Genomic DNA, 57671 nt, shown 5'->3' on the forward strand with positions numbered 1-57671 from the left:
ACGGAGCCGCTCTTGGCGCCTTCGACGTTGATGACGTCAACGGTGGTCACTTGGCCGCACCGCCCTTCTTCACCTTCGCCTTGGCCGCAGTGCGGACCAGGACCAGCGCGCCCTTCGGGCCGGGGATGGCGCCGCGGACGAGCAGGAGGTTGTTCTCGGTGTCGACCGCCTGGACGGTCAGGTTCTGGACGGTGTAGCGCACGCCACCCATCCGGCCCGCCATCCGGGTGCCCTTGAAGACGCGACCCGGGGTCGCGCAGGCGCCGATCGAGCCGGGCGAGCGGTGCTTGCGCTCGACACCGTGGCTGGCACGCAGACCGTGGAAGCCGTGCCGCTTCATCGGGCCGGCGTAGCCCTTGCCCTTGGTCTTGCCGGTCACGTCGATCACGACGCCGGCCGGGAACTCCTCGACCGTGACCTCCTGGCCCGGCGCGTAGTCCGCGGCGTCGGAGGTGCGCAGCTCGACGATGTGCCGGCGCGGCGCGACGTCCGCCTTGGCGTAGTGGCCGGCGACCGGCTTCTTGACCTTGCGCGGGTCGATGACCCCGTACGCCAGCTGGACCGCGGAGTAGCCGTCCTTGTCGGCGCTACGAACCTGGCTCACGACGCACGGGCCGGCCTGAACCACGGTCACGGGCACAACCTTGTTGTTGTCCCAGACCTGGGTCATGCCGAGCTTGGCGCCCAGGATCCCCTTGACTTGCCTGTCCATTTGTCCGGTCCCTACAGCTTGATCTCGATGTCGACGCCAGCCGGCAGGTCGAGGCGCATGAGCGAGTCGACCGTCTTCGGGGTCGGGTCGATGATGTCGATCAGACGCTTGTGCGTACGCATCTCGAAGTGCTCGCGCGAGTCCTTGTACTTGTGCGGCGAGCGGATGACGCAGAAACGGTTGATCTCCGTGGGCAGCGGCACCGGGCCAGCGACCTGCGCCCCGGTACGCGTCACCGTCTCGACGATCTTCCGAGCCGAGGAGTCGACGACCTCGTGGTCATAGGCCTTGAGCCGGATGCGGATCTTCTGTCCCGCCATGGTGGCTTCTGTTCCTTCTCTCGATGCCGCTGTGTTGCGGGCGCCTGTACCGGCTGGCACAGGCCCACTTCCGCCGACCCCCGCGGTCGGGCGTGTCGCGCCCGTGGGCCAGGCTCCGCCCCGGGACTCCGGAGCGATTCTCTGACCACGCGGTGGGTCATGGCGCCGATCGCGGGGGCCGCGACCTGGACGCCGCGCGAGGGTGGTTGACCGCCGATGGCGATCAACCACCCTACGCGAGACAGTCTGACTCCCGGAGGTCCAGCGTTAACCGGACGCAGGCGACCGACTGTCGTTACGCAACCTGACTAGTATGCCGCACGACCGGCGGCGACGCTAATCGGGGTTACCCAGCTCACTTGATGATCTTGGTGACGCGACCCGCGCCGACCGTACGACCACCCTCGCGGATCGCGAACTTCAGGTTCTCCTCCATGGCGATGGGCTGGATCAGCTTCACCGTCATCGAGGTGTTGTCGCCCGGCATGACCATCTCGGTGCCCTCGGGCAGCGTGACGACGCCGGTGACGTCCGTGGTCCGGAAGTAGAACTGCGGGCGGTAGTTCTGGAAGAACGGGGTGTGCCGGCCGCCCTCCTCCTTGGAGAGGATGTAGACCGTCGCCTCGAACTCCGTGTGCGGGGTCGTGGTGCCCGGCTTGATGACGACCATGCCGCGCTCGACGTCCTCGCGCTTGATGCCGCGCAGCAGCAGACCGACGTTCTCACCCGCGCGGGCCTCGTCGAGCAGCTTGCGGAACATCTCGATGCCGGTGCAGGTGGTCTTCATCGACTTCTCACGGATGCCGACGATCTCCACCTCCTCGTTCGGCTTGAGGATGCCGCGCTCGGCGCGACCGGTGACCACGGTGCCGCGACCGGTGATCGTGAAGACGTCCTCGATGGGCATGAGGAACGGCTTCTCGGTCTCGCGCTCCGGCTGCGGGATCGCGGTGTCCACGGCGTTCATCAGGTCCAGGAGCTTCCCGGTCCACTCCGGGTCGCCCTCGAGGGCCTTCAGCGCCGAGACCCGGACGACCGGCAGGTCGTCACCCGGGTACTCCTGCGAGGAGAGCAGCTCACGGACCTCGAGCTCGACGAGCTCCAGGAGCTCCTCGTCGTCGACCATGTCGCTCTTGTTGAGCGCCACGACGATGTACGGCACACCGACCTGACGGGCCAGCAGCACGTGCTCGCGGGTCTGCGGCATCGGGCCGTCGGTCGCCGCCACCACCAGGATCGCGCCGTCCATCTGCGCGGCACCGGTGATCATGTTCTTGATGTAGTCGGCGTGACCGGGGCAGTCGACGTGCGCGTAGTGACGCGCCTCGGTCTGGTACTCGACGTGCGCGATGGAGATCGTGATGCCGCGGGCCTTCTCCTCCGGCGCCTTGTCGATCTCGTCGAACGGCGTGTACGGGTTCAGGTCCGGGTACTGGTCGTGCAGGACCTTGGTGATGGCCGCCGTCAGCGTCGTCTTACCGTGGTCGATGTGACCAATGGTGCCGATGTTGACGTGCGGCTTAGTCCGCTCGAACTTCGCCTTCGCCACTGGTGTCCTCCTGTGGACTTTCTTGGTTCGTTCGCCCCGGCGCGCCGTTCGGCGCTTAGGACTCTGTCGACAGCCTTTCCGGCCGGAAGGCCGGAGAGCTTTTGTGGGTTCTGCGGCGATGAAGCCTACAGGCCCGGTCTCACGCAACCCGATCGAGGTGGCCGCGGGCGGGAGAACCCTCCCGCGACCGCCCTCGCGTCATCGGATCAGCCGAGGGTGAGTGTCACTCACCCGTCGACTTGGCGATGATCTCCTTGGCCACCGAGGCCGGAACCTCGGCGTAGGAGTCGAACTGCATGCTGTAGCTAGCCCGGCCCTGGGTCTTCGACCGCAGGTCGCCGACGTAGCCGAACATCTCCGACAGCGGCACCAGAGCCCGGACGACGCGAGCGCCGCTGCGCTCCTCCATCGCCTGGATGATGCCACGCCGGGAGTTGAGGTCGCCGATGACGTCACCCATGTTCTCCTCCGGAGTGGTGACCTCAACGGCCATCATCGGCTCGAGGAGAGCGGGGTCGGCCTTGCGGGCCGCCTCCTTCATCGCCATCGAGCCGGCGATCTTGAACGCCATCTCCGACGAGTCGACCTCGTGGTACTGGCCGTCCACCAAGGTGAGCTTGACGCCCACCAGGGGGAAGCCGGCGAGGATGCCGTACTGCATGGCGTCCTGCGCACCCGCGTCCACCGAGGGGATGAACTCCCGGGGGATGCGGCCACCGGTCACCGCGTTGGCGAACTCGTACGTCGGGGCGTCGTTGCCCAGCGGCAGCGGCTCCACGCTGATGATCACGCGAGCGTACTGGCCGGAACCACCGGTCTGCTTCTTGTGGGTGTACTCGACCTTCTCCACCTTGCGGCGGATGGTCTCGCGGTACGCCACCTGCGGCTTACCGATGTTCGCCTCGACGTTGAACTCGCGGCGCATCCGGTCGACCAGGATGTCCAGGTGAAGCTCGCCCATGCCGGAGATGACCGTCTGACCGGTCTGGTCGTCCAGCTTGACGCGGAAGGTCGGGTCCTCCTCGGCCAGCCGCTGGATGGCGGTGCTGAGCTTCTCCTGGTCGGCCTTGGTCTTCGGCTCGATGGCCACCTCGATGACCGGCTCCGGGAAGGTCATCGACTCCAGGATGACCGGGTTCGCCGGGTCGCACAGCGTGTCACCGGTGGTGGTCTGCTTCAGACCCTGCACCGCGATGATGTCGCCGGCCTGGGCGGAGCTGCGCTCCTCCCGCTTGTTGGCGTGCATCTGGTAGATCTTGCCGATCCGCTCCTTGCGGTCCTTGGTGGAGTTGATCACCTGAGAACCGGACTCGAGCGTGCCGGAGTAGATCCGGACGTACGTCAGCTTGCCGAGGTGCTTGTCGGTCTGGATCTTGAAGGCCAGGCCGGAGAACGGCTCGGAGACCGAGGGCTTCCGCTGCAGCGGGGTCTCGCCGTCGGTGGCCGTACCCTCGATCGCCGGGATGTCCAGCGGCGAGGGCAGGTACGCGACGACCGCGTCCAGCATCGGCTGGATGCCCTTGTTCTTGAAGGCGGTACCGGTGAGGACCGGGTTGGCCTTGCCGGCGATGGTGGCCCGGCGGATGGCGGCCTTGATCTCGTCGACCGAGATCTCCTCGCCCTCGAGGTACTTCTCCATCACCGAGTCGTCGACGTCGGCGAGGGTCTCCATCAGCTTCTCGCGCCACTCGGCGGCCGAGTCGGCGAGGTCGGCCGGGATGTCCTCGACCGCGTAGTCCTCACCCTTCTGGGTCTCGCCGCGCCAGGTCAGCGCACGCATCTCGACCAGGTCGACCACGCCGATGAAGTCGGACTCGGCGCCGATCGGGATCTGGAGGACCAGCGGGGTGGCGTTGAGCCGGTCGATCATCATCTGCACGCAGCGGAAGAAGTCGGCGCCGGTCCGGTCGAGCTTGTTGACGAAGCACATCCGGGGGACGTTGTACTTGTCCGCCTGCCGCCAGACGTTCTCCGTCTGGGGCTCCACGCCGGCCACGCCGTCGTAGACCGCGACCGCACCGTCCAGAACACGCAGCGACCGCTCGACCTCGACCGTGAAGTCGACGTGGCCGGGCGTGTCGATGATCTGGATCGTGTGGCCCTTCCACTCGCACTTGGTGGCGGCGGAAGTGATGGTGATACCGCGCTCCTGCTCCTGCTCCATCCAGTCCATGACGGCGGCGCCCTCGTGGACCTCACCGATCTTGTACGTGATGCCGGTGTAGAACAGGATTCGCTCGGTGGTAGTGGTCTTACCGGCATCGATGTGGGCCATGATGCCGATGTTGCGTACGTTGGCGAGCGCGTCTGCGGCGGCCACTTCAATCCCTACTTATCGTCGTCTCGACACAACTGGTGGCGGTTCCGGCGCCGGTGGGCGCCGGAACCTCAGGTGTTACCAGCGGTAGTGCGCGAAGGCCTTGTTCGACTCGGCCATCTTGTGCGTGTCCTCACGCCGCTTGACGGCGGCGCCGAGGCCGTTGCTCGCGTCCAGCAGCTCGTTCATCAGCCGCTCGACCATGGTCTTCTCGCGACGGGCGCGGGAGTAGGTCACCAGCCAGCGCAGACCGAGCGTGGTCGCACGGGACGGCCGGACCTCGACCGGAACCTGGTAGGTGGCGCCACCGACACGGCGGCTGCGCACCTCGAGGGTCGGCTTGACGTTGTCCATCGCGCGCTTGAGCGTGACGACGGGGTCGGTGCCGGACTTCTCGCGGCAGCCCTCCAGGGCGGCGTACACGATGCGCTCGGCGAGCTGACGCTTGCCGCGCAGCAGGATCTTGTTCACCAGCTGGGTGACCAGGGGCGAGTTGTACACCGGGTCAGCGACCAGCGGCTTCCGCGGAGCGGGTCCCTTACGCGGCATGTCAGCTCTTCTCCTTCTTCGCGCCGTAGCGGCTGCGAGCCTGCTTGCGGTTGCGGACACCCTGGGTGTCCAGCGAACCGCGCACGATCTTGTACCGCACGCCCGGGAGGTCCTTCACACGACCGCCGCGCACGAGCACGATCGAGTGCTCCTGGAGGTTGTGGCCGACGCCCGGGATGTAGGCGGTCACCTCGATCTGGCTGCTGAGCTTGACACGAGCGACCTTGCGCAGCGCCGAGTTCGGCTTCTTCGGGGTGGTGGTGTACACGCGGGTGCACACGCCGCGCCGCTGGGGAGACCCCTTGAGCGCCGGGGTCTTGGTCTTGGTCGTCTTGGCCTGACGGCCCTTTCGGACCAACTGCTGAATGGTGGGCACCGGGTTTCTCCGCTCCCTTCGGCCGCTGCGAGGCGACCGCGCCGTCTGCTCCAGCCGTCCGGGTGGGCGGCTCTCCTACATTCCAACCAGGGCCGCCTGACGGCTCCCCAGCACCCGCGGTCGGGCGTGTCGCCCGAGTCACGGTTCCGGTGCCGGCCGCTGACGCGTCGTACCGGATCTTCTGGTCTTGGTGGTGCGACCGCGCGATCACCGGCTGACCGGTTCCAGCGCACGCACGCATTGCCCGGGCGGGCCCGGGCACAAGGGGAAAGAGTACCTACCACAGCCGCGCCGGTCAAAACGGATGGGTCGGGAAGGACCGCTGTGCGGTCCGCCGCCCGGTCTCCGGGTCGCCGATGCGCCGGTGATGGGCACCTACAGTGACAAGTGTACCGGCTCGCCCGCCGCACGACCCGGCGGCCCCGACACCGCCCGGCCTTCGGGCACCCGGACATACCGCACAAACCAGGTCACCGGCCGCAGGCGTCGCAGACACGGCGTCACGTGATCTGCACCACCAGGGCCAGCGCGAGCCCGATCAGGCCGAACAGCAGGCCCGCCGCCCCGCAGGAGATTCCCGCCACGGCCAGGCCGGCGCCGGTGAAGCGCACCGACGGCGGCGGCGCCGGCCGCCGGATCTGCCGCCGGGCGAGCAACCCGGCCACCATCGCGCCGACGCCGATCAGCCCGCCCAGCACGGTGAACGCGCCCGCCGCCCAGGCGCCGCCCACGTTGCGGCCGGCCAGGCCGAAGCACAACACCAGCAGCGACACCCCGATCGCGGCGATACCTGCGACGAGCGACCCGATCGCCAGGCCGGAGGTGACCGGCGGCACGTCGAGGTGGACCACGCCGAACGGCGTACCGGGCACCGCGTCGACCCGCTTCGGCGGCCGCGGCGTCTCGGCCGGCGGGGGCGGAAGCGCCGGCCCGCCGTGCGGGCCCCAGCCACCGTGGCCCGGCGCGCTCCCCGGTGCCGGCCACCCGCCGCCGTGCACCGGCTGACTCCCCGGGTACGCCGCGAACCCCGGCCCGTGCGCCGGTGGACCCCCCGGGTACGGCCCGTGCGCCGGCGCGGACGCGGGACCCGGCGGGTACGGCCCGGGGCGGGTCGGGTCGCCTCCCGGCGCGGCCGGTTCCGTCACGGGGTCCTCCTGTCCACACGCCCGCCGCGCGGCGGACACCGGCCAGGCTACCGCCGCCGATCATTGCGAGGTGGGCGGGCGCGGGCCCGCTCCCCCACCGGGTCAGTCGAAGTTCGGCGCGAAATCGTGGCCGAACGACGCGTCCGCGGCCCGGACCACCCCGATCACCACCGCCGCGACGACCGCGGCGGCGGTCAGCACCAGGCCGGTCCGCGCCATCTGCTCGCCGCGCCGCAGGCAGTCCGCGCCGGTGAGATAACCACCCGACGCGTACGCCTCCCGGCGGGCCTGCCGGGCGAGCACGAGCGCGATGGTGGCCGGCACCGCCCCGCCGATGAAGAACCCGGTGAGCGCGCCGATCAGCCCGAGCGCGAAGACGGCGCGGGCCTTCGTGGAGCGGACCGGTTCCGGATCCTGCGGATGGCGGTACGCCTGCGGCACGACGGGCGCCTGCCCGGGCACGGTCGTCATGCCTCCATCATGCCCCGGATCCGGTCCCCCGGTCCCGGCACTCCGGACGCGACGAGGCCCCCGGCGGATGCCGGGGGCCTCGTCGTTGCCTACTGCTTAGCGGTACGACCCGAAGTCGAAGTCGTCCAGCGGAACCGCCTGGCCGCTGGCCGGCCCGAAGCCGTAGTCGGTCTCCGGGTAGCCGGTCATCGAGTAGACCTTGGCCTTCGCCTCCTCGGTCGGCTCGACCCGGACGTTGCGGTACTTGCTGATGCCCGTACCGGCCGGGATGAGCTTACCGATGATCACGTTCTCCTTGAGGCCGATCAGCGAGTCGCTGCGGGCGTGGATCGCCGCGTCCGTCAGCACCCGGGTGGTCTCCTGGAAGGAGGCCGCCGACAGCCAGGAGTCAGTGGCCAGCGAGGCCTTGGTGATACCCATCAGCACCGGGCGACCGGCGGCGGGCTCGCCACCCTCGCCGACGAGCCGGCGGTTCTCCGACTCGAACAGCGCCCGGTCGACCAGCACACCCGGCAGGAACTCGGTCGAGCCGGAGTCGATCACCGTCACCCGCTTGAGCATCTGGCGGATGATGATCTCGATGTGCTTGTCGTGGATGAGCACACCCTGCGAGCGGTAGACCTCCTGGACCTCCTGGGTCAGGTGGACCTGGACCGCACGCGGGCCGAGGATGCGCAGCAGCTCGTGCGGGTCGATGGTGCCCTCGGTGAGCTTCTCGCCGACCTCGACGTGGTCGCCGTCGTGCGCCCGGAGCCGGACCCGCTTCGAGATCTTGTCGTAGACGATCTCGTCGCTGCCGTCGTCCGGGATGACCACGATCTTGCGGGACCGCTCGCCGTCCTCGATCCGAATGCGGCCCGGGGTGTCGGCGATGGGCGCCTTACCCTTCGGCACCCGGGCCTCGAAGATCTCCTGGACACGGGGCAGACCCTGGGTGATGTCCTCACCCGCGACACCACCGGTGTGGAAGGTACGCATCGTCAGCTGCGTACCCGGCTCACCGATCGACTGGGCGGCGATGATGCCGACCGCCTCGCCGACGTCCACGGTCTTGCCGGTCGGCAGCGAGCGGCCGTAGCACGCACCGCAGACGCCCAGCTTCGACTCGCAGGTGAGCACGCTGCGCACCCGCACCGTCTCCACGCCGGCGGCGACGATCGCGTCGACCCCGATGGAGTTGATGTCCTGGCCGCGGTGGGCGACCACGGTGCCGTCCGGGCCCTTGATGTCGTCGGCGAGCGTCCGGGCGTGCACGCTGGTCTCGGCGTGCTCGTGCACGACCAGCTTGCCGTCGATGCGCTCACCGATCTGCATCGGGATGGCACGGTCGGTGCCGCAGTCCTCCTCGCGGATGATGACGTCCTGCGAGACGTCCACCAGACGCCGGGTCAGGTAACCCGAGTCGGCGGTACGCAGGGCGGTGTCCGCGAGGCCCTTACGGGCACCGTGCGTGGAGATGAAGTACTCCAGCACGGACAGACCCTCCCGGTAGCTGGCCTTGATCGGCCGCGGGATGATCTCGCCCTTCGGGTTGGCCACCAGACCACGGATCGCCGCGATCTGCCGGAGCTGGAGCAGGTTACCGCGGGCACCCGAGTTGATCATCTTCCACAGCGGGTTCTCCTGCGGCAGCGCGGTGTCCATCTCCTTGGCGACCTCGTTGGTCGCCTTGGTCCAGATCTCGATGAGCTCGCCGCGGCGCTCCTCGGCGGTCATCAGACCACGCTGGTACTGCTTGTCGATCCGGTCGGCTTCCTTCTCGTACCGCTCCAGGATCTCCCGCTTGCGCGGCGGAGCGATGACGTCCTCCATGCCGATGGTGACGCCGGACCAGGTGGCCCAGTGGAAACCGGCCTCCTTGAGCCCGTCCAGGGTGGCCGCCAGGGCCACCTTCGGGAAGCGCTCGGCGAGGTCGTTGACGATCGCGGAGAGCTGGCCCTTGCGGATCTCGTAGTTCACGAAGCGGTAGCCCGGGGGCAGCGTCTCGTTGAACAGGACCCGGCCCAGCGTGGTCTCCACGGTCACCGGCTCGCCCTCGGTCCACCCCTCGGGGGCGGTCCACGGCTCGGCGCCGGCACCGTTGTCCACCCCGACCACGTCGCGCAGCCGGATCCGGACCGGAGCCTGCAGGTGCAGCTCGCCGTTGTCGTACGCCATCCGCGCCTCGGCGTCCGAGCTGAACGCCCGGCCCTCGCCCTTGCCCCCCGGAGTGAGGTGGGTGAGGTGGTAGAGACCGATGACCATGTCCTGGGTGGGCATGGTGACCGGCTTGCCGTCGGCCGGCTTGAGGATGTTGTTCGACGACAGCATCAGGATCCGCGCCTCGGCCTGGGCCTCGGCGGACAGCGGCACGTGGACCGCCATCTGGTCACCGTCGAAGTCGGCGTTGAACGCGGTGCAGACCAGCGGGTGGATCTGGATGGCCTTGCCCTCGACCAGCTGCGGCTCGAAGGCCTGGATGCCCAGGCGGTGCAGGGTCGGCGCGCGGTTCAGCAGCACCGGGTGCTCGCCGATGACCTCTTCCAGCACGTCCCACACGACCGGCCGCTGCCGCTCGACCATCCGCTTGGCGGACTTGATGTTCTGCGCGTGGTTGAGGTCGACCAGCCGCTTCATCACGAACGGCTTGAACAGCTCCAGCGCCATCTGCTTGGGCAGGCCGCACTGGTGCAGCTTGAGCTTCGGGCCGACCACGATGACCGAACGGCCGGAGTAGTCGACGCGCTTGCCGAGCAGGTTCTGACGGAACCGGCCCTGCTTGCCCTTGAGCATGTCGGACAGCGACTTCAGCGGCCGGTTACCCGGGCCGGTGACCGGACGACCACGGCGGCCGTTGTCGAACAGCGCGTCGACGGCCTCCTGGAGCATCCGCTTCTCGTTGTTGACGATGATCTCGGGCGCGCCGAGGTCGATCAGCCGCTTGAGGCGGTTGTTCCGGTTGATCACACGCCGGTACAGGTCGTTCAGGTCGGAGGTCGCGAAGCGGCCACCGTCGAGCTGCACCATCGGGCGCAGGTCCGGCGGGATGACCGGGACGCAGTCCAGCACCATGCCGAGCGGCGAGTTGCGGGTGTTCTGGAACGCCGCGACGACCTTGAGCCGCTTGAGCGCCCGGATCTTCCGCTGGCCCTTGCCGGAGCGGATGGTCTCGCGCAGGTTCTCCGCCTCGGCCTCCAGGTCCATGTTCTGGACCAGGGCCTTGATCGCCTCGGCGCCCATGCTGCCGGTGAAGTACTCACCGAAGCGGTCGCGCAGCTCGCGGTAGAGCAGCTCGTCGGTGACCAGCTGCTTCGGCTCCAGCTTGCGGAAGGTGTCGAGGACCTCGTCGAGGCGGTCGATCTCGCGCTGGGCCCGGTCGCGGATCTGGCGCATCTCGCGCTCTCCGCCCTCCTTGACCTTGCGCCGGACGTCCGCCTTCGCGCCCTCGGCCTCCAGCTCGGCCAGGTCGGCCTCCAGCTTGGCGGCCCGCTTCTCGATCTCCGAGTCGCGGCTGTTCTCGGCCTGCCGCTTCTCGGCGAGGATCTCGTTCTCGATGGTCGAGAGGTCGCGGTGACGCGCTTCGGCGTCCACGCTCGTCACGACGTACGAGGCGAAGTAGATGATCTTCTCGAGGTCCTTGGGGGCGAGGTCCAGCAGGTAGCCCAGCCGGCTCGGCACGCCCTTGAAGTACCAGATGTGGGTCACCGGAGCGGCCAGCTCGATGTGACCCATCCGCTCCCGGCGAACCTTGGAGCGGGTCACCTCGACGCCGCAGCGCTCGCAGATGATGCCCTTGAAGCGAACCCGCTTGTACTTACCGCAGTAGCACTCCCAGTCCCGCTGCGGACCGAAGATCTTCTCGCAGAAGAGCCCGTCCTTCTCCGGCTTGAGGGTGCGGTAGTTGATGGTCTCGGGCTTCTTGACCTCGCCGTGGGACCACTGACGGATGTCGTCAGCGGTGGCGAGGCCGATGCGCAGCTCGTCGAAGAAGTTGACGTCGAGCACTATGTCCCCTATGTCGTCGTCTGTACTGCTAGCTAACGAGTGGGATCCGGGGCAGGGTCACCCTGCCCCGGATCACCACCTCAGACCTCTTCGACCGAGCTCGGCTCGCGCCGGGACAGGTCGATGCCCAGCTCCTCCGCCGCCCGGAACACCTCGTCGTCGGTCTCGCGCATCTCCAGGGCCACACCGTCGCTGGAGAGCACCTCGACGTTGAGGCACAGCGACTGCAGCTCCTTGAGCAGCACCTTGAACGACTCCGGGATGCCCGGCTCGGGGATGTTCTCGCCCTTGACGATCGCCTCGTAGACCTTGACCCGGCCCAGGACGTCGTCGGACTTGATGGTCAGCAGCTCCTGCAGGGCGTAGGCGGCGCCGTACGCCTGCATGGCCCAGCACTCCATCTCACCGAAGCGCTGGCCACCGAACTGCGCCTTACCACCCAGCGGCTGCTGCGTGATCATCGAGTACGGGCCGGTCGACCGGGCGTGGATCTTGTCGTCGACCAGGTGGTTGAGCTTCAGGATGTAGACGTAGCCGACCGCGATCGGGTCGGGCAGCGGCTCGCCGGAACGACCGTCGAACAGCTGCGCCTTGCCGCTGCCCCCGATGAGCTGGTTGCCGTCCCGGTTGGGCAGGGTCGACGCCAGCAGACCGGAGATCTCCTCCTCGCGGGCACCGTCGAAGACCGGAGTGGCCACGTTGGTGTCCGGCTCGGACTCGTGCGCGTTGATCGAGCGGAGCTGGCGCTTCCACTCGGCGTCGTCGCCGTCCACGCTCCAGCCGGTCTTGGCCACCCACCCGAGGTGGGTCTCCAGGACCTGGCCGATGTTCATCCGGGACGGCACACCGAGCGGGTTCAGCACGATGTCGACCGGGGTGCCGTCCTCCAGGAACGGCATGTCCTCGATCGGCAGGATCTTGGAGATGACGCCCTTGTTGCCGTGGCGGCCCGCGAGCTTGTCACCGTCCTGGATCTTGCGCTTCTGGGCCACGTAGACCCGCACCAGCTCGTTCACGCCCGGGGGCAGCTCGTCGCCGTCCTCGCGGGAGAAGGTACGCACACCGATGACCGTGCCGGTCTCGCCGTGCGGCACCTTCAGCGAGGTGTCCCGGACCTCGCGCGCCTTCTCGCCGAAGATCGCGCGGAGCAGCCGCTCCTCGGGGGTCAGCTCGGTCTCACCCTTCGGGGTGACCTTGCCGACCAGGATGTCGCCGGGGACGACCTCGGCGCCGATCCGGATGATGCCGCGCTCGTCGAGGTCCGCGAGCATCTCCTCGCTGACGTTCGGGATGTCGCGGGTGATCTCCTCCGGGCCGAGCTTGGTGTCCCGGGCGTCGACCTCGTGCTCCTCGATGTGGATCGAGGTGAGCACGTCCTGCTGCACGAGGCGCTGCGACAGGATGATCGCGTCCTCGTAGTTGTGGCCCTCCCAGCACATGAACGCCACCAGCAGGTTGCGTCCGAGCGCCATCTCGCCCTCGTCGGTGCACGGACCGTCGGCGATGACCTGACCGGCCTCGACGCGGTCGCCCTCGAAGACGACCGGCTTCTGGTTGACGCAGGAGCCGGCGTTGGAGCGGCGGAACTTGTGCAGCAGGTACGTCCGGCGGTGGCCGTCGTCCTGGTGGACGGTGATGTAGTCCGCGCACAGGTCCTCGACCACACCGCCGACCTCGGCGACGACGACGTCACCGGCGTCGACCGCGGCGCGGTACTCCATGCCCGTACCGACCAGCGGGGCCTCGGCCTTGACCAGCGGCACCGCCTGACGCTGCATGTTCGCGCCCATGAGCGCGCGGTTGGCGTCGTCGTGCTCCAGGAACGGGATCATCGCGGTGGCGACCGAGGTCATCTGCCGCGGCGACACGTCCATGTAGTCCACGGCGCCCGGCGCGACGTCCTCGGTCTCGCCGCCCTTACGGCGGACCAGGACGCGGTCCTCGGCGAAGGTGCCGTCCGACTTCAGCGGGGCGTTCGCCTGCGCCTTGACGAACCGGTCCTCCTCGTCCGCGGTCAGGTAGTCGATCTGGTCGGTGACCCGGCCGTCGATGACCTTCCGGTACGGCGTCTCGATGAAGCCGAACGGGTTGACCCGGGCGAACGTGGACAGCGCGCCGATCAGGCCGATGTTCGGGCCTTCCGGCGTCTCGATCGGGCACATCCGGCCGTAGTGGGACGGGTGCACGTCGCGGACCTCGAAGCCGGCCCGCTCGCGGGACAGACCACCCGGGCCGAGCGCGCTCAGCCGGCGCCGGTGGGTCAGGCCCGCCAGCGGGTTGGTCTGGTCCATGAACTGGGACAGCTGCGACGTACCGAAGAACTCCTTGATCGCCGCCACCACCGGGCGGATGTTGATCAGGGTCTGCGGCGTGATCGCCTCGACGTCCTGGGTGGTCATCCGCTCGCGGACGACCCGCTCCATCCGGGAGAGACCCACCCGGACCTGGTTCTGGATCAGCTCGCCCACGGTACGCAGGCGACGGTTGCCGAAGTGGTCGATGTCGTCGGCCTCGTAGCCCTCCTCACCGGCGTGCAGCCGGCAGAGGTATTCCACGGTGGCGACGATGTCGTCCTCGGTGAGCGTGCCGGTGGTGATCGGCACGTCCAGCTCGAGCTTCTTGTTGAACTTGTAGCGCCCGACCTTGGCGACGTCGTACCGCTTCGGGTTGAAGAAGAGGTTGTCGAGCAGGGTCTGGGCGTTCTCACGGGTCGGCGGCTCGCCAGGGCGGAGCTTCCGGTAGATGTCGAGCAGGGCCTCGTCCTGGCCGGCGATGTGGTCCTTCTCGAGCGTGGTCATCATGAGCTCGGACCAGCCGAACTTCTCACGGATGCGCTCGGCGGACCACCCGATGGCCTTGAGCAGGACGGTGACGGCCTGGCGGCGCTTGCGGTCGATGCGAACGCCGACCGTGTCGCGCTTGTCGATGTCGAACTCCAGCCAGGCACCCCGGCTCGGGATGACCTTGACGCTGGAGAGGTCGCGGTCGGAGGTCTTGTCCGGCTGCTTGTCGAAGTACACGCCCGGCGAGCGGACGAGCTGGCTGACCACGACGCGCTCGGTGCCGTTGATGATGAAGGTGCCCTTCGGCGTCATCATCGGGAAGTCACCCATGAACACCGTCTGGCTCTTGATCTCGCCAGTGGTGTTGTTGGTGAACTCCGCGGTCACGAACAGCGGCGCGCAGTAGGTCAGGTCCTTCTCCTTGCACTCCTCGATCGAGGCCTTGACCTCGTCGAAGCGCGGAGCCGAGAAGGAGAGCGACATGGTGCCGGAGAAGTCCTCAATGGGACTGATCTCGTCGAGGATCTCCGCGAGACCCGAGCGTGCGTGCGGGTCGTCCGCCGACCGGCCCTGCCAAGCCTCGTTGCCGACGAGCCAGTCGAAGGACTCGTTCTGGATGGCGAGGAGGTTGGGGACCTCGAGGTGTTCGGTGATCCGACCGAAAGAAACTCGGCGGGGCGCGAATGCGCTCGACGTACGACTGGTCTTCGCAGGGCGGGAAGCTGCCAAGATGCGTCCTTCCGAGGACCGGTGCTGCAGAACGGCTGGTACGCGTGCACTCCAATGACCCCACCAGAAATATCCACAATCGGACATTTCCGAGCAGGGGTCAAGTCGGAAGGCAGCGCAAACTAGCAGTGTAGCCGAGAGGCTAACCGCTGTCCAGCCCACCCCGCAGGTCGTCGCGGAACAAGCCCTGGGACCTCGGAAAACCGGGTCGACCGGGCCGCTCGGAACGCGACGCTCCTGCCGGTCCGCTCGGGAGCCGCGGCGGCGGTGCTGCCGTTGCCCTTACCCGAGAGGCGGCCGTTGCAAGCGCGGAAGGTCTTGCTGATGTTCAGCGTGCCTGGCAGGCCGGTGCCGCGTCAAGGGCCGGTTACCGCTCGGGGTGTCTTTCCCACCGACGGGCTACCGACAGACGTCGCTGACCGGCCGATGAGAGGACGCTGTACGCCCTGCTCACGCCGTCCGCCGGCGGGTGGCACCAACACAGCGGGCGGCGACCCGGTCTCCCGGATCACCGCCCGCCGCGACGCGATGTGCCCCGGCTCACGTGAGCCGGACGCGCGTCAGGTGGAGCAAGGTCACTTCATGGTGACCTTGGCGCCCTCGCCCTCGAGCTTGGCCTTGGCCTTCTCGGCGGTCTCCTTGTTGACCTTCTCCAGGACGGCCTTCGGCGCGGCCTCGACCAGGTCCTTGGCCTCCTTGAGGCCCAGGCCGGTCAGCTCACGCACGACCTTGATGACCTGGATCTTCTTGCCACCGTCGGCGTCGAGGACGACGTCGAACTCGTCCTTCTCCGGCTCGGCCTCGGCGGCCGGGGCACCCGGACCGGCCGGGCCGGCGACGGCGACCGGAGCGGCGGCGGTGACCTCGAAGGTCTCCTCGAACTGCTTCACGAACTCGGAGAGCTCGATCAGCGTCATCTCCTTGAACGCGTCGAGCAGCTCGTCGGTGCTGAGCTTCGCCATGTCTGGCGTCCTTTCTCGCAATGAAAACTAAGAACGTGGTGCGCCGGGCGGGCCTCAGGCCGCCTCGGCGCCCTCCTGCTCGCGCTTCTTGTCCGCCAGGGCGGCCGCCGCGCGGGCGGCCTTGGAGAGCGGCGCCTGGAACAGGGCCGCGGCCTTGCTCAGGTTGCCCTTCATCGCGCCGGCCAGCTTGGCCAGCAGCACCTCGCGGGACTCCAGGTCGGCGAGCTTCGTGACCTCGGCCGCGGAAATGGCCTTGCCCTCGAAGACACCGCCCTTGATGACGAGCTTCGGGTTGGCCTTCGCGAAGTCGCGAAGCCCCTTCGCCGCCTCGACGACGTCGCCCGAAACGAAAGTCAGCGCGGTAGGACCGGAGAACAGCTCGTCGAGGCCGGAGATGCCCGCATCGGTCGCGGCACGCTTCGCCAGCGTGTTCTTCGCGACCGTGTAGCTGGTCTCCTTGCCGAGCGAGCGCCGCAGCTGGGTGAGCTGCGAAACCGTGAGCCCGCGGTACTCGGTCAGCACGGTCGCTCCCGCGTTGCGGAAGCTCTCGGTCAGCTCGGCGACGGCCGTGGCCTTGTCGGCCCGGATCGGCTTGTCCGCCATGTCCCTCCTCTCTCGTTGCTCGGAGCTGGTACGCCGGCGGCGAGCCGAGGCTCGACGACGGCGGCGGAGGCATCACGACAACGAAAAAGCCCCGGCGCAGGGCGCACGGGGCGAGGGCCGGGACACGGGCACAGTCGGCGGACCGTGCGTGACACCGATTTTCGCTTACCGCCCTGCGCGGGTCGCCCGTCGTCGCGGGACCTTCGACCGTGCCGGAGCACGGTGACCAGCGGTCTTTGGGTGGAACTACCGCACCAGGTTACGCGACGCACGCCGCAGCACCAAATCGCGCCGAGTGCTCCCGGTCACCCGTCGGTCAGGCCCGGGTACGCCGCGCCCAGGCGTAGCCGGTCAGCGCCACCGCCGCCCAGAGCGCCGCCCAGCCGGTCAGCAGCAGGCCCTCGCCGGCCGCGACCGGCCCGGTGAGCGCCCGCGCGGTCGCCATCACCGGCGGGGCCAGCCACGGCACGACCGAACCGGACAGCCCGAGCACCACGACCCCGACCGCGCCGGTGACCAGCACCGCCACCCCGTAGCCGGCGCTGCGCGTCACCGCCCGGCTGGCGAGCGCGCCGAGCGCCACCGCCGCCGGCAGCGCGAGCAGGTGCGCCCAGAACCCCAGGGCCACCCCGGCGAGCACCGGCCGATCCCCCGGCCCGACGGCAGCGGTGACCCCGCCCAGCGGCCACGGCAGCGCCAGCGCGAGCAGCACCACGGCGAGCCCCGCCACCAGCGCCGCGAGCAGCCCGGCCGCCCGTTCCCGGGCCGGGCCGGCCACCACCCGGGCCATCCGGCGCTGCACGTCGGGTTCCACGTCCAGCAAGATCTTGGTCTGCCAGGCAAGAACCGGGAACAGCACCACGGCGGAGACGCCGTAGGCCTCCGCCGGCCGGGCCCGGCCACCGCCGTAGAGGACGCCGAGGACGAGCAGGCCGGCCAGGACCGGCGCCAGCGCCCGTCCGGTACGCAGGAAGCCGGCCAGCCGCAGCCGGACCAACGCGATCACCTGGTCACCTCCGGCGCCGGCCCGGGCCGGGCCGAGTCCCCCTCGGCACCGGCCTGGTCCGGGGAACCAGCGGCGGACGCGCCGCCCGGCCCGCCGGTGCCCGACGGGCCGGCGGAGGCCGGCACCGGGTGCGTGGCCGGGGGCGGGACGGCGTGTTCGCGTACCCGAAGGATCTGGTGGCCGTCGGCGCGCAGGCGGGCGACGGCGGCGGCCAGCCCGGCGGCCGGCACCGCAAGCTCGACCACGGCGACGGCCGCACCGCCCGACGACGCCTCCTCGGTCACCGTGCCGTCGGTGACCGACAGGTGCCGGGCGCCCGGGAGCCGGACCGTCTCGCCCCGGTGGTCGCTGACCAGCACCGCGCCGCCGCCCGCCAGCACCTCGCCGATGATCTCGGGGACCGCCTCGCGGGCGGTGGCGTCCAGCCCCTCCCAGGGCTCGTCGAGCACCAGCAGGCCGGGCGGGCGCAGCAGCGCCTGCGCCAGGCCGACCTTCTGCGCGGTGCCCTTGGACAGCCGCGGCAGGCGTACGTCGTGGAAGCGGGTCAGGCCCAGCCGCTCCACCCAGTGGCGCACCGCCCGGTCGGCGGCGGGGCCGGGCAGGCCGGCGACGCGGCCCATCGCGGACAGGTAGGCCCCGACGGTGAACGGCTGGTCGGCGGGAAAGCGTTCCGGCACCCAGCCGACGACCGGCGGCCGGTCGGTGACCCGGCCCCGGCTCGGGCGCAGCACCCCGGCGGCGAGCTGGAGCAACGTGGACTTGCCGGCGCCGTTGCGGCCGAGCACCACCGCCGCCTCACCGGGGCCGATCGCGACGTCGACCTGCCGCAGCACCCACGGGCCGTGCCGGTGGTAGCGGAGCCAGACGCCGTCGAGCCGCATGCGCCCGAGCGTGCCACACCGGACAGACGGACGGGGCCCCGCCACGCGTGGTGGCGGGGCCCCGTACGGGAGTACGCGTGCTCAGCCCTCGGCCGAGCCCTCCTGGAAGTTCTTCACGACCTTCGGGTCGACCGGGACGCCCGGGCCCATCGTGGTGGTGAGGGTGACCTTCTTGAGGTACGTGCCCTTGGCCGCGGACGGCTTGGCCCGCAGCACCTCGTCCAGCACCGCGGCGTAGTTGTCCACCAGCTGGTTCTCCGAGAAGGAGGCCTTGCCGATGATCAGGTGCAGGTTGGAGTGCTTGTCCACCCGGAAGGTGATCTTGCCGCCCTTGATGTCCGAGACGGCCTTGGTGACGTCCATGGTCACGGTGCCGGTCTTCGGGTTCGGCATCAGACCGCGCGGGCCCAGGATCCGCGCGATCCGGCCGATCTTGGCCATCTGGTCGGGCGTGGCGATCGCCGCGTCGAAGTCCAGCCAACCGCCCTGGATACGGGCGACCAGCTCGTCGGTGCCCACCTCGTCCGCACCCGCGGCGACGGCCTCCTCGGCCTTCGCGCCGGCGGCGAAGACGATCACGCGGGCGGTCTTACCGGTGCCGTGCGGCAGGTTGACCGTGCCGCGGACCATCTGGTCCGCCTTGCGGGGGTCGACGCCGAGGCGCATCGCGACCTCGACCGTGGCGTCGAACTTGGTGTTGGTGGTGTCCTTGGCCAGCTTGACGGCCTCGACGGGGGTGTAGAGCTTCGACCGGTCGATGACCTCGGCGGCCTTGCGGTAGCTCTTGCTGCGCTGCATTTCTGGTGACTCCTGTGGTCTCTGGCGGGCGCGCGGCGTGCGCGGCCCTCCCACGAACAGAAAGATCGGGTGGAGCGGTGGAGCGAGATCAGTCGGCGACGGTCAGGCCCATCGACCGGGCGGTGCCGGCGATGATCTTCTCGGCCTGGTCGATGTCGTTGGCGTTGAGGTCGGCCATCTTCTTCTCGGCGATCTCACGCAGCTGGGCGCGGGTGACCGAGCCGACCTTCTCCTTGTGCGGGACGCCCGAGCCCTTCTGCACACCGGCGGCCTTGATCAGCAGCCGGGCGGCGGGCGGGGTCTTCAGCACGAAGGTGAACGTGCGGTCCTCGTAGACGCTGATCTCGGCGGGGACGATGTCGCCCCGCTGGGACTCGGTCTGCGCGTTGTAGGACTTGCAGAACTCCATGATGTTCACGCCGTGCTGGCCGAGCGCGGGGCCGACCGGCGGCGCCGGGGTGGCCTGGCCCGCCGGGAGCTGAAGCGTGAACGTCTTGACGAGCTTCTTCTTCGGAGGCATGTCTCTTCCTGGGGCTTGGAACTGGGATTCTCGCCGGTCCGCGGGCGCGCACGGTCAGCACGGTGCGGACAGCCGACGTTCTAGGGTAGCGCAGCCGTCGGCCACCCTCCGCGCCGAGGTCGGCGGGCGGCGAAACGGCGCACCGGCGGCCACCCCCGAAAGGGGCGGGGCCGCCGGTGCCGACGTACGTCAGATCTTGGCGACCTGGTTGAAGTTCAGCTCGACCGGCGTCTCCCGGCCGAAGATCGACACCAGCACCTTGAGCTTCTGCTGGTCGGCATTGATCTCGCTGATCGTCGCCGGCAGCGACGCGAACGCGCCGTCGGTGACGGTGACCGAGTCGCCGACCTCGAAGTCGAGGACCTTGACCTCGGGCTTGGCCTTCTTCTGCTCGGTCTCGACCGCCGGGGCCAGCCACTTGAGAACCTCGTCGAGGCTCAACGGCGCCGGCCGGTCGGCCCGGTCGGTGGCGCCGACGAAGCCGGTGACCCCCGGGGTGTTCCGGACGCAGGAGTAGGACTCGGCGGTCAGCTCCATCCGGACCAGGATGTAGCCCGGGAAGACCTTCGCCTGGACCTGCGACCGCTTGCCGTTCTTGACCTCGACCTCTTCCCGGGTCGGCACCTCGACCTGGTAGATGAAGTCCTCCATGTCGAGGGAGGTGATCCGGGTCTCGAGGTTGGTCTTGACCTTGTTCTCGTAGCCGGCGTACGAGTGCACCACGTACCAGTCGCCGGGCGCGTAGCGCAGCTTCTGGCGCAGCTCGGCGACCGGGTCGAAGTCCTCGTCCGGGGCCGGCTCGGTGGTCGGGAACTCCGGCTCGCTGGCGGCCTCGACCGACTCGTTGTTGGCCGCCGTCGCCACCGTGGACTGGTCGTCCGGGGTTCCGGCGGTCTCGTCGTACTCAGGCACGCTCGCTCACTTCCGTCAGTATCGCTGTCCGCTGGTCAGCTGGGCTCGCCGAAGACCCACAGCACCGCCTTGGCGAAGCCGTAGTCCAGGCCGGCCACGATCGCCAGCATCACCGCGACGAAGGTGACCACCACGGCCGTGTAGGTCAGCAGCTCCTTGCGGGTCGGCCAGATGACCTTACGCAGCTCTGCCACGACCTCGCGGAAGAACCGCGCGATGCGGGCGAACAGCCCGATCCGCTCGGTGTCCTTGCGGGTCTTCCGGCCCTCGGCCGGCTCGGCCTGCGCCCGCTTGCGGGTCGCCGTGCCGCCCCGGGAGACCGGCTCGTCCGCGTCGGTGGCGTCGTCGTCGGCCACGTCGTCGACGGTCGCGTCGTCGTTCAGACGCTCGTCGCCGTCGTCCTCGCCGCGGCGCTTGCTCTCGGCCACTTCGCCCTCCGTGCGGGTATGGGGTCGCACGCCGGGCGGCGTGCGCGGCGTGTTGGTCACGCCGGCCGGACCAACCGTCCCGCGACGGGCCGCGGCCGGCGGACCGGCCGGGAGGGCCCGAACGCCTCGGAACCACCCCACCGATGCCACCACCACGGGCCGGACGCCACCGGTGAGGGCGGCGCGACCCACGGAACGGTCAGGCCTGAGGCGCAGGGGTGACAGGACTTGAACCTGCAGCCTGCGGTTTTGGAGACCGCTGCTCTGCCAATTGAGCTACACCCCTGTGCGGCAACTCACCTCCACCCGGACACGCTGTGCCGAGCGGGGGTCACTTGCCCCACGGCGGACCAGTGTACGGGTAGTCGTGCGACTTTCCCAACCGGTCTGCCCCTCGCGCGTCGGGCGAACCCTCAGCGCGTCGTGCGGATCAGAGCCCGAGCCTGCGACAGCACCTTCTCACCCTGGCAGGTGGCGGTGATGTCGAGCCTGGTCAGGCCCGCATCGGTGACCTCCTTGACCACCGCCGACACCTCGATCTCGGTGCCCTCGTCGGTGTCCGGGACGACCACCGGGCGGGTGAACCGGACGCCGAAGTCGACCACCGCGTCCGGCGCGCCGGCCCAGCCGGCCACCGCCCGGCCGACCAGTGCCATCGTGAACATGCCGTGGGCGATGACGCCGGGCAGGCCCACACCGGTGGCGGTGCGGTCGCTCCAGTGGATCGGGTTGAAGTCGCCCGAGGCGCCCGCGTAGCGGACCAGGTCCGCGCGGGTCACCCGGTACGTCTGGGTGGGCAGCTCCATGTCCTCAGCCCTCTCCGCGTACGACGATCTTGGACCACACGGCGACCACCGGCTCACCGTCCACGGTGCTCACGTCCGTGCGAGTGGTCAGGAAGCCGTGCCCGCCCCGGGTGGTGACCTCCTCGATGGTGTTCACGCACACCAGCTCGTCCCCGGCCACCACCGGCCGGGTGTACGCGAACCGCTGGTCGCCGTGCACCACACGGCTGTAGTCGACGCCGAGCGCCGGATCCTCGACGACCTGCCGGTTCGCCGCCATCGTGACGACCACGGGGAACGTCGGGGGTGCCACCACGTCGCGGTGGCCCAGCACCCGGGCCGCCTCGGGGTCGTGGTGGGCCGGGTCGGTGGCGCCGACGGCGGTGGCGAACTCGCGGATCTTTTCTCGGCCCACCTGATAGGGGGCGGTCGGCGGGTACGTCCGGCCGACGAAGGACGGGTCCAGGGACATGCCGCCGAACCTACACGGAGAACACGAACGCCGATCCGCCCGGTCGGGCGACCCGGAGGCCACCCGTCAGGGCGAATCGGCGTTCGAGAAAGCTGCTGCGAGCCGGCTGCGCCGGCCGTGATCAGCGGGTCTCGCGGTGGACGGTGTGCTTGCCGTCCCGGGGGCAGAACTTCTTCAGCTCGATGCGGTCCGGGTCGTTACGGCGGTTCTTGCGCGTGATGTAGTTGCGCTCCTTGCACTCCACACACGCCAAAGTGATCTTCGGCCGAACATCGGTCGCCTTCGCCACGGCGGAGTGCCTTCCTCGCTCACGGAACAACTACAGCGCGTCAGCCTACGCGCTGACGACGCGGACATGCAAAGTGGGCGCCTGTGGCGCCCGTCCCACCGGCCACCGGGCTGGGCCCGGAGGACGAGAGTAGCGGTGGCCGGACTTGAACCGGCGACACAGCGATTATGAGCCGCTTGCTCTGCCATCTGAGCTACACCGCCGTGGCGGGTCCAGCCGGACCCTCTGAGCCCCCTTACGGAATCGAACCGTAGACCTTCTCCTTACCATGGAGACGCTCTGCCGACTGAGCTAAGGGGGCCTGCTTGATCACCCCGGGGGGTGTCGCGCAGGGGAAACAGTACACGACCGCGTCGCGCAGGTGAAATCGGATCCCCCAGGTGCGTGTCCGCCCTGGTCAGGGCACCACTCGCAGGCGCGGCAGCTCACCCGCGACCACCGTCTCCGGGTCGACCTGGGCGCCGAACCAGGCCTCCAGCCGCTCGTACGGCAGAGGGCGGCTGAACAGGAAGCCCTGGCCGATCTCGCAGCCGATGTCCTGGAGCAGCTCCAACGTCAGCTCGCTCTCCACGCCCTCGGCCACCACCGCCAGGCCGAACTGCTGGGACAGCGTCACCACCGCGTTGACGATCGCCAGGTCGCCCGGATCGGTCGCCATGCCCTGCACGAACGACCGGTCCACCTTCACCTCGTGCACCGGCAGCCGGCGCAGTTGCGCCAGCGACGAGTTACCGGTGCCGAAGTCGTCCACCGAGAGGCGGACACCGAGGTCACGGAGGCTGCGCAGGGTCGGTATGGGACGTTCGGTGCCGTCCAGGACACCCGCCTCGGTGACCTCCAGCGTCAGCCGCTGCGGCGGTACGCCGTACTCGGCCAGCAGGTCGCGTACCAGCGCCGGGAAGTGCTGGTCGGTGAGCGTACGCGCGGCGAGGTTGACCGCGACGGACAGCGGCTGTTCGCCGTGGCTCCAGTCGCGGCTGCGCCGCAGGCTCTCCCGGAGCACGAACTCGGTGAGCCGGCCGAGCTGGCCGGTGTGCTCGGCCACCGCCACGAAGTCGTCGGGGGCGACAGTGCCGTGCGCCGGGTGCTCCCACCGGGCCAGGCACTCCACGCCCACCAGGCGGCGGTCCCGCAGCGTGACCTTGGGCTGGAAGTAGACCTCCAGCTCACCCTCGTCGAGCGCCCGTTGCAGGTCGCCGGCGAGGCCGAGCCGGCGCAGCGACCGGGACTCCAGCGCCGGACTGTAGAGCTGGACGCTGCCCGGCACCGACTTGGCCGCGGTGGCCGCCAGGTCGACGCGTTGCAGCAACGCCACCGCGTCGCTGCCGTGGTCCGGGTGGACGGCCACCCCGACGACAGTGTCCACGTCCAGGGTCAGCGAGTCGAAGACCATCTCGTCGCGGATCTGCTCCCGCAGCTGGGCCGCCAGCTCCAGGGCCGCCTCGGTGCTCTCCAGCCGGAGCGTCACCAGGAACTCGTCCCCACCGGCCCGGCCGACGAGCGCCGAGGACGGCGCGCAGGCGCGCAGCCGCTCGGCCACCTCCATGAGCACCTTGTCACCGGCGGCGTGGCCCAGCGACTCGTTGACCTGGCGGAGCCGGTCGACGTCGAAGAGCAGCAGCGCCACCACCTCGCCCGGCGCGCGGATCTTGACCGCCTCCGCCACCGACGAGGTGAGGCGCCGCCGGTTGGGCAGGCCGGTGAGCGCGTCGTGATCGGCGTCGTGCCGCAGCCGGTCGACCAGGCGGGAGTTCTCCAACGCCACCGCGGCGTGCGCGGCGACCGTCTCGAAGACGGGGATGTCGCCGGGGGCGAAATGGCCGATGTCGCTGAGCCGGTTGGTCACCTCCAGCGTGCCGATCACCGCCTGGCCCGAGCGCAGCGGCACCACGATGGCGTCCTTGACCCGCTCCTCCCCCGCGGCCTGCCGCAACGCCGGATCTCCGCCGAGCCAGCGGCCGATCGAGAGGGTACGGCCCTTCTTGTGCACCTGCTGGCGCAGGCTCGCCGGGGTGGGCGCCAGGTCCAGCAGGCCCGGCGTGTCCACCCGGGCGGTGAGCAGCACCTCGGGATGCCGCCCCTGGGCGGGCAGCCAGAGCGTGGCGTACTCGGCCTGCATCAGCGCGCGGACCCGGTCGAGCAGGATGTCGGCGAGCGACCGCTCGGTGCCCGAGGCGAGAAGGCGGGTCAGCTCGTACATCCCGGCCAGCGTCCGGTGCTGCCGGAAGAACTGGGAGTAGGAGCGGTAGACCAGGACCAGGCCGCTGAAGAGGGCGGCGAGCAGCAACGCCGACCACCACGTCGTCTTCAGGGCGATCAGGACGAGCAGGCCGATCGCCACGTTGATGGCGGCGGTGAGCAGAGCGGTCGGCATGCTGCGTAGCGCGTCCCGCCCGGCCTGCCAGCCCTGGAGCAGCACGTGCACGCCGACCACGCTCACGAGGCTGACCAGCGTGACCACGCAGACGGCGAGGAAGAGGGAGCCCCACGTCCCCGGTCCGACATTTTTCAGCGGCGGCAGTGCCAGGAGTACGAGGCCGGCCAGCGACGTGGCGGCGGCGGCCTTGGCGACGTTGAACCAGAGCTTCGCCGCACCGAAGCGATGCGAGGCGCTCCAGATCAGCACCGAGAGTGTGTAGATCAGGACGACACTCAACGGGGGCAGGAAGTAGAGCGCCACGATGAGTGGCACCTCGGTGAGCGTCACGCCCACCGACTGACGCCGGACGTAGACGTTCAGCACCGCGAAGCTGATCCCCGCCATGACGACGAAGAACACGAAGGCGAGCGGCCACTTGCCGAACGGTTGATCGGCAACCAGCGCGACGCAGGTGCTGCAGACCACCGCCAGCAGAGCCAGAGGGGCAGTGACTAGCCAGGCACGTTCCGTCGACCTACGAGGTCGGCCCTGGCCTGCCATGCCCCTCCTACCCGAGACGCCGTCCGCCGGGCGGCGGACGGCTCGATGATTCAGCGTGGGGCGTCCATCGTCCAGACGATGTCGGCGAGTTGCGCGCTACCAGTGCCGGGGATGATGCCGAAGGCGCCTGCGATGGCGGCGAGCACGAGGAGCGAGCCAAACAGCCGGCCCAGCGTTCGACCAGACATGATTGCTCCTGTCGGGAGATTGCCACAGGGATGGTGAAGGTTTCCCGATCGTGCCACAACGCCGGGGAGCAGAAAAGCGGAGAGGACCCGCCCAGCCCGAGTAGCTGTCAGGTTCCGCCGTTCGGCCCGGCTACCCACGACACGCAGCCAGGTCATGGGGGTGAAGGGACGTCAGCCCCTTCGTCCATTGCGGATTCCCACCTTCACCCACGAAGGGGATCAAGTCACGCGAAACCCCACCCCACCAACCCCGGGCCACCCGGCCGGCTCCGCCGGGCCGATCCGGCCGGTGGATCGCCACCGGACCCGCGGGCATTGACCACCATACCTGCCCCTGTCATGAACGCCAGAGGATGATTCCCTCATTCACGCCCGAACAGCTCAGGGTGCACCAGGCGGCCGCCGAGGCTCCGGGCCCGGGCTGTCGCCGGACGGCGGGCGGTGGCGGATATCGGGATGACCGGGCCGGCTCCGGCGGCGGACCATGTGCCGGTGCTCGACGACGACCCGCTCACTCGCCTCCAGGACGCCACCGCCCTCCGGAGCATCCGCCAGGGCACGGCAGCCGACGTGATCGAGGCCGCCTGTGACTGCCTCGTGGCAGGCGTCGACAGCCCGTCGCTGCGAATCCTGGCCGGCGTCTCGCCCTCGGCCGGCAGTCAGGAACTGATCCAATGGCTCGAACCGACCCTCGGCGAACTCGGCCTGACCTACTTCCCCGAAGGCGGTCAGGAGGGCGAGGACGCCGCCGTACGCGTCATGGCGACCAGGCTTCTCGCCGGCGCTCTCTCCCCGCGCGAGCTGGCACGGTGGGCCCACGCGGTGATCGGACACGACGGCACGCCGCTCGCGGAAGAGCTGGTCATGCTCGACGACGTCTACGACACGCTGGAGTACGGCGAGCAGACCGAAGCGGACACCGATGCACGCGTTCTCGCCGAGGCGCGACGGTTGACCGCGAGCCACCACTGATCGCCCACGTCCAGGGGCGTCACTTCTCCGGCAGGGTCAGACCGTCCGGCGGATCCTCCATGAGCCCATCGTCGAATCTCGGCGGAACCTGGAATCTGGCCGTACGGAAGGAGACTCTCCCACCACAGAACGTCACGTAGTTGAAGAACACCTCCCCACCGCTGAATGTGGTTCTCTCAAAAGAAACCACCCCACCACTGAACCGCGCCCCGCTGAAGATGACGGACCCGTCACTGGACGCCGGCTGCACGAAGGTCACCTGCTCGCCCTTCGGCCACGTCACATGGACAGCCTTCCCGCCACTGGCCGTCACCCTGTCGAAGAACACCTTCCCACCACTGAACGTCGCCCGGTCGAAGAGCACCTCCCCGCCACTGAAGCTCGTGAGACCGAAGAACACCTCCCCACCGATGAACGACGCACCGAAGAAGGAGACCTGCCCGCCGCTGAACGACGCGCCGCTGAAGGAGACTTTTCCGCCGCTGAACGACGCGCCGACGAAGGAGACCTTTCCGCCGCTGAACGACGCGCCGCCGAAGGACACGTCCCCACCGATGAACGTCGCACCGTCGAAGTAGACGCCCCCGCCACTGAAATTCGCCCCCGACAAGTCCCCGCCGTCGAAGACGGCACCAGTGAAGTCGAAGTCGTAGCCGCACCAGGAGGCCGCGTCGTCCTCGGCAAGGCTCAAGTGCCGCCCAACGAGGCGGATAACGGTATGACGAACCTCCCGCTCCTCGCGGGCGGCTCGGACATCGTCCGCATCCCTTACGGGCGCCTGATCCTCATCCTGCTCGGCCGTCTCACCCGGAGCGTCCGGGGGCGGGGTGTAGGGCATGCGGATATAGGCGCAGAGGACATCAATGCACGTCTGCCGCCCTTCCCGCCAGTCGTCAGCAAGGCCTGCCAGGGCGTAGACACCTGCCAGGCGTACGGCTCCCTTCTCCGAACCGAGCTGCTCAGATGCCTTGGCGAAGCGTTCGTTGAAGAGCCGGACCCCATTGCGGTCGCTCTCGACCTTTGCCCGCTCGTCGGCCGCTTCGGCGAGAGCCTTGCTGACCTCGGCGCGCAGATCAGCAGCGTGCGCCAGCTGGTGAGCGAACTCGGCCAGCGCGTTCGTGTGCTCCGCCACCCGCTGCCGCCGGTAGGCGACCACCAAGGCGGCGACACCGCCGATCCCCGCCACGACTGCGAAGACAAGTTTCAAGAGATCGAACAGCGTGGCCACAGTGACGGTTTCGTCGCGCTCGAAACCAGGCCAGGCGGCGTACCAGAACGCCGCAACGACCAGCCCTCCGACGAGCAGCAAGGCCGCCACGACCGCCAGGGCGATCGACCGGCGGATGCCCCAGAGCCGCAGCTCCGGCACCGGACTACCGGCGGGGACGGAACCAACCGTGACATGGGGCTCGGGCCGGGCCACGCGCGGCGATTCGGGCGACTCCACCCTCTCCTTCTAGCGCACGCCGTCAATGTCAACGCTCAGCACCTCGCCTGCGGCCAGTAGCCGGTCGCCGGCATGCTTGGTGGAGTAGTCCTGACGTACCGTCCTCGGTCCCAGGCCTGACGCCGCCGGCGCCGACTGGGCGCCGGATCGCCACCCGAGTCCTGATCCGGCCGGCGACGCCGGTAGCTCTCAGTCGATCCCTGCACACACGACTCCGCGAGGCCAGGACCAGACGGACGACAACGGCCCCCGATCAGCATTCCTGCTGGTCAGGGGCCGCATCTGCACCTGGTGGCGGGTAGAGGATTCGAACCTCTGTAGCTTTCGCGACGGATTTACAGTCCGCTCCCATTGGCCGCTCGGGCAACCCGCCAGGGCACACCACCACGTCGCAACGCGGCGGCGGAAGCAAGGATAGCGGTTGCCCCCGGCACTGCCGCAACCGGGTACCGTCAGGAGGTCCCACGCTGGTCAGCGGGGGACGGACCAGGACAGACCGCCGGACAGCAGGAGCAGAAGCATGGCAGCGAACCCGTCGTTCGACATCGTGAGCAAGGTCGACCGGCAGGAGGTCGACAACGCCGTCCGCCAGTCGGAGAAGGAGCTCGCGACGCGGTTCGACTTCCGCGGCACCGGCGCGGAGATCTCCTGGTCGGGCGAGGAGGCGATCAGCCTCCAGGCGGAGACTGAGGAGCGGGTCCGGGCCGCGCTGGACGTCTTCAAGGAGAAGCTGGTCAAGCGGAACATCTCGCTGAAGTCGCTCGACGCCGGCGAGCCCCGGCAGTCGGGCAAGATCTTCAAGATCGACGCCAAGGTGGTGCAGGGCATCGACTCGGACAAGGCCAAGGCGATCAGCAAGAAGATCCGCGACGAGGGCCCGAAGGGCGTGCAGGCGCAGATCCAGGGCGACCAGCTCCGCGTCACCGGCAAGAAGAAGGACGACCTCCAGGCCGTCATCACCCTGCTCAAGGGCGAGGACTTCGGGCTGGCGCTCCAGTTCACCAACTACCGGTAAGGCTCGACCACCTGGCAGGTCAGGGCATCGGTCATGCCGTCTGGCCTCGCGGGCCTCGTCGCCACCGGTCGTCGTTCGTCACACGTTGTGGCGACCGACGACCGGGCGACGGCCGGGCGCCGCCCGCTCAGGCAACCATGAATTGAAGCGATGCGAGGATCCCCGTTCGGCTAGCGGACTGGATCACCGCTTGCTGTACGGCGAGTCGCGCGCAACCGCGCTGCCTCAGTACGGGCAGCTTCCGCCTCTCTGCGAGCAGCGCCGCGATCCGCCTCGAACGGCAGCACCCGGGCCAGATCGTCCAACGCCCCTGCCATAGCTTCCCGCCACTCGGCCAGGTCACCGGGATCCGCAGGATCAGCGGGCCGCGTCGAGCGCACCCGGCGAAGCTCCCGCGTAGCGACCTTCAGAGGACCAGGAACCACCAGATTTCTTCTCTCATCGCAACAGCGACCCCGCAAGATCGTGTCAACAAGCTAGACCAACCACCAGAACACGTGGTGGGACCAGACACCCCGGTCGCCGGTGCCGGGCATCACTTGATGAGCGCCCGCTGGCGGGGATGTTCTTGACTCTCGACCCGGTCGAGGGCTGACCCTTCCTGGATGACGCCTGAAGAGCCCGCCCAACCATCAGTCCCGCTCGTGATCGACCTGGAGATGCTGCGGCCGCTGCTGCGCAGCGGCTGGGGAGCGGACACCTGCGACCCACATGATGTGCGGGATTGGCACGCCGGCAACCCGGCCCGTGGTCAATGCGGAGTGACTGCTTTGATCATTCAGGACCTGCTCGGCGGAGATCTGCTCCTGGGCGAGGTCCTCGCCGGGGACGCCAAGATCGGCTACCACTACTGGAATCGACTGGCCGACGGTCGCGAGGTCGATCTGACGGCCGACCAGTTCCAGCCGCCGGAGGTCGTCGTCGGCGGTCAGGTCCAGCAACGCCCGCCGGGGCCACCTCGGCGTTGCCGCCGGCAGTACGAGATCCTGCGGCACCGCGTCTTCGCAGCCCTCTACGGCGGCGAACCGACCCGGCCCGCTCAACCGTGACGGCGACGTCGCGACAGACCCCGGTCCAGCCACGACCGGCGGGCCGGAACGCCACGGCCCTCTTCGGCCGTCAGGCGACTTCCTTGGGGTACGGGCCAGGCGTGAGGTCGGGTGGGAGCCATGACCCCCGCGATGCTCCGCCCCTACCGCCCGCTGCTCGGTCAACCGGTACTAACGGACTCGTTCTTGTCGCGGTGACCTGGCTGGCTCGCCTCGGCCGGGGTCGGCCGGTCGCTTCACGCTCGTGGCGGAGCTTCTGCCGCAGCGGCACCACCTGGCCGCGGCCGTCCGTGACCGAGCAGCCCGGCCCACCGACGACGGGTCCGCACGACCAGCCCGCCCGGGTGGACGTGCCGGACCGGGTACGACCCGGAGCGACCTGATCCGGGTGCAACCCCCGGAGCCGCATCGGGGTGTCGTGTGGTGAGAGCGGACACGGGAGGTGGGCATGGACGGCCCCGAGGACTTCGACGCCTTCTACACGGCGACCGCGCGGCGGGTCGTGCACCACGTCTACGCCCTCTGCGGCGACCTGGCCGAGGCCCAGGACGTGACGCAGGAGGCGTACGCGCGGGCCTGGCAGCGCTGGTCGACTGTCGGGGCGTACGAGGATCCGGAGGGCTGGGTGCGGACGGTGGCCTGGCGCCTGACGGCCAACCGGTGGCGCGGCCTGCGGCGCTGGTTCGCCGCGCGGGCCCGGCTGGGCCGGGAGACTCCGGCGCCCGGGCCCAACCCGGACCGGGTGGCGTTGCTGGCGGCGTTACGGCGACTGCCCGACGCGCAACGGCTGGTGATCGTCCTGTACCACCTCCACGACCTGCCGGTGGCGGAGATCGCCCGGAGCACAGGCATGCCGGAGGGGACTGTCAAGTCGTACCTGTCCCGGGGCCGCGCCGCGCTCGCCGTTCTACTGACCGACGACAAGGAGGAAGTCGATGTCGGCACGCATTGGTGAGGCTCTGCGGGAGTTGGAGCAGGACATGGCCGGGCTGCGGCTCAGCCCGGCGGCCGAGGTGCGCGCACGGGGGCGCGCCAGGAGCCGGCGGCGGGCCGCGGTTCTGGCGGGGGTGGCCGCGGTTACCGTCACCGGCGGCGCCGCGAGCATGGCGGCGCTGTCCGGGCCGGCGACGCCGATGCCGGCCGCCGGCGGCGCGGCCACCCCGTCCGCCACGGCGTCGGCGGCGTGTCAGGCCGACCCTCCGGTACGGCTCGACGTCGTCTTCCGGCCGGGCGCCGGAACGCCGCAGATCGGGGAGGTCGACTACCGGATCGGGCAGGCGCGCGGGGACACCGGGCTGCGCTGCCGCGGCACCACTGCCGCGGCCCGGCCGGACGCCGACGGACGGGTCGTCCTGTCGGTGCTGCTGGCGCAGGGCGAGGACCCGGCGCCGATCCGGGCCGCGGTGGAGAAGCTGCCCGGGGTGGAGCGGGTGGTGACCGCCGGCGGGTGAGCGGTCAGGCGGCGAGCGTCTGCTCGGCGCGTACCGCTGTGGCCTCGGCCCGGGCGATCGGGCCGCCTGGTAGCGCGGCGACCGCGGCCCCGACGGCGACCGCCACCCCGGCGAAGACGAACGCCCAGGAGACGCCGCCGGCGTGGTCGATGATCAGGCCGGCGATCGAGCCGCCGGCGGCGCTCGCCGCGACCGACATGGTCACCACCCAGGTGTACGCCTCGTTCAGCATGCCGGCCGGGGTGATCCGTCCGACGAGCGTGTTCTCCAGGGTGAGCGCGGGGGCGATGGCCGCGCCGCCGAGCACCAGCGCGACGCCGAGCGCGGCCGGGCCGGGCATCACCGCGAAGACGGCGAAGCTGGCCGCGACGGTGCCGAGCAGCCAGGCGAACTGGCGGGTCATGTTGGCTGCGGGTTTGCGTACGCCGAACCAGAAACCGCCGATGGCGCTGCCGATGCCCCAGACGGCGAGCAGCACGCCGGCCAGGCTGTCCGGGTCGTCGGCGCCGGATTTCCCGGCGAAGGCGGGGACGATGACGCCGGAGGCGCCGAACGCGATGCCGAGGCTCGCCACGCAGAGCAGCAGCGCGGGGAAGCCGCCGAGCCGCAGCGGGCCGAGGCCCCGGGCGTGATGCTCGCGCGGGTGCGGGCGCCAGCCGCGCATGACCCGGCCGAGCGCGACGGTGGCGGTGCCGACCAGGGTGACCACCGCGGCGCCGACGAGCGCGGCGGAGGCGTCGGCGAACAGCACGAAGCCGGCCACCAGCAGCGGGCCGATCACGAACACGACCTCGAAGAGGGTGGTCTCGGCCGCGAGCGCGGTGTTGCGCAGGTGCCCCCGGCCGGTGGCGGGGGCGGTGAGGTCGTTCCAGGCGCCCCGGATCGCGGCGGTGAGCGGCGGGTACGTGGCTCCGGCGACGCCCGAGGCCAGGTAGATCAGCCCGAGGTTGCCGCTGTCGGAGCGGGTGGCGAGGAGCAGCCCGATCAGGGCGAGCGGGTGGGTGACCGCGGTGAGCAGCAGGACGGGGGTGGGCCCGACCCGGTCGGCGATCCGCCCGGCGACCGGGCTGAGCGCGGCGCCGGAGAGCGCGTAGATGCCGCCGGCGACGGCGGCGAGGGAGTACCGGCCGGTGACCTGCTCGACGACGAGCAGCAGCGCCAGCGGGGTCATGCCGATCCCGAGCCGGCCGATGATGCCGAGAACCAGCAGCATCGGCGCGCCGGGGATCCGCCAGACGCCCTGGTACTGGCGCAGTGCGGCCACTGTGTGCACCTCCGGGAAGTAACGAGTGAGTCAGCCTTCGACCCTAACGCTCCTGCTGGGCGGGGGCGGTGGTCGAGTCGGTCACATCGGGCTGCCGGCGCGGGGCTGCCTTACCCGCCGTTAACGAGTAGGTTCGGTGATCGAACGGAGTCCATGCCTACGGCGGGTCGGCCGCCGCCGTGATCGGAGGTCGGATGAGCGGCATGGCCGTCGCGCCGCTACGGGTCGAGATCTACTCCCTGTACGGCGACGCCCGGCCCGCCGAGCCCGCGTCCGCCACCCTCCGGGTCCGCCGGCTGCGTGAGCGGGCCGACTACGAGCCGGTCGGCGTCGAGGAAACGGACCCGTCGGATCGATGACCGGCACCGCGACGCCCGCGCCCGGTTACCGGGCCCTGTTCCGGCATCCGGTCGCCGCCCGGTTACTCGTCGCCCGGAGTGTCTCCGAGCTGGGCGACTTCGTCGGGCTGGCGGCCCTGCTGCTGCTCGCGTACGACCAGACCGACTCGGTCCTCGGCCCGGCCGCCGTGTACGCCGCCCGCACGGTGCCCGCCCTGCTCGTCGCGACGGTGTTCAGCGGCTGGCTGGACGTGCCGGCCCGGCGCACCATGCTGGTCGGGCTCTCGCTCGCCGGTGCGCTGCTCATCGCCGTACCGGCTGCGGCGCCCGAGCCGGTGCCGGCGATCGTGGCGGCCGGGCTGCTCGGCGCGGTCCGGGCCGCGTACGCGAGCGTGCACGTGGCGATCACGGCCGAGGCGGTGGAGCCGCCGCTGCGGCTGCCGCTGTTCGGGCTCTCCGCGTTCGCCAACCAGAGCGGCCAGGTCGTCGGCCTGCTCGCCGGGGCCGGTGTGACGGTGGCGCTCGGTCCCCGGGTGGCGCTCGTGATCGACCTGGTCTCGTTCCTGCTCGCGGCGGCGGTCCTCGCCGGCCTACCGGTACGCCGGCAGGAGCACCGGGGTCCACGGCCGCCCGCCACCGCCGGTATCCGGATCATCGCCGCCCATCCGGTGCTGCGGGGTGTGGCGCTGCTGACCCTGGCCACAGTCCTGTCCGGCGGGCTGCCGGAGACGCTTGCCCCGGATCTGGCTGCCGGCGGATGGCGGCCGGTCGTGCTGGCGGCGTCGTCGTTCGGCGGCGCGGTGTTCGTGCTCGTCGTGGGGCGGCGCGGCTGGCTGGCCCGGGTGACCGGTCAGGTGGTGGCGGCGAGCGCGCTGGGCGCCGCGCTGCTGCTGGCCGGTCTGCTGGTGGCCCTCGACGCCCCGGCGTGGGCGCTCGCCGGGGCGAACGCGCTCGTCGGCGCGGGCGGCGGGTGGCTGATCGGCGCCCAGGCCACGTTCGCGCGGCTCGCGCCGCGGGAGCGGATGGGGCAGGTGGAGGCGACGATCGTGGCCGGCAACATCGTGCTCTCCGGGGTCGGGATCTTCCTGCTCGGCGGCGTGGCGGTGCTGCTCGGCCCGGCCGTGGCCTATCTGGCGGCAGGGGTGGTGCTGCTCGCCGTGGTGCTGGCCGCCCGGCCGGATCGGCTGCCCGAGCCGGTTGCGTCGTGACCGCCCGGCCGGACCGGCTGCCCGGCCGGATCTGACGGAAGGGCCCAGACACAGCGCCACCCGCGTCCGGGTGGACGCGGGCGGCGTTCGGGTCACGCGGGTCAGCGCTGGAACTGCACCGGCCCGGAGTTGCGGGCCATCTGCTCCAGGCGGGCCACCCGCTGCTCCATCGGCGGGTGGGTGGCGAACATCGCGGCGATGCCGCCGCCCCGCTTGAACGGGTTGTCGATCATCAGGTGCGCGGTGCTGGCGAGCTGGCCCTGCGGCGCCAGCGGACGCGCCTGCGTCCCCATGTGGATCTTGCGGAGGGCGCTGGCCAGGGCCAGCGGGTCGCGGCTCAGCTCGGCGCCGGACTGGTCGGCCTGGTACTCCCGGCTCCGGCTGATCGCGAGCTGGATCACCGTGGCGGCGATCGGGCCGAGGATCAGCGTGAGCAGCAGCACGGCCGGGTTCGGGCCGTCCTCGTCGTCCGACGAACCCAGCGGGATGAACCAGGCGAGGTTCGCCAGCATGGTGATGATGCCGGCCAGGCCGGCCGCCACGCTGGAGATCAGGATGTCCCGGTTGTAGACGTGGGACAGCTCGTGGCCGATCACGCCGCGCAGCTCCCGGTAGTCCAGGATCTCCACGATGCCCTGGGTGACGCAGACCGCCGCGTTCTCCGGGTTACGACCGGTGGCGAACGCGTTGGGCTGCGACGTCGGGCTCACGTAGAGCCGGGGCATCGGCTTCCCGGCCTGCGTGGAGAGCTCCCGCACCATCTGGTACAGCTCGGGGAACTGTGCCTCGCTGACCGGTTGCGCCTTCATCGAGCGCAGTGCGAGCTTGTCGGAGAAGAAGTAGGTGACGCCGTTCATCAGCAACGAGACGACGACGGCGATGACGAGACCGCTGCTACCGCCGAACCAGTAGCCGATCGCGAGGATCAGCGAGGTCAACAGGCCGAGCAGCGCTGCGGTCTTGAGACGGTTGTGATGCACGATCTCTCCTTCGGTGCACGGGCCCTTGCGGGAGGCCCGCTGACCGGTTCAACACACCGGTACCCGTCAACCATCCGGCTCATGGCTGAAAGTTGGCTGGATGTTGCTGTACACACGCTGAAGCGGTCGCCCATCCGGGCAGGAACCGGTCAGCGCGCCGCCACGTCCAGCACGAGCTGCGGTGCGAAACCCATCACCACCGCCACGGCGGTGGCCACACCGAGCGCCAGCGTCACGGTCCGCGCGGGCCGGACCGTCGCCGCGCCGACGGGCGTCGCGTAGAGCGAAGCGGTGACCCGCAGGTAGTAGGCCAGGCCGATCACCGCGTTCAACGCCACCACGAGCGCCAGCCAGCCCGCGTGCCCGGCCAGCAGCGCGCGTACCACTGTCACCTTGGCGAACAGCCCGGCCAGACCCGGCGGCAGCCCCGCCAGCCCGATCAGCGCCAGCGCGAACGCGCCACCCACCCACGGGTGCCGCCGCGCCGCGCCGCGCAGGTCGGCCAGCGTGCCGCCGTCGCCGTCCGCCGGGCGCAACGCCACCACCGCGGCGAACGCGGCCAGCTCCAGCAGCACGAAGAAGATCGCGTACGCGACGGCTGCCGCGTACGCGGCCGTCCGCGCGTCGCCGGTGCGGCCGGCGGTCAGCGCCAGCGCGCCCAGCGGGGCGAGGATGTAACCCGCTTGGGCCACCGACGACCAGGCGAGCAACCGCACGGTACGCCGCTGACGCAGCGCCACCAGGTTGCCGACGGTCATGGTCAGCACGGCCAGCGCCGCCAGCACCGGGCCGGTCAGGTCACCCGGCAGGGCCCGCTGCACCACAGCCAGCAGCGCCACCACGCCACCGAGCTTCGAGGCGGTCGACAGGTACGCGGCCACCGGCAGCGGCGCGCCGTCGTACGTGGCGGGGGCCCAGGCGTGGAACGGCACGGCGGCGACCTTGAACGCCAGCCCGGCCACCACCAGCGCCACCGCGACCCCGGTCAACGGCAGGCCGGTCAGGTCGTCGCGGGCGGCCAGGGTGGCGCCGAGCCGGTCCAGGTGCAGCGTGCCGGTGACCGCGTAGAGCAGCGCCGCGCCGAGCAGCGTCACAGTGGTGGCGACCACGCTCACCACGAAGAACGTCACCGCCGCCTCGGCACCGGCGAGGCTCCCCCGGCGCAGGCCGACCAGCACGTACAGCGGGAGCGTCAGCGTCTCCAGCGCCACGATCAGCGTGATCAGGTCACCGGCGGCGCCGAGCACCACGCCACCTGTCATCGCGCAGGCGAGCAGGAAGCAGTACTCACCGACCGGGGTGCGCCCGGCACGCAGCAGCGGGCCGGACAGCGCCAGCACGCCGAGCGTGAGCAGCGCGATCACGGCCCCGACCAGGGCGGCCCGGCCGTTCCACACCCAGGAGCAGTCGTCCCCGACGCAGAACGTGCGCCGCTCACCGGCCGCCCCGACCAGTGCCGCGCCGGCCGCGGTGCCGGCCGCGCCGAGCGCCGCCACCGCCACCGTGACGGCGGGCCGGGCCACCAGCAGGTCGAACAGCAGCACCAGCACGGCCGTGCCGGCGGCCAGGTACGCGGGCAGCATCGCCACGTTGTCGACAGGCTGTACCAGGCTCATGGGACGACCCCCAGCAGCGCCTCCACCGGACCGGAGGCGTACGACAGCACGAGCGCCGGGGCCAGGCCGACCGCGAGCGCGAGCAGCACCAGCGGCGCCCAGGCGGTCAGTTCCGCCCCGGCCAGCCCGGGTGCGAGCCCCGCCACCGCCGGGCTGGGCCGCCCGTGGGTGACCCGGCGCAGCAGCCGCAGGAAGTACGCGGCGGTGAGCGCCCCACCCAGCGCGGCGAGCACGGCGAGGGTCAGCCAGAGCGGGCCGCCCCGCTGCACGGCGGCCACCACGGCGAACGCCTCACCCCAGAACCCGGCCAGGCCGGGTAGCCCCAGCGAGGCGACAGCCGCGAAGCCGAGCAGCCCGGCCAGCCGGGGCGCGGTCTCCCGCAGCCCGGACAGCTCGGCCAGCGACCCGGTGTGCGCGCGGTCCTTCACCGCCCCGGCCAAAAAGAACAGCAGGCCGGTGATGACGCCGTGGGCGATGTTGCCGATCAGCGCGGCCTGGATCCCGGTGGCGGTGAGCGTGGCGACCCCGAGCAGCACGAAGCCCATGTGCCCGACGCTGGAGTACGCGATCAGCCGCTTCAGGTCGTCCTGCGCCAGGCAGACCAGGCCACCGATCAGGATGGCCGCGACGGCGAGCACGCCGAGCACGGGCGCGGCCCAGCGGGCGCCTTCCGGGGCCACCCCCACCGCGACCCGGATCAGCCCGTACGTGCCCATCTTGAGCAGCACCCCGGCGAGGATCACGCTGCCGACAGTCGGCGCCTGGGTGTGCGCGTCGGGCAGCCACGAGTGCAGCGGCCAGAGCGGGCTCTTCACCGCGAACGCGAGCGCCAGCAGCGTGAACGCGGCGAGCTGGGTGCCCCGGGACAGCCCGGCGCCGCCGGTGAGCGTGACCAGGTCGGCGGTGCCCGCGGCGGCCACCACCACGTAGACGCCGACGAGCAGCAGCACCGAGCCGAACAGCGTGTAGAGCGCGAACTTGCGGGCCGCCCGGCGACGGTCCGCACCACCCCAGCCGGCGATGACCGCGTACATCGGCAGCAGGACGACCTCGAAGAACAGGAAGAACAACACCAGGTCGAGCGCGAGGAACGTGCCGAGGATGCCCACCTCGACCACCAGCAGCAGCGCCACCAGCGCCCGCCCGCTGCCGCCGCCGGGCGGCACCCGCCACAGCGTGTACGCGCAGCACAACAGCGTGAGCAGCGCGGTCAGCACCACCAGCGGCCAGGAGATCCCGTCCACGCCCAGGTGGAAGCGCAGGTCGAGCCCGGGCACCCACGCCACGTCGAGCTGGTGCCACGGCTGCACCGCCGGACGCGGCCCGTACCCGAACCAGCCGTGGTCGCCGCCGACCAGCGGCAGCGTCGCCAGCAGCGTCAGCGCGGCGGCGACGGTGCCGACCACCCGGCCGGCCCGGTCACCGGGCACGACCGCCGCAGCCAGCGCGCCGAGCGCCGGCACCGCGACCACAGCGACCAGCAGGACCTGCCCGAACGTCATGAGGTGACTCCGATCAGGGCGACCGCCAGGCCGATCAGCAACGCGCCGGCCAGCACCCCGGCCGCCGCGCGGGGCAGCGCCGCCCGGTGCAGCGCGGCCAGGCCGCCGCCCACCTCGACCGCCGCCCGGCCGCTGCCCTCGACCAGCCCGTCCACGCCCAGCTCGTCACCGGTACGCACGACCCGCGCGAGCGCGCCCGCCGGGCGTACGACGAGTGCGTGCTGGACGTCGTCGAGCCGGAACGCCCGGGCGAACACCGGCCGCAGCGGACCCAGGTAGCGGGCCGGGTCGGCGGCCGGGTCGCGGCGCCAGCCCGCCCAGGCGACACCCGCGCCGACCAGCAGCAGCAGGAACGGCAGGATCAGGTTCGGCGCGAGGTGCACCAGCTCGACCGCCTCGCCGCTGTCGTCGCCCGGCACGCGCAGCCGGTCGGCGAACCACGGCGCGAACGCGGCCAGGCCCAGCAGCGCGGCCGGGACCGTGAGCAGCAGCACCGGCCAGCGCAGCAGCGCGGGCGGGTCGTGCGGGCGCAGCAGCGGCGTGCGCGTGGCGCCGAGGAAGGTGCGCAGCAGCAGGCGGGTCGCGTACCAGGCGGTCACCGCGACGCCGGCCAGCCCGGCCAGCCAGACCAGCCAGCCGACCCAGGCGGCGGTCGGCCCGGCGCCGTCGAGCGCGGCCGCCTCGGCGGCGGCGAGCACGCCGTCCTTGCTCCAGAAACCCGAGAGCGGGGGTACGCCGGCGAGCGCGCCGAGGCCGACCACCATGCACCAGAACGTCACCGGCATAGCGGTACGCAGGCCGCCCATCCGGGACATCAGCGTGGTGCCGACGGCGTGGATCACCGCACCGGCGGCGAGGAACAGCAGCGCCTTGAACGCGGCGTGGGTGAGCAGGTGGAACAGCGCGGCAGCGGGTGCGCCGACCGCCAGCGCGCCGGTCATGTAGCCGATCTGCGAGACCGTGGACCAGGCGAGCACCCGCTTGATGTCGTCCTGCGCGGTGGCGGCGAACGCGCCCAGCAGCATGGTGATCGCGGCCATCACGCCCAGCACGGCGAGCGCGGCCGGTGCGCGCTCGAACAGCGGGAACAGGCGGGCCACCGCGTACACCCCGGCGGCGACCATCGTCGCGGCGTGGATCAGCGCGGACACCGGCGTCGGACCGGCCATCGCGTCCGGCAGCCAGGTGTGCAGCGGGAACTGGGCGCTCTTGCCCGCCACCCCGGCGAGCAGCAGCAGACAGGCGGCGGTGAGCGTGCCGGTGCCGTAGTCGTGCGCCAGCACGTCGGCGATCCGGAAGCTGCCCGCGCCCACGCCGAGCAGCGCGATGCCGAGCAGGAAGCCGACGTCACCCACGCGGGTGACCAGGAACGCCTTCACCGCCGCGCCGGGTGCCTCGGGCAGCCGCCGGTCGTGAGCGATGAGCAGGTACGAGCAGACGCCCATCACCTCCCAGCCGACCAGCAGCATGATCAGGTCACCGGACACCACCACGGTGAGCATCGCGGCGGTGAAGAGGCTGAGCTGGGCCGCGTACGGCGGGTAGCGGTGGTCGACGTCCACGTCGTCGTGCGGGCCCCGGCGCAGGTAGCCGATCGAGTAGACCTGCACGGCCAGCGCGACAGCCGCGACGGCGGTGGCGACGAGCACCGCCACGCCGTCCAGCCGCAGTCCCAGCGTGACCCGCAGCCCGCCCAGATCGACCCAGGTGGTGGACGCCTCGACCGGGGCGTCCACGCGGACCAGCAGCGCCAGCGCGGCCAGCAGCGACACCGCCGCCCCGGCCACACCCAGCGCGACCGCCGACCGCCGTGCCGACGCCCGGTCCTGACCCGGGGCGGGCGGCAGCAGCAGGCCGAGCAGCCCGGCGACGAGTGGGGCGGCCGGCAGCACCGCCGCGAGCCAGAGCGTCGGCGTGCTCACCGGACCGCACCTTCCGTGCCCGGCGCCCCCGGCGTCGGCAGCCCGGCCGGGGCCGCCGCGACCGGGGGTGCCGGCTCGGCCAGCGGCACGTCGTCGACTGTGACGCTGGCGCGCAGCCGGTAGAGCTGGAGCACGATGGCGAGCCCGACACCGATCTCGGCGGCGGCGAGCACGATCACGAACAGCGCGAACACCTGCCCGGAGTGCGGCAGCACGGCCTTGACTGTGGTGTCGGCGGTGACCAGCACCAGGTTCACCGCGTTCAGCATCAGCTCCACCGCCATCAGCACCAGGACGGCGTTGCGGCGGCGCAGCACGCCGTACACGCCGAGGCCGAACAGCAGCGCGGCGGTGACGTACGGGATGACCGGCCTCACCGGCGCCCGCCCTCGTCGGCGGCCGGTCGGCCGATGTCGGGGCGGGACAGCACGATCGCGCCGACCAGCGCGGCCAGCAGCAGCACCGACAGCACCTCGAACGGCAGCACCCAGGAACGGAAGATCTGCTCGCCGAGGCGCTCGGCGGTGCCCGCGGCCGGCAGGTCCACCCGGGACCAGCGGAACGCGTCGATCAGCAGCACCGCCAGGCCCAGGCCGCTGCCCGCGCCGACGAGCGCTGCGGCCCAGCCCGGCCGGTCCAGGTCGTCCGACGGGCCGATCGGCGCACGGGTCAGCATCACCGCGAACAGCAGCAGCACCACCACCGCGCCGACGTAGATGAGCACCTGCACCCAGGCCACCAGCTCGGCCGTCAGCACCAGGTAGTCACCGGCCAGCGCGCCCAGGCACACCACCAGCCACAGCCCGGCCCGAACCAGGTGGCGGGTAGCGACCACCAGCGCACCCGCGCCCACCGCCACCGCGCCCAGCGCCAGCAGCAGGACGTCCGCACCGGTCATGAGGCAGCGCCTCCGCCCGGATCGGTGGCGGCGTCGGGGCGTACCCGGGAAGGAGCCGGGCGGGCCGACGGACCCGCCGCCTTCCGGGCGGCGGTGGTCTCCTCCTTGGAGGGGTCGCCGAGCGGGTCGTGAGCCGGCGGCGGCGGCACGGTGGCCATCCACTCGCCCAGGTGGTCCTTGTCGTGCAGCAGGTTCTTGATGTCGTACTCGGCGTACTCGAACTCGGGCGACCAGTAGAGCGCGTCGAACGGGCAGACCTCGACGCAGATGCCGCAGTACATGCAGAGCGAGAAGTCGATGTCGAACTTGTCGAGCACGTTGCGCTGGCGGGGGCGGGCGGCGCCGGGCACCGCCACCTCCTCCTTGTGCGAGTCGATGTAGATGCACCAGTCCGGGCACTCGCGGGCGCAGAGCATGCAGACGGTGCAGTTCTCCTCCAGCAGCGCGATCACGCCACGGGAGCGGGGCGGCAGCTCAGGCTCGACGTCCGGGTACTGCTGGGTGGTCGAGCGGCGGGTCATCGTCTTCAACGTGACCGCCAGGCCCTTCACCAGGCCCCCGCCGGGCACTCCACCGTGCTCGCTCATGCCGCCCATCCTGCCCTGTGACCCGGGCGCGCGCGACCACCCCCCGACTCTTGGCGGCGGTATCGTGAGCGCGGGGAGAAAACGCACCGGGAAGGGCTCACCGATGACCGCCGCGCTGGAGAGCGACTACCCCCCCGAGGGCGGGTGGACGACCGACGATCTGGACGCGCTGCCGGAGGACGGTCGCCGCCGCGAACTGCTCGATGGAGTACTGCTCATGCCCCCCCTCCCCCACCCGGATGCACCAGAGCATCGCGATGCTGCTCGGCGTCGCGCTCGACGAGGACTGCCCCGACGGGTACGACGTGACCCAGGGTGTGGAGGTGCGCATCAACCGCACCCGCTCCTTCATCCCGGACGTGCTGGTCACCACCGCTACCGCCGCGGCACGCGAGCCGTCCCGGTACGAGCCGCACGAGGTGGTGCTCGCCGTGGAGATCGTCTCGCCCAGCACCCGGTCCATCGACCGGGTACTCAAGCCGGCCCTCTACGCGCAGGCCGGGATCCCGTTCCACTGGCGGATCGAGATCGAGGACGAGGGCATCGTCGTCTACACCTACAAGATCGATCCGGTGCACGAGGTCTACACGGAGACCGGCCGGTGGACGAAGTTCGTCGACACCGGCGAGCCGTTCCCGGTGAACCTGCCGATCAGCCGGATCACGCCTCGCCGGGTCTGAGCGGGGGAAGCATCTCCACGCCGAGCTGCTGGAGCACCTGGAACAGCTCGTTGACGCTCCACACGTCCACGATCCGCCCGTCGTCGTCGAAGCGCAGGAACGTGGCACCGGAGTAGCTGACCACGCGGCCGGTCGGCGGCACCGGACCGAACTGGCCCGCCTGGGTGCCGGCGGCCCGCCACCGCACCGCCACCCGCGTACCGGTCGCGACCACGTCGACGATCTTGTAGCGCAGGTCGGGGAACGACGCCCGCCGGTCCCGGTGCCACGCCAGCATCGCCGCCGGGCCGGTGCCGCCCAGGCCCGGGCAGTCCGCCGCCACCAGCTCGTACGCGCTCTCCTCGCGCCCCGCGTTCCACACGTCGGCGACGAAACGCCGGGCTGCCGCCTCCACATCGGTCACGGCGGGCAGCCTATGCCCCTCGGTGACGCACTCGCCCTGCCGGGAGCGGCCGGAGCGACAATGATGGGGAACGAGAAGCGAACTCGGAGGTGGGTGTGGGCAGCGACGACGAGGTCCTGGACCGGACCGGCGGCAAATACGTGGAGCCGGGTGGCGAGTTCACCCGGGATCAGCGCTACATCGCCACCCGGATCACCGCGGACGAGCGGGACGGCTGGCCGGTGGAACCGGGGCGCTACCGGCTGGCGGTCAGCCGGGCCTGCCCCTGGGCCAACCGGCTGATCATCATCAGACGCCTGCTGGGGCTGGAGGACGCCATCTCGATGGCCGTGGCCGGGCCCACCCACGACAAGCGGAGCTGGACGTTCGACCTCGACCCGGACGGCAAGGACCCGGTACTCGGCATCGAGCGGCTGGCCGACGCCTACTTCGCCCGCTTCCCCGGCTACGAGCGCGGCATCACCGTGCCGGCGCTCGTCGACGTGCCCACCGGGCAGGTGGTGACGAACGACTACGCGCAGATGAGCCTGGACCTCACGACCGAGTGGACGGCGTACCACCGGCCGGGCGCGCCGGACCTCTACCCGGAACCGCTGCGCGGCGAGATCGACGAGGTGAACGCTGTCGTCTTCGCGGACGTCAACAACGGCGTGTACCGGTGCGGCTTCGCCGGCAGCCAGGAGGCCTACGACAAGGCGTACCACAGGCTGTTCGACCGGCTGGACTGGCTCAGCGAGCGCCTGGCCGGTCAGCGGTACCTGGTCGGCGACACCATCACCGAGGCGGACGTACGGCTGTTCACCACGCTCGTCCGCTTCGACCCGGTCTACCACGGGCACTTCAAGTGCAATCGGCAGAAGCTCAGCGAGATGCCGGTGCTGTGGGCGTACGCGCGGGACCTGTTCACCACGCCCGGGTTCGGCGACACGATCGACTTCGTCCACATCAAGCGGCACTACTACGAGGTCCACCGGGACATCAACCCGACGGGCATCGTGCCGCTCGGCCCCGACCTGAGCAACTGGCTCACCCCGCACGGCCGGGAGGAGTTGGGCGGCCGCCCCTTCGGCGACGGCACCCCACCCCCGCCCCCACCCGAGTCCGAGCGCGTAGACCCCTCCCACACCCCGTTGCACTGACCCACCCCACCCCACCCCGCCCCCGGCGATCTTGCACTTTGGGCCCCAAACTTGGGCCCTTTGCCCCTTTTGCTGGGGCAGAAGGTGCAAGATCGCCGAGGTGAGGGGGCGGAGGGAGGGAGGGGGCGGGTGGGTTACAGGGCCAGGCGGACTGCGGCGGTGAGGACCAACTGGGCCAGGGCCAGGGGGACCAGGACCAGCCAGCAGAGGCGCTGGAGCTGGTCCTCGCGCAGCCTCGGGTAGCTCACACGAAGCCAGATGATCACGAAGGCGACGGCGAAGACCTTCAGCAGCGTCCACAGCCAGCCGAGCTGCGCGTCGGCGAACGGGCCCTGCCAGCCGCCGAGGAACAGCACAGTGGTCAGCGCCGCGATCACCACGATGCCCACGTACTCGGCGAGCAGGAAGAACGCGAACCGCAGGCCGGTGTACTCGGTCATGTAGCCGAAGACCAGCTCGGAGTCGGCCACCGGCATGTCGAACGGCGGGCGGCGGATCTCGGCCAGCCCCGCCACGAAGAAGATCACCATGGCCGGGGCCTGCCACAGCAGCCACCACGGCTGCCACGCCTCCACGATGCCGGGCAGGCTGAGCGTGCCGGCCGCCATCGCCACCGAGGCGGCGGCCAGCACCAGCGGCAGCTCGTACCCGAGCAGCTGGGCCGCGCCGCGCAGCCCGCCGAGCAGGCTGTACTTGTTCGCCGACGCCCACGCGGACATGAGCACCGCCAGCACGCCGACGCCCACCACGGCGAGCACGAAGAACAGGCCGATGTCCAGCGGCTGGGCGACCAGGTCACCCGGCCCGAGCGGGATGACGAGCAGCACCAGCAGGTACGGCACCAGCGCCACCGCGGGCGCCAGCCGGAACACCGGCCGGTCCGCGTCGCGCGGGGTGACGTCCTCCTTCTGCACGAACTTGATGCCGTCGGCCACCAGTTGCGCCCAGCCGTGGAAGCCACCCGCGTACATCGGACCCAGTCGGCCCTGCATGTGTGCCATCACCTTGTGCTCGGCCTGGCCCACGATCAGCGGCAGCGTGAGGAACGCGACGAGCACCCCCGCCACGCGCAGGACCAGCTCCAACCAGTCCGGCATCAGCTCTCCCCCGCCGCGTCGGGCTCCGGCTCCTGCCGGGGCGGCCCGGTCGGCCGCTCTCCCGGCAACGGCCGACCGAGCGGACCCGCCTCGTCGGCCCCCGGAGCAGCACCGGACCCCGGCCCGGCCTCCCCGGAAGCAGGCCGCTCCGGAGCATCCCCGGCAGTCGGCCGCGCCGGACGCTCAGCGGCAGCAGGCCGAGCCGGACGCTCGCCAGGAGCAGGCCGTACCGGACGCTCAGCGGCAGCAGGGCGCGCCGGATGCTCCCCCGGAGCGGGCCGCGCCGGGCGTTCCCGGGCCGGACGCGCCGGCGTACCCCCTCGGGGGCCCTCACCCGCGCCCGCCGCACCCGCCGGCGTGGGCGTCGTGCCCCACTCACCCGGCGCGGGCACGCCCGGCGGCCGGACCGGCCGGCGGCCGCCGCCCGCCTCCGACTCGCCCGGCTCCTTCGCACCGGGCCACGGCTTGGCGACCCGGGAGGCGAGGACGAACTCCTTGCGCAGCGGGTGCCCCTCGAACTCCGGTGGCAGCAGCAACGGACGCAGCTCGCCGTGGCCGGCGAAGTCGATGCCGAACATCTCGTGCGTCTCGCGCTCGTGCCACGCGGCGCCGGGGAACAGGTCGACCACCGACGCGACGACAGGCGTGTCCCGGGGCACCCGGGTACGCAGCAGCAGCCCGTGCCGGTGCCGGACCGACCAGAGGTGCAGCACCACGTCGAAGCCGTCGGCCAGCTCGTCCACCGCCGACAGCCAGTCCAGGAAGTCGAGATCCAGCTCGGCGTCGTCGCGTGCCGCACGCACCGCGTCCGCCCAGCTCGCCAGGGGTACGTCGACGGTGGCGCGGGCGTACCCCTGACCGCCGGACACGGACGCGGTGGCCTCGACGGGCGCGAGCAGCGCGACCACTCGCCGGCCGACCTCTTCCGGAGTCATGCGCTGATCCTATGGCCGACGGCTGCCGGCCGGGTCGGGCCGTCCGTGCCGGGATCGCCGCTTTGCCGGACGGGCGGCGGCAGCGCGCGGAAAGATGAGGTCCGTGCGCGCTGTGACTGTGACCCCCGGTGTCCCGGATTCGCTGCGGCTCGCCGAGGACTGGCCCGAGCCGCCGCCCGAGGAGGGCGCGATCCTGGTCGAGGCGCTGGCGGTGGGTGTCTGCGGCACCGACCACGAGATCGTGGCCGGCGAGTACGGCGAGGCGCCGCCGGGCCAGGAGCGGCTGGTGCTCGGGCACGAGTCGCTGGGCCGCGTGCTGGAAGACCCGACCGGCACGTTGCAGATCGGCGACCTGGTCGCCGGCGTGGTCCGCCACCCCGACCCGGTGCCGTGCGCGAACTGCGCGGTGGACGAGTGGGACATGTGCCGCAACGGTCAGTACACCGAGCACGGCATCAAGGCCCTGCCCGGTTTCGCCCGGGAACGCTGGCGGTTGCAGCCCAAGTTCGCCGTCGGCCTGGACCCGGCGCTCGCCTCGGTCGGCGTGCTGCTGGAACCGACGAGCGTGGTGGCGAAGGCGTGGGACCACATCGAGCGGATCGGCCGCCGGGCCGAGTGGAAACCGATGACGGTGCTGGTCACCGGCGCCGGGCCGATCGGGCTGCTGGCCGCGCTGCTCGGTAGCCAGCGTGGGCTGACGGTGCACGTGCTGGACCGCAACACCACCGGGCCGAAGCCGGAGCTGGTCCGGGCGCTGGGAGCGACGTACCACACGTCGACGGTGCCCGAGCTGGACGTCAAGCCGGACGTGGTGATCGAGTGCACCGGCGCACCCACTGTGGTGCTCGACGCCATGTGCAAGGCCGCGCCCACCGGCATCGTCTGCCTGACCGGCGTGTCCAGCGGCGGCCGGACGATCAACTTCGACGCCGGAGCGCTCAACCGGGAGCTGGTGCTGGAGAACAACGTGGTGTTCGGCTCGGTGAACGCCGGCCGGCGGCACTGGGAGATGGCCGCCGAGGCGCTCGCCCAGGCCGAACAGTCGTGGCTGACCTCGCTGATCACCCGCCGGGTGCCGCTGTCGAGCTACCGGCAGGCGTACGCCTCGGTCGGTGAGGACATCAAGGCGGTGCTCGACTTCACGCAGTGAGGCGGGGCGCCGGACCGGCGCCCCGGCCCCTCAGATGCCGGGTAGCCGGCCGTTGCGGAACAGGTCCACGAAGAGCTGGTGGTCCTCGCGCGCCCGGATCCCGTACCGGTGCCCGAAGTCGACCAGGTAGTCGACGAACCCGTCGGGGTCGGCGTCGACGACCGCGGCGATCGCCTCCTCGGTCGAGTAGTCGACCAGGTCGTGGCTGGACTCGTCGTCGGCGACCGAGTGCATCCGGGCCACCGCCCGGCCCAGGTCGGCGAGCACGCCCGCCAGTTCCTCCGGCTCGTTCACGTCGGCCCAGTCGAGGTCCGCCGCGTACGGGGACACCTCGGCGACGAGCTGCCCGACGCCGTCCAGCTCGGTGAAGCCCAGCCACGGGTCGGCGTGCGCCTGCAACGCGCGCTGCGACTCGGCGGTGCGGTGCCCCTGGTGCCGGAAGTACGAGCGGACCCGCTCGTCGTCGACGTACCGCGCCACGGCCGGCACCTGCGCCTGCTTCATGTAGATGACGACGTCGTTCTCCAGCGCCTGGGTGTGCCCCTCCAGCAGCAGGTTGTACGACGGCAGCCCGGCCGACCCGATGCCGACGCCCTTGCGCAGCACCACGTCCTTGATGCCGGTGGCGACCGGGCGCATCCGGGTGGCCGACTCCGGCAGCGTGTGCAGGTAGTCGGCGAACGCCGCGCAGACCGTCTCCCGGGTGGCGTCGTCGATCTCGTGCACGCCGTCGCCGAGGGAGAACCGGCGCTCGTAGTTGTCGATCGTGGTCTGCGCGGCCAGCAGGTCCACCCGGGTGTTCAGCCGCGCCTGCTGGAGCACCCGGCGCAGCACACCGTCGGCGTTGTCGAGCGTGATCGAGCCGATCGCGTCGTCCCCGCCCGCGGCGATGGCCCGCAGTTCGGCCAGGTACGACCGGGCGAAGCCGGTCACCAGCTCGCCGATCACCCGGTCGGAGAGCGCCTTGGCGTAGCCGAGCAGCGCCACGCTCGCGGCGAAGCGCTTCAGGTCCCAGGTGAACGGCCCGACGTACGCCTCGTCGAAGTCGTTGACGTTGAACACGAGCTGCCCGGAGGCGTTCATGTAGGTGCCGAAGTTCTCGGCGTGCAGGTCGCCGTGGATCCACACCCGGCTGGTCCGCTCGTCGAGGAACCGATCGCTGCCGAAGTCGCCGCGCTGGTCGGCGTAGAACAGCGCGGCGCTGCCCCGGTAGAAGGCGAACGGTGACGCCGCCATCTTGCGGAACTTGCGGCGGAACGCCGCCGGGTCGATCGCCATGGACGCGCCGAACTCCTCGGTCAGCACGTCGATGATGAATGCGGAGCGCTTCTCCGCGAGGTCGGTCATGAGCCGCAGGCTAGCCCCGCGCCGCCACCCGACGGTTCAGCCGACCGGCGGACGTACCGGGGGTGCGGTGAGCGCCTCCACCGGCCGCGCGACGGCGTCCGCCGGTGAGGTGAGCGCGTCGGGCCGGGGCACGCCGCCGATGCCGGACTGCTCGGCGGCGATCTTCTCCTGGAGGCGCAGGATGCCGTGCAGCAGCGCCTCCGGCCGGGGCGGGCAGCCGGGCACGTACACGTCGACCGGGATGAGCTGGTCGACGCCCTTCGTCACCGAGTAGGAGTCCCAGTACGGGCCGCCGCAGTTGGAGCAGGCCCCGAACGAGATGACGTACTTCGGTTCGGGCATCTGGTCGTAGAGCCGCTTGACCGCCGGGGCCATCTTGTCGGTGACGGTGCCGCTGACCACCATCAGGTCGGCCTGCCGGGGCCCGTGGGCGAACGGGATCACGCCGAGCCGCATGAAGTCGTGCCGGCCCATGCTGGTGGCGATGAACTCGATGGCGCAGCAGGCCAGGCCGAAGTTGAACACCCAGAGCGAGTAGCGGCGGCCCCAGTTCAGCACGAACCGGATCGGCTCGCCGAGCACGGCCGGCACCTGCATCTCTGGCCTCCCTCGCAGTTCCCCGAGGTGCCAGTCAACCACAGCGTCCGCGGCCGCGTTCCGGTGTCGTACCCCCGACAGGGCACCCGCGCAACGATCAGCGGTGCCGGCGTGTGTCACCACTGTCGGGCGGACGGAACCACCGCCGCCCACCACGGGGATCACGGAGGACCTGTCATGACCACACGGACCACACGGGTGGCCGCCGCGCTGCTCGCCGGGGCGGCGGCGCTGTTCGCGCCGGCCGCGCCGGCCGCCGCGGCCGGCGGCACCACGGCGCGGCTGACCGTCGACACCGAGACGCTGGTGCTGACGCCGACCGACAAGGGGTACGTCGGGACGCTGACCACGACGATCAGCAACCGGGGCCGGGCCGACGCCACCGCCGGCCTGCGCATCACCGAGCCGGCCGGTGGCTCCTTCGCCGGCCTCGACAACGGCTCGCCCTGGTTCACCGTGGGGATGGAGCAGAACCGCCGGGTCGTCGAGAGCTACGGCGGCCGGGTCGCGGCCGGCGCGAGCGTGACCGTCCGCCTCGACTTCCAGGTGTGGACGACTGCGCGCGCCTACCCGATGACCGCCCTGGGCGGCTCGGTCGCGGTGGTGCCGGACGGTGGGGTGTCGGACCGGGACTCCTTCCGGACCGTGTTCCGGTCCACCTCGGGCAGCGTCCGCAACCCGCGCGTCTACCGGCAGGCCACCGAGACGGACCTGACCATCAGCGGTGGCGACGTGACGCTCACCCGCCAGGCCGACGGGGCCCTGCTGGGCCGGACGCCGGTGACAGTGCGCTACGGCAACGACGCCCCGTCGTTCCGGCTCGACGTGCGGGCGAGCCTGCCCGCCGGGGTCGAGGTGTGGGCCACCGACCCGCAGGACCTGCCCAGCTTCCCGGACTGGTTCGACGTCCCCGGCGGCCGGTTCATGCCGGGCGAGGAGCGCACGTTCGACGTCGTCCTGCGGGCTCCGGCCGGGACCCCGGCCGGCGCGCTGGGCAGCGGCTCGTTCACCGTGGCGGCCGTCTACGCGAGCGAGCCGGTGGCGGACGTCGACCCGGCGGACAACAGCACGACGTTCAACGTCCGCGCCACCGACTGAGCCACCGCACACCGCGGCCCGCCCGGACTCCGGGCGGGCCGCACGTTGCTCAGGCTCAGGTGAAGGCCAGCCCGGTGGTGTGGGGCAGCCAGTAACCGACGTACGCCCCGGCGGTGACCTGGTAGCTGAGCCGCCCGTTCACCCAGGCGGTGGCGCCCAGCGGCGCGATCGAGGCGGACGGGAACGTGAGCCGCTTGGAGCCGGTCACGTTGCCCGCCGCGTCGTACGCGTAGCCGGTGTAGGTGCCCGGCTGAAAGGAGAGCGTCCGGGTCGGGTTGTACCGGTGCTCGACCGCCTTGCCGAGCAGGACGCGCTGCCCGTACGCCTCGGGAACGAGGTAACCGGCGAGCGCGCCGTTGGCGATCTGGTAGTAGATGCCCCGGCCGTACACGCGGACCCGCTGGCTCGCCTGGGCGCCGGAGGCCCGGGCGAGCTTGAGCGTCTTCTGGCTCTTGACGGCCCCGGTGCTGGAGAAGGTGTAGCCGACGTGGGTGCCGGCGGCGAACGACACGGCGCCGTTGACGGCGGGCACCGGGTAGTCCGAGCGCAGCAGGTACGCGTACGTGGCGAAGACGGCCGACGTGGTCATCTCGTACAGCTTGAGGTTCTGCGCGGTGTGGACCTGGTGGTACTTCACGTGCGGCTGTGCGCAGCCCATCGAGTAGTTGCTGGCCCACCGGGTGACCCGGAAGTGGGTCGGCAGGTACCGCCGGACGGTGCTCGCCGCGCCGTCGAAGACCGCCACCGCCCGCTCGTCGCCGGTGAGCCGCCAGTAGTCGTACACGCCGTAGAGGGCGAAGGTGTGCCCGTTGAGGACGCGTTCCCCGGTGGTGCCGAAGGTCACCGGGTACTCCTCCAGCCACAGATAGCCGTTGGGGTCGACCCAGCTCGCCCAGGGCGCGTTGGAGACGACCGGCAGCGTCAGGCTCAGGAACGTCTGGTCCGCCGCCGTCCGCCACTTCGCCTCGCCGGTGATCTCGGCGAGGCCGACGAAGAGGCTCAGCATCTCGCCCTGTGCCATCCCGCTGTACCAGGGGGCGCGCTGCAGCGGACGGCCCGCGCAGCGGCTCAGGTCGAAGTCGTACGGGTACCACCAGGCGCCCCGCGACTCGACCCGGCGGTCGATGTTGCGCTGGGCGTTGGCGACGGCCCGGTCGAGGAACCGCTTGTCGCCGCTGGTCCGGTAGGCGGCCAGGTTGCTCAGGCCCCACTGCGCCTGGCCGACCGGGTGGTTCCAGGTCTTCCCGGCGAAGCTGAACATGCGGACGCCCTGCGCGTCGTGCAGTCCCCGGTCGACGAGCGGCGCCGGGTTGCTGTTCGTGGGCTGGGCGGCGAGCGGCAGCGGCTTCGGCAGGTGCCCGTCGCGGGCGTACGTGGCGGCGGCGATGGCGCCGCTCGCCCGCTCCCGTCGCTGCTGCTCCTTGGTCTTCGCCACGTCCCGCGAGGGCAGTTGCGGCACCCCGTCGGTCAGCGGGTCGGGCGTCCACCCGGGGTCCACGACTGAGACGTCGGCGCTGCGGTCCGGGCCCGGTGGCGCGGCCGGGGCGGTACCGGCCGGCGCCAGGCCGACCATCGCCCCCGCCGCTACCACTGCGACGAGCCGGCGGACAGGTGGTGACTTAGCGGTGATCATGTAAACACTCCCCGTGTCATCGATGTGCCCTGATGCTAGGCAGGGACGGACACGGGTTCCGGTCGCCGAAACGCCCGACTTCTCCGACGAACGGACGAGCCTCCCGTCACCAGGCGGGACGCTGGAGCAGCCCGACGAACTCGGCGAGCAGCCGTTCCCGCAGCCGCGCCGGGGCGGCGTCGAGCAGCGTGTTCACCATCGCCATCCGGTCCGGCACACCGGCGCCGCCGGCCAGGCCGAGCCCGCCGGCCAGCCCCGCCACCAGCTCCGGGGTGAGGGCCTCCGGCGTGAGGCTGCCGGCCAGCGCCAGCAGCTCCGGCGGCAGCACCACCGGCCCGGCGGCGCGGGCCGCCGCGACCGCCTCGGCCAACGCCGGACCGAACTCGGCCACCCGGGGCGCCACCGCCGCGGTCACCGTGAGGTGGACACTGGCCGGCAGATCGGCGTACGTGAGCTGGGGCTGGGTGTGCCAGCCACGCTCGGTCAGCTCGTCGACCAGCACGAACAGGTCGAGCCCCGGGTCGTCGCTGGTGAAGCAGACCACCGTGGTCTCCGGTTCGGCCATCAGCCGCAGGCCGCCGGTGGCCCGTACCGTGTCGGCCAGTCCGGCGACCGCGTCCCGGGTGGCGGCGGCCAGCCGCAGGTAGCCGTCCTCGCCGAGGTGGCGGAGTGTGGCGTACGCGGCGGCGATCGGCCCACCGGAGCGGGTGGAGGCGATCACCGGGTTGACCATCGTGTACCCGGGCCAGTCCGCGTACGCGAAGAACTGCGCGGCGCGCAGCGCCGGATCGCGGTGCAGCAGCACCGAGACGCCCTTCGGCGCGTACGCGTACTTGTGCAGGTCGACCGAGATCGAGGTGACCCCCGGCACGGCGAAGTCGAACGGCGGCACCGGCGCGCCGAGCCGGCGCAGCCAGGGCAGCGCCCAGCCGCCGAAGCAGGCGTCCACGTGGCAGCGCACCCCGGCGGCCTGCGCGACGGCGGCGATCTCCGCCACCGGGTCGACCACCCCGTGCGCGTACGACGGGGCGGACGCCACCACCAGCACGGTCTCCGGGCGGATCGCGGCGGCCACCGCCGCCACGTCCGGCCGCAGCGTCACCGGGTCGACGGGCACGGTGTCGAGCGCGACCCGCAGGTAGTGCGCCGCCTTGGCGAACGCCGCGTGCCCGCTCGCAGGCACCACGATCCGCGGCTCGGCGAGATCGGGGCGGGAGTCCCGGGCCGCCTTGACGGCGAGCAGCAGCGACTCGGTGCCGCCGCTGGTGACGCTGCCGACCACGTCCGGCGCGCCGGTGCCGGGCCCGCCGCCGAGCAGCCGGGCGGCGGCGCCGACGAGCGCGTTCTCCATCGCCAGCAGCGACGGGAACGCGGTCGGGTCGAGGCCGTTGACGTGCGCGCTCTCCGCGTACGCGGCCTGCGCCAGGTCGTCCAGCCCGGCCACGCCGGGGTCGTAGACGTACGCGAACAGCCGGCCGCCGTGGGTCGGCCGGTCGGCGGCCCGCAGCGCGCGGATCTCGCCCAGTACGTCCGCCGCGGGCATCCCCCGCGCGGGCAGCGCGCCTCCGCCTGCCGTGTCGGTCATCGGGTGGTTCCTCTCGTGGGACGGGCCGGTGCTCACGCCCGCGCGGCCGGCGCGGCGTCATCGACCACGGGTGCGGCGGTGGCCAGCTGGGCCGGGGTCAGGGTGTAGCCGCGCAGCAGCACCAGCGGGACCGCCACCAGCAGGGCGGGCAGCACGGTGAAGCCGAGCAGCACGCCGAGCCGAGCCGTGCCGGACTGGACGGCGGCGGTTCCGGTGGACGAGGAGACGTAACCGGAGAGCTGGAGCACCAGCCCGTAGATGCCCGGCCCCAGCGCCAGCCCGAACGTCTCCCCGGCGGTCCACAGCCCGGTGAACACCCCGGCCTGCCGCCGCCCGGTGCGCGCGGTGTCGTACGCGATGCAGTCCGGCAGCATGGCCAGCGCGAACACCTGCTGGCCCGCGTACCCGACGCCGATCACCGCGACCACGGCGTAGGCCGCGGCGGCGGGTAGCGCGGGCGCGGCGACCAGGGCCAGCGCGCCCACCGCGAAGATCAGCGACGCGGCGACCAGCGACGTCCGCTTGCCCAGCCGGGCACCGGCCCGGGACCACAGCGGCATGACCAGCAGCGCGGGCGCGACGAAGCAGGCGAACAGCAGCGTCGGACCGCTGTCCGGCTCCCGCAGCACCTGGTCGGCGAAGTACTTCACCCCGGCCAGCACGGTGGCCACCCCGGCGGACTGGATCACGAAGCAGATCAGCAGCGCCCGGAACGGCCGGTTGCCGGTGGCGACGGCGAGCTGCGCGCGCAGGCTCGGCTCGCTCTCCCCCACGGTGCCGGTCGGCGCGGAGCGGGTGCCCAGGAACACGCCGACGGTGCCGGCGACGATCAGCGCGGCGACGAACAGGCCCATCCACCGGTGGCCGGGCACGCCGTCGCCGCCCGCGGTCACCACCGCCGGGGCCACCGCGCCGGAGACCAGGATGGCCAGCGCCAGCACCGCGATCCGCCAGGTCATCAGCCGGGTACGCTCCGCCGGGTCGGCGGTCAGCTCGGCCGGCATGGCCACGTACGGCACCTGGAAGAACGCGAACGCGGTGGCGGTGGCCAGGAACGCCAGGGCCACGTACGCGGCGGCGGCCGGACCGTTCGCGAACGGCGCGGCGAAGATCGAGGCGAACAGCACGGCGAGCGCCAGCCCGCCGCCGAGCAGGTACGGCCGGCGCGCGCCCCAGCGGGAGCGGGTCCGGTCGGAGATCCGCCCGGCGACCGGGTTGACCAGCACGTCCCACGCCTTCGGCAGCAGCACCAGCAGCGCGGCCAGCCCGGCGGCGACGCCGAGCGTGTCGGTGAGATACGGCAGCAGGAGCAGCCCGGGCACGGTGCCGAACGCGCCGGTGACCAGGGAACCCAGCGCGTACCCGAGGTGCACCCGGCGGGGCAGGCCCGAAGCTGTCATGGAGCCGAATGCTACTCACGTTATGGCCGGCGTCACATCCCCTCCTCCGGCGACCAGGACGCCGCCGCCAGGTCCACCCGGTCCCCGCGCAGCGGGCACCCCTCGGCGAGCAGCCGTTCCCGGGCCTTGCGCTCGTGCCCCGGCGGCATCCGGCCGGCCGCGTTCACCACCCGGTGCCACGGCACGCCGCCACCGTGCCGCGCCATGATCGAGCCGACCAGTCGCGGCGACGCCCGCCCCGAGCGCTCGGCCAGCGCGTCGGCCACCGCCCCGTACGACATCACCCGCCCCGGCGGGATCCGCTCGACCAGCGACAGCACCGCCTCGACGTACTCGTCAGGTGTCACGGGAAGCCACGATAAGGGGCCTCAGCCGGCGAGCGTGGCGATGGCGAGGTCTCCCCGGGCCGCCAGCCAGTAGCCGCCCAGCTCACCACCGCTCACGTGGTAGCTGAATTCCCCGTTGACCCAGGCGGTGCCGCCGAGCGTCAACTCCGTCACGGCGGCGAAGGTGACCTTCCGGGCGTCGAGCACCGCGCCGTTGCGGTCGTAGGTGTAGCCGGTGTACGTGCCGGGCTGGGCGGTCAGCACGCGTGCGGGCTGGTAGCGGTGCTCGACCGCCACCCCGAGCAGGACCCGCCGGCCGGGCTCCTCGGGCACCAGGTAGCCGGCCAGCGGGCCCTCGGTGATCCGGTAGTGGATGCCGCGGCCGCGCACCCGGATGCGCTCGTCCGCAGCGAACCGGCTCGGCCGCTCCAGCGTGACGGCCCGCCGGCCGGTGACGGCGCCCTTGGCGTCGTACGTGTAGCCCACGTGTGTCCCGGGTTCGAGCTGCACGGTGCCCGTCAGGTCCGGTACCGGGTAGTCCGCCCGCAGCGTGTCGGCGTACTCGGCGAAGACGGTCGCGTGGGTGACCTCGTACAGCTTGAGGGTCTGCCGGGTGTGGACCTGGTGGTACTTCGAGTGGAAGTGCCGGCAGTTCATGGAGTACCGGCTGGCCCAGTTCTCCACCCGGAACCTCGTCGGCAGGTAGCGGCGCACCGTGGTGGCGGCGGCGTCGAAGATCTCCGCGGCCCGCTCGTCGCCGGTGAGCCGCCAGTAGTCGTAGACGCCGTACAGGGAGAAGATGTGCCCGTTGAGCACCTGCTCGCCACGCGGGTCGTCGTTCTCCGGATACTCCTCCAGCCACAGGTAGCCGCCGCGATCGGTCCAGGTGGCCCACGGTTCGTCGGCCCGGGCGGGCAGGGTGAGGCTCTGGAACGTCCGGTCCGCGGCGGTCCTCCACCTCTCGTCGCGCGTCTCCTCGTACAGCCCGACGAAGAGACTGAGCAGCTGGCCCTGCGACATGCCGCTGTACCACCTGGGCTTCAGCAGCGGACGCTTCTTGCACCGGGTGAGTTCGAAGTCGTACGGATACCACCAGGCGCCGCGCGACTCGACGCGCCGATCGACGTTACGCTGCGCGTTCGCTATCGCCCGGTCCAGGTAGATCCGCTTGCGGGTGGCCCGCCAGCCGGCCAGATTCTGCAGACCCCACTGGGCCTGCGCCACCGGATGGTCCCAGGTCTGGTCGTGCATCCGGAACATCCGGACGTTCCCGGTGTCGTGCAGCCCGGCGTCCACCAGCGGCGCGATCCCCTCGCGCGACGGAATCGCCGCGAGTGGCACCGTGTGCGGCCGGTAGCCGTCCCGCCGGACGGCCGGCGCCTTCTCGTCGCGGAGACCGGCGAGTACCGGCGTCAGCCCGGCGACCAGGCCGACGGTGACGAGCAGCGCCAGCCACCAGGCACGATGAGCCCTCGGAATTATCACTGTGAACCCCCGTTCGTGATGAACGAGACGCTATGCAGCGGAATCCGCGGATGTGTGCCGCTAACCGGACGATCAAAACTGTTCGTTCGACGAGCAACCGATTTCGTGTGAGCTCCGTCGGAGCACCGGCCGCGAGCTGCCACGATTTGGGAACGCGCCGCGGCACCGCGGACCGCAGCGCGCAGAATGGTCGGGTGCGCGAAGCAGTCACCTCGGCCCGTCGGATCGTGGTCAAGATCGGTTCGTCCTCGCTGACCACCGCGACGGGCGGCCTCGACGACGCCCGGGTCGACGCGCTCGTCGACACGCTCGGCGGGCTCGCCGCCGCCGGACGCGAGGTGGTGCTGGTCTCCTCCGGCGCGATCGCCGCCGGGCTCGCCCCGCTGCGGCTGCCCCGGCGCCCGCGCGACCTGGCCACCCAGCAGGCCGCCGCCAGCGTCGGCCAGGGCCTGCTGATCGGCCGGTACGCGGCCGCGTTCGCCCGGCACGGCCGCACCGTCGGGCAGGTGCTGCTCACCGTGGACGACGTGACCCGGCGCGCGCACTACCGCAACGCGTACCGGACGCTGCGCAAGCTGCTCGACCTGCGCGCCGTGCCGATCGTCAACGAGAACGACACGGTGGCCACCGAGGAGATCCGGTTCGGCGACAACGACCGCCTCGCCGCGCTCGTCGCCGCGCTCGTGGACGCCGACCTGCTGGTGCTGCTCTCCGACGTCGACGCGCTCTGGACCGGCGACCCGGCCCGCCCCGGCAGCACCCGCATCACCGAGGTGCACGGCGAGGGCGACCTGGCGGGCGTGGACGTCGGCGGGGCCGGCCGGGCCGGGGTGGGCACCGGCGGCATG

54 protein-coding genes, 4 tRNA genes and 1 pseudogene (2 of these 59 cut by a window edge) are annotated in these 57671 nt (G+C 71.4%); 12 read left to right on the forward strand and 47 right to left on the reverse strand.

From position 1 onward, the window contains the following. From rplD to O7546_RS25380, 27 genes are all read right to left on the reverse strand, one after another. Nucleotides 1–50, reverse strand: partial view of a 50S ribosomal protein L4 gene (gene rplD / locus O7546_RS25250; RefSeq protein WP_135242074.1) — the start only. 616 nt of this gene lie to the left of the window's left edge; the window shows 50 of its 666 coding nt (coding positions 1–50); it begins with the start codon at nt 48–50; the stop codon falls past the left edge of the window. Beyond that, the gene (gene rplC, locus O7546_RS25255) at nt 47–712 is read right to left on the reverse strand and encodes a 50S ribosomal protein L3 (protein WP_120573086.1); all 666 of its coding nucleotides are present in this window, start codon (nt 710–712) and stop codon (nt 47–49) included. The genes rplD and rplC overlap by 4 nt, the downstream gene beginning before the upstream one ends. Nucleotides 713–723: 11 nt before the next feature. After that, nucleotides 724–1032 (reverse strand): 30S ribosomal protein S10, encoded by a 309-nt coding sequence (gene rpsJ / locus O7546_RS25260; RefSeq protein WP_007073037.1) that lies wholly within the window; start codon nt 1030–1032, stop codon nt 724–726. 355 nt (nt 1033–1387) lie between these two features. Beyond that, nucleotides 1388–2581 carry an elongation factor Tu gene (gene tuf, locus O7546_RS25265; protein ID WP_013288635.1) on the reverse strand — a complete coding sequence of 398 codons (1194 nt, stop codon included), beginning with the start codon at nt 2579–2581 and terminating at the stop codon, nt 1388–1390. Nucleotides 2582–2804: 223 nt separating this feature from the next. Further along, nucleotides 2805–4901 (reverse strand): elongation factor G, encoded by a 2097-nt coding sequence (fusA, locus tag O7546_RS25270; protein ID WP_194801425.1) that lies wholly within the window; start codon nt 4899–4901, stop codon nt 2805–2807. 75 nt (nt 4902–4976) lie between these two features. Further along, on the reverse strand, nt 4977–5447 hold the full coding sequence (gene rpsG, locus O7546_RS25275; RefSeq protein WP_013288637.1) for a 30S ribosomal protein S7: 471 nt from the start codon (nt 5445–5447) through the stop codon (nt 4977–4979). A gap of 1 nt (nt 5448) precedes the next feature. Next, the gene (gene rpsL, locus O7546_RS25280) at nt 5449–5823 is read right to left on the reverse strand and encodes a 30S ribosomal protein S12 (protein ID WP_007465318.1); all 375 of its coding nucleotides are present in this window, start codon (nt 5821–5823) and stop codon (nt 5449–5451) included. 500 nt (nt 5824–6323) lie between these two features. Continuing rightward, on the reverse strand, nt 6324–6695 hold the full coding sequence (locus O7546_RS25285) for a hypothetical protein (RefSeq protein ID WP_194801541.1): 372 nt from the start codon (nt 6693–6695) through the stop codon (nt 6324–6326). A 375-nt stretch (nt 6696–7070) separates the two neighbouring features. After that, the gene (locus O7546_RS25290) at nt 7071–7439 is read right to left on the reverse strand and encodes a hypothetical protein (protein WP_269697665.1); all 369 of its coding nucleotides are present in this window, start codon (nt 7437–7439) and stop codon (nt 7071–7073) included. Nucleotides 7440–7535: 96 nt separating this feature from the next. Then, nucleotides 7536–11423 carry a DNA-directed RNA polymerase subunit beta' gene (locus O7546_RS25295; RefSeq protein ID WP_194801427.1) on the reverse strand — a complete coding sequence of 1296 codons (3888 nt, stop codon included), beginning with the start codon at nt 11421–11423 and terminating at the stop codon, nt 7536–7538. Between the two features lie 80 nt (nt 11424–11503). Further along, nucleotides 11504–14935 (reverse strand): DNA-directed RNA polymerase subunit beta, encoded by a 3432-nt coding sequence (locus tag O7546_RS25300; RefSeq protein WP_013288641.1) that lies wholly within the window; start codon nt 14933–14935, stop codon nt 11504–11506. 575 nt (nt 14936–15510) lie between these two features. Next, nucleotides 15511–15897 carry a 50S ribosomal protein L7/L12 gene (gene rplL / locus O7546_RS25305; protein ID WP_120573082.1) on the reverse strand — a complete coding sequence of 129 codons (387 nt, stop codon included), beginning with the start codon at nt 15895–15897 and terminating at the stop codon, nt 15511–15513. A gap of 54 nt (nt 15898–15951) precedes the next feature. After that, nucleotides 15952–16500: a 50S ribosomal protein L10 gene (gene rplJ, locus O7546_RS25310; protein ID WP_120573081.1), complete on the reverse strand. Its 549-nt coding sequence runs from the start codon at nt 16498–16500 to the stop codon at nt 15952–15954. 316 nt (nt 16501–16816) lie between these two features. Next, nucleotides 16817–17506, reverse strand: coding sequence for a hypothetical protein (locus tag O7546_RS25315; protein WP_194801428.1), 690 nt, complete (start codon nt 17504–17506; stop codon nt 16817–16819). Further along, complete coding sequence (locus O7546_RS25320) at nt 17503–18387, reverse strand: ATP-binding cassette domain-containing protein (RefSeq protein WP_281600101.1); 885 nt, start codon at nt 18385–18387, stop codon at nt 17503–17505. Before O7546_RS25320 ends, O7546_RS25315 begins: the two co-directional genes overlap by 4 nt. 81 nt (nt 18388–18468) lie before the next feature. After that, nucleotides 18469–19185 (reverse strand): 50S ribosomal protein L1, encoded by a 717-nt coding sequence (gene rplA, locus O7546_RS25325; RefSeq protein WP_135242081.1) that lies wholly within the window; start codon nt 19183–19185, stop codon nt 18469–18471. Between the two features lie 88 nt (nt 19186–19273). Then, entirely contained in the window at nt 19274–19705 is a 432-nt protein-coding gene (rplK, locus tag O7546_RS25330) for a 50S ribosomal protein L11 (protein ID WP_013288647.1), read from the reverse strand. Between the two features lie 189 nt (nt 19706–19894). After that, entirely contained in the window at nt 19895–20617 is a 723-nt protein-coding gene (gene nusG, locus O7546_RS25335; protein ID WP_030501618.1) for a transcription termination/antitermination protein NusG, read from the reverse strand. Between the two features lie 35 nt (nt 20618–20652). Beyond that, nucleotides 20653–21045 (reverse strand): preprotein translocase subunit SecE, encoded by a 393-nt coding sequence (secE, locus tag O7546_RS25340; RefSeq protein ID WP_269697666.1) that lies wholly within the window; start codon nt 21043–21045, stop codon nt 20653–20655. A gap of 213 nt (nt 21046–21258) precedes the next feature. Further along, nucleotides 21259–21331, reverse strand: a tRNA-Trp gene (locus tag O7546_RS25345). 127 nt (nt 21332–21458) lie between these two features. After that, nucleotides 21459–21851, reverse strand: a complete 393-nt coding sequence (locus O7546_RS25350) for a MaoC family dehydratase (RefSeq protein WP_262013098.1) — start codon at nt 21849–21851, stop codon at nt 21459–21461. A 4-nt stretch (nt 21852–21855) separates the two neighbouring features. Beyond that, nucleotides 21856–22302 carry a MaoC family dehydratase N-terminal domain-containing protein gene (locus tag O7546_RS25355; RefSeq protein ID WP_269697667.1) on the reverse strand — a complete coding sequence of 149 codons (447 nt, stop codon included), beginning with the start codon at nt 22300–22302 and terminating at the stop codon, nt 21856–21858. A gap of 121 nt (nt 22303–22423) precedes the next feature. Continuing rightward, nucleotides 22424–22591 carry a 50S ribosomal protein L33 gene (rpmG, locus tag O7546_RS25360; RefSeq protein WP_013288652.1) on the reverse strand — a complete coding sequence of 56 codons (168 nt, stop codon included), beginning with the start codon at nt 22589–22591 and terminating at the stop codon, nt 22424–22426. A 130-nt stretch (nt 22592–22721) separates the two neighbouring features. Beyond that, nucleotides 22722–22794 (reverse strand) — tRNA-Met (locus O7546_RS25365). A 25-nt stretch (nt 22795–22819) separates the two neighbouring features. Further along, nucleotides 22820–22892: transfer RNA gene (locus tag O7546_RS25370), tRNA-Thr, on the reverse strand. 96 nt (nt 22893–22988) lie between these two features. Further along, the gene (locus O7546_RS25375; RefSeq protein ID WP_269697668.1) at nt 22989–25511 is read right to left on the reverse strand and encodes a bifunctional diguanylate cyclase/phosphodiesterase; all 2523 of its coding nucleotides are present in this window, start codon (nt 25509–25511) and stop codon (nt 22989–22991) included. 50 nt (nt 25512–25561) lie between these two features. After that, nucleotides 25562–25699 carry a hypothetical protein gene (locus O7546_RS25380; protein ID WP_162959301.1) on the reverse strand — a complete coding sequence of 46 codons (138 nt, stop codon included), beginning with the start codon at nt 25697–25699 and terminating at the stop codon, nt 25562–25564. 492 nt (nt 25700–26191) lie between these two features. Between O7546_RS25380 and O7546_RS25385 the strand changes: the two genes are divergently transcribed. After that, nucleotides 26192–26671, forward strand: a complete 480-nt coding sequence (locus tag O7546_RS25385) for a hypothetical protein (protein ID WP_228532305.1) — start codon at nt 26192–26194, stop codon at nt 26669–26671. Between the two features lie 19 nt (nt 26672–26690). On the opposite strand, the gene O7546_RS25390 is transcribed toward O7546_RS25385, so the two are convergent. Both O7546_RS25390 and O7546_RS25395 read right to left on the reverse strand, forming a co-directional pair. Further along, a complete protein-coding gene (locus O7546_RS25390) occupies nt 26691–28118 on the reverse strand; it encodes a pentapeptide repeat-containing protein (RefSeq protein WP_281600102.1) in 1428 nt (475 codons plus the stop codon). 289 nt (nt 28119–28407) lie between these two features. Further along, nucleotides 28408–28491, reverse strand: a tRNA-Tyr gene (locus tag O7546_RS25395). Between the two features lie 147 nt (nt 28492–28638). Here O7546_RS25395 and O7546_RS25400 point away from each other — a divergent pair. The 4 genes from O7546_RS25400 (at nt 28639) to O7546_RS25415 (ending at nt 31633) form a co-directional block, all read left to right on the forward strand. Further along, complete coding sequence (locus O7546_RS25400) at nt 28639–29133, forward strand: YajQ family cyclic di-GMP-binding protein (protein WP_128137601.1); 495 nt, start codon at nt 28639–28641, stop codon at nt 29131–29133. A gap of 644 nt (nt 29134–29777) precedes the next feature. Continuing rightward, a complete protein-coding gene (locus O7546_RS25405) occupies nt 29778–30182 on the forward strand; it encodes a hypothetical protein (protein WP_281600103.1) in 405 nt (134 codons plus the stop codon). Nucleotides 30183–30630: 448 nt separating this feature from the next. Further along, a complete protein-coding gene (locus tag O7546_RS25410; RefSeq protein WP_269697672.1) occupies nt 30631–31137 on the forward strand; it encodes a SigE family RNA polymerase sigma factor in 507 nt (168 codons plus the stop codon). Beyond that, nucleotides 31118–31633: a hypothetical protein gene (locus O7546_RS25415; RefSeq protein WP_269697673.1), complete on the forward strand. Its 516-nt coding sequence runs from the start codon at nt 31118–31120 to the stop codon at nt 31631–31633. The genes O7546_RS25410 and O7546_RS25415 overlap by 20 nt, the downstream gene beginning before the upstream one ends. A 4-nt stretch (nt 31634–31637) precedes the next feature. Here the strand turns inward: O7546_RS25415 and O7546_RS25420 are convergent, their stop codons facing one another. Next, the gene (locus O7546_RS25420) at nt 31638–32897 is read right to left on the reverse strand and encodes an MFS transporter (protein ID WP_269697674.1); all 1260 of its coding nucleotides are present in this window, start codon (nt 32895–32897) and stop codon (nt 31638–31640) included. A gap of 194 nt (nt 32898–33091) precedes the next feature. On the opposite strand from O7546_RS25420, the gene O7546_RS25425 reads away from it, so the two are divergent. Then, nucleotides 33092–33256: a hypothetical protein gene (locus O7546_RS25425; protein ID WP_162959299.1), complete on the forward strand. Its 165-nt coding sequence runs from the start codon at nt 33092–33094 to the stop codon at nt 33254–33256. Then, nucleotides 33253–34443: an MFS transporter gene (locus O7546_RS25430; RefSeq protein ID WP_269697675.1), complete on the forward strand. Its 1191-nt coding sequence runs from the start codon at nt 33253–33255 to the stop codon at nt 34441–34443. The genes O7546_RS25425 and O7546_RS25430 overlap by 4 nt, the downstream gene beginning before the upstream one ends. 101 nt (nt 34444–34544) lie before the next feature. Here O7546_RS25430 and htpX read toward each other — a convergent pair whose 3' ends face one another. The 7 genes from htpX to O7546_RS25465 all read right to left on the reverse strand — a co-directional run bounded on the left by htpX (nt 34545) and on the right by O7546_RS25465 (nt 41948). Further along, nucleotides 34545–35423 carry a zinc metalloprotease HtpX gene (htpX, locus tag O7546_RS25435; RefSeq protein ID WP_269697676.1) on the reverse strand — a complete coding sequence of 293 codons (879 nt, stop codon included), beginning with the start codon at nt 35421–35423 and terminating at the stop codon, nt 34545–34547. 149 nt (nt 35424–35572) lie between these two features. Then, complete coding sequence (locus O7546_RS25440; RefSeq protein ID WP_269697677.1) at nt 35573–37039, reverse strand: NADH-quinone oxidoreductase subunit N; 1467 nt, start codon at nt 37037–37039, stop codon at nt 35573–35575. Further along, nucleotides 37036–38541: an NADH-quinone oxidoreductase subunit M gene (locus tag O7546_RS25445; RefSeq protein WP_269697678.1), complete on the reverse strand. Its 1506-nt coding sequence runs from the start codon at nt 38539–38541 to the stop codon at nt 37036–37038. Before O7546_RS25445 ends, O7546_RS25440 begins: the two co-directional genes overlap by 4 nt. Then, nucleotides 38538–40463: an NADH-quinone oxidoreductase subunit L gene (locus O7546_RS25450; RefSeq protein WP_269697679.1), complete on the reverse strand. Its 1926-nt coding sequence runs from the start codon at nt 40461–40463 to the stop codon at nt 38538–38540. Before O7546_RS25450 ends, O7546_RS25445 begins: the two co-directional genes overlap by 4 nt. Continuing rightward, on the reverse strand, nt 40460–40840 hold the full coding sequence (gene nuoK, locus O7546_RS25455) for an NADH-quinone oxidoreductase subunit NuoK (protein WP_269697680.1): 381 nt from the start codon (nt 40838–40840) through the stop codon (nt 40460–40462). The genes O7546_RS25450 and nuoK overlap by 4 nt, the downstream gene beginning before the upstream one ends. Then, nucleotides 40837–41361, reverse strand: coding sequence for an NADH-quinone oxidoreductase subunit J (locus O7546_RS25460; protein WP_269697681.1), 525 nt, complete (start codon nt 41359–41361; stop codon nt 40837–40839). The genes nuoK and O7546_RS25460 overlap by 4 nt, the downstream gene beginning before the upstream one ends. Next, complete coding sequence (locus O7546_RS25465; protein WP_120573060.1) at nt 41358–41948, reverse strand: NADH-quinone oxidoreductase subunit I; 591 nt, start codon at nt 41946–41948, stop codon at nt 41358–41360. Before O7546_RS25465 ends, O7546_RS25460 begins: the two co-directional genes overlap by 4 nt. Nucleotides 41949–42187: 239 nt before the next feature. Here O7546_RS25465 and O7546_RS25470 point away from each other — a divergent pair, with 239 nt between their 5' ends. Then, nucleotides 42188–42628: a Uma2 family endonuclease gene (locus tag O7546_RS25470; protein WP_269697682.1), complete on the forward strand. Its 441-nt coding sequence runs from the start codon at nt 42188–42190 to the stop codon at nt 42626–42628. Here the strand turns inward: O7546_RS25470 and O7546_RS25475 are convergent. Next, nucleotides 42609–43031, reverse strand: coding sequence for an ester cyclase (locus O7546_RS25475; RefSeq protein ID WP_269697683.1), 423 nt, complete (start codon nt 43029–43031; stop codon nt 42609–42611). The genes O7546_RS25470 and O7546_RS25475 overlap by 20 nt on opposite strands. A gap of 95 nt (nt 43032–43126) precedes the next feature. Here O7546_RS25475 and O7546_RS25480 point away from each other — a divergent pair, with 95 nt between their 5' ends. Beyond that, nucleotides 43127–44170: a glutathione S-transferase C-terminal domain-containing protein gene (locus tag O7546_RS25480; RefSeq protein ID WP_194801448.1), complete on the forward strand. Its 1044-nt coding sequence runs from the start codon at nt 43127–43129 to the stop codon at nt 44168–44170. A gap of 134 nt (nt 44171–44304) precedes the next feature. Here the strand turns inward: O7546_RS25480 and nuoH are convergent, their stop codons facing one another. Together nuoH and O7546_RS25490 are read right to left on the reverse strand one after the other, a co-directional pair. After that, nucleotides 44305–45267, reverse strand: a complete 963-nt coding sequence (gene nuoH / locus O7546_RS25485; protein ID WP_013288672.1) for an NADH-quinone oxidoreductase subunit NuoH — start codon at nt 45265–45267, stop codon at nt 44305–44307. 368 nt (nt 45268–45635) lie between these two features. Beyond that, nucleotides 45636–46202: pseudogene (locus tag O7546_RS25490) on the reverse strand (NADH-quinone oxidoreductase subunit C); the annotation flags it as partial. A 103-nt stretch (nt 46203–46305) separates the two neighbouring features. On the opposite strand from O7546_RS25490, the gene O7546_RS25495 reads away from it, so the two are divergent. Continuing rightward, entirely contained in the window at nt 46306–47352 is a 1047-nt protein-coding gene (locus tag O7546_RS25495) for a glucose 1-dehydrogenase (protein ID WP_194801450.1), read from the forward strand. A 30-nt stretch (nt 47353–47382) separates the two neighbouring features. Here O7546_RS25495 and O7546_RS25500 read toward each other — a convergent pair whose 3' ends face one another. After that, nucleotides 47383–48699, reverse strand: coding sequence for a DUF2252 domain-containing protein (locus O7546_RS25500; RefSeq protein ID WP_281600104.1), 1317 nt, complete (start codon nt 48697–48699; stop codon nt 47383–47385). 36 nt (nt 48700–48735) lie between these two features. Next, nucleotides 48736–49296, reverse strand: coding sequence for an NADH-quinone oxidoreductase subunit B (locus O7546_RS25505; protein ID WP_013288676.1), 561 nt, complete (start codon nt 49294–49296; stop codon nt 48736–48738). Nucleotides 49297–49473: 177 nt separating this feature from the next. Here O7546_RS25505 and O7546_RS25510 point away from each other — a divergent pair, with 177 nt between their 5' ends. Next, complete coding sequence (locus O7546_RS25510; protein WP_194801452.1) at nt 49474–50394, forward strand: hypothetical protein; 921 nt, start codon at nt 49474–49476, stop codon at nt 50392–50394. A gap of 55 nt (nt 50395–50449) precedes the next feature. Here O7546_RS25510 and O7546_RS25515 read toward each other — a convergent pair whose 3' ends face one another. The 5 genes from O7546_RS25515 to O7546_RS25535 all read right to left on the reverse strand — a co-directional run bounded on the left by O7546_RS25515 (nt 50450) and on the right by O7546_RS25535 (nt 56823). Beyond that, entirely contained in the window at nt 50450–52027 is a 1578-nt protein-coding gene (locus tag O7546_RS25515; RefSeq protein WP_194801453.1) for a D-glucuronyl C5-epimerase family protein, read from the reverse strand. Between the two features lie 106 nt (nt 52028–52133). Beyond that, entirely contained in the window at nt 52134–53612 is a 1479-nt protein-coding gene (locus tag O7546_RS25520) for an aspartate aminotransferase family protein (protein WP_194801454.1), read from the reverse strand. 32 nt (nt 53613–53644) lie between these two features. Further along, nucleotides 53645–55012, reverse strand: coding sequence for an MFS transporter (locus O7546_RS25525; RefSeq protein WP_194801455.1), 1368 nt, complete (start codon nt 55010–55012; stop codon nt 53645–53647). 32 nt (nt 55013–55044) lie between these two features. Next, entirely contained in the window at nt 55045–55359 is a 315-nt protein-coding gene (locus O7546_RS25530; RefSeq protein WP_194801456.1) for an MGMT family protein, read from the reverse strand. A gap of 21 nt (nt 55360–55380) precedes the next feature. Beyond that, nucleotides 55381–56823, reverse strand: a complete 1443-nt coding sequence (locus O7546_RS25535; RefSeq protein WP_269697684.1) for a D-glucuronyl C5-epimerase family protein — start codon at nt 56821–56823, stop codon at nt 55381–55383. Between the two features lie 194 nt (nt 56824–57017). Here O7546_RS25535 and proB point away from each other — a divergent pair, with 194 nt between their 5' ends. After that, nucleotides 57018–57671: the 5' portion of a glutamate 5-kinase gene (gene proB, locus O7546_RS25540; protein ID WP_269697685.1), read on the forward strand. It continues 456 nt past the right edge of the window; 654 of the gene's 1110 nt are visible here — the first part of the coding sequence; the start codon lies at nt 57018–57020; its stop codon lies beyond the right edge, outside the window.

The sequence above is a fragment of the Micromonospora sp. WMMA1976 genome (assembly GCF_027497335.1).
GTDB classification, from domain to species: Bacteria; Actinomycetota; Actinomycetes; order Mycobacteriales; family Micromonosporaceae; genus Micromonospora; species Micromonospora aurantiaca.

Coding starts and splice junctions, on each gene's coding strand:
- rplC (WP_120573086.1), bottom strand. CDS start 712: ATGGACAGGCAAGTCAAGGGGATCCTGGGCGCCAAGCTCGGCATGACC.
- rpsJ (WP_007073037.1), bottom strand. CDS start 1,032: ATGGCGGGACAGAAGATCCGCATCCGGCTCAAGGCCTATGACCACGAG.
- rpsG (WP_013288637.1), bottom strand. CDS start 5,447: ATGCCGCGTAAGGGACCCGCTCCGCGGAAGCCGCTGGTCGCTGACCCG.
- O7546_RS25290 (WP_269697665.1), bottom strand. CDS start 7,439: ATGACGACCGTGCCCGGGCAGGCGCCCGTCGTGCCGCAGGCGTACCGC.
- rplL (WP_120573082.1), bottom strand. CDS start 15,897: ATGGCGAAGCTCAGCACCGACGAGCTGCTCGACGCGTTCAAGGAGATG.
- rplJ (WP_120573081.1), bottom strand. CDS start 16,500: ATGGCGGACAAGCCGATCCGGGCCGACAAGGCCACGGCCGTCGCCGAG.
- O7546_RS25320 (WP_281600101.1), bottom strand. CDS start 18,387: ATGCGGCTCGACGGCGTCTGGCTCCGCTACCACCGGCACGGCCCGTGG.
- rplA (WP_135242081.1), bottom strand. CDS start 19,185: ATGCAGCGCAGCAAGAGCTACCGCAAGGCCGCCGAGGTCATCGACCGG.
- rplK (WP_013288647.1), bottom strand. CDS start 19,705: ATGCCTCCGAAGAAGAAGCTCGTCAAGACGTTCACGCTTCAGCTCCCG.
- O7546_RS25350 (WP_262013098.1), bottom strand. CDS start 21,851: ATGGAGCTGCCCACCCAGACGTACCGGGTGACCCGCGCGGACCTGGTC.
- O7546_RS25355 (WP_269697667.1), bottom strand. CDS start 22,302: ATGTCCCTGGACCCGTCCTTCGTCGGCCGGACGTACCCGCCGACCGCC.
- O7546_RS25375 (WP_269697668.1), bottom strand. CDS start 25,511: ATGGCAGGCCAGGGCCGACCTCGTAGGTCGACGGAACGTGCCTGGCTA.
- O7546_RS25380 (WP_162959301.1), bottom strand. CDS start 25,699: ATGTCTGGTCGAACGCTGGGCCGGCTGTTTGGCTCGCTCCTCGTGCTC.
- O7546_RS25400 (WP_128137601.1), top strand. CDS start 28,639: ATGGCAGCGAACCCGTCGTTCGACATCGTGAGCAAGGTCGACCGGCAG.
- O7546_RS25410 (WP_269697672.1), top strand. CDS start 30,631: ATGGACGGCCCCGAGGACTTCGACGCCTTCTACACGGCGACCGCGCGG.
- O7546_RS25415 (WP_269697673.1), top strand. CDS start 31,118: ATGTCGGCACGCATTGGTGAGGCTCTGCGGGAGTTGGAGCAGGACATG.
- O7546_RS25425 (WP_162959299.1), top strand. CDS start 33,092: ATGAGCGGCATGGCCGTCGCGCCGCTACGGGTCGAGATCTACTCCCTG.
- O7546_RS25430 (WP_269697675.1), top strand. CDS start 33,253: ATGACCGGCACCGCGACGCCCGCGCCCGGTTACCGGGCCCTGTTCCGG.
- O7546_RS25440 (WP_269697677.1), bottom strand. CDS start 37,039: ATGAGCCTGGTACAGCCTGTCGACAACGTGGCGATGCTGCCCGCGTAC.
- O7546_RS25445 (WP_269697678.1), bottom strand. CDS start 38,541: ATGACGTTCGGGCAGGTCCTGCTGGTCGCTGTGGTCGCGGTGCCGGCG.
- O7546_RS25460 (WP_269697681.1), bottom strand. CDS start 41,361: ATGACCGGTGCGGACGTCCTGCTGCTGGCGCTGGGCGCGGTGGCGGTG.
- O7546_RS25465 (WP_120573060.1), bottom strand. CDS start 41,948: ATGAGCGAGCACGGTGGAGTGCCCGGCGGGGGCCTGGTGAAGGGCCTG.
- O7546_RS25470 (WP_269697682.1), top strand. CDS start 42,188: ATGCACCAGAGCATCGCGATGCTGCTCGGCGTCGCGCTCGACGAGGAC.
- nuoH (WP_013288672.1), bottom strand. CDS start 45,267: ATGCCGGACTGGTTGGAGCTGGTCCTGCGCGTGGCGGGGGTGCTCGTC.
- O7546_RS25500 (WP_281600104.1), bottom strand. CDS start 48,699: ATGACCGACCTCGCGGAGAAGCGCTCCGCATTCATCATCGACGTGCTG.
- O7546_RS25505 (WP_013288676.1), bottom strand. CDS start 49,296: ATGCAGGTGCCGGCCGTGCTCGGCGAGCCGATCCGGTTCGTGCTGAAC.
- O7546_RS25510 (WP_194801452.1), top strand. CDS start 49,474: ATGACCACACGGACCACACGGGTGGCCGCCGCGCTGCTCGCCGGGGCG.
- O7546_RS25515 (WP_194801453.1), bottom strand. CDS start 52,027: ATGATCACCGCTAAGTCACCACCTGTCCGCCGGCTCGTCGCAGTGGTA.
- O7546_RS25520 (WP_194801454.1), bottom strand. CDS start 53,612: ATGACCGACACGGCAGGCGGAGGCGCGCTGCCCGCGCGGGGGATGCCC.
- O7546_RS25525 (WP_194801455.1), bottom strand. CDS start 55,012: ATGACAGCTTCGGGCCTGCCCCGCCGGGTGCACCTCGGGTACGCGCTG.